This is a genomic window from Mesorhizobium sp. NPDC059054, assembly GCF_042739215.1.
GTDB lineage: Bacteria > Pseudomonadota > Alphaproteobacteria > Rhizobiales > Rhizobiaceae > Mesorhizobium.
The window spans coordinates 167834-223306 of sequence record NZ_JBHYHV010000004.1 but is presented as its reverse complement, the minus strand read 5'-3'; the positions used below and the strand labels follow the sequence as shown (position 1 = coordinate 223306).

Genomic DNA, 55473 nt, shown 5'->3' with positions numbered 1-55473 from the left:
CGAGGACAAGGCCGGTACCGACCTCGACGGGCTGGCCGGAAAGCTGGAAGACCAGCAGGCCTTCGCCCGCGTCGTGCGCGAGATGCTCGCTTCCATGGAAATGGCCGAGGAACTCGGCGACGACCAGGAAACGGACGAGACCGAGGACGACGACGACAACCAGCCGCAGGGCGAGGAGCAGAGCGAGGAAGGCGGCGAAGACGATTCCGGCTCCGACCAATCGCAGGCCGAGGATGCCGACGCCTCCGACGATGACGAGGACTCCGCCGAGGCCGAGGCCACGGACGCGACTTCGCAGGATCTGTCCGACGAAGAAGAGGCCGATGCCGAGACGCCGGGCGAAGCCAAGCGCAACGACAATCCTTTCGCCACGATCTCGAAGGACGTCGACTACAAGATCTTCACCACCGCCTTCGACGAGACGGTGGGCGCCGAGGAATTGTGCGACGAGGAAGAGCTCGACCGTTTGCGCGCCTTCCTGGACAAGCAGCTCGCCAACCTGCAGGGCGTGGTGGGCCGGCTGGCCAACCGCCTGCAGCGCCGGCTGATGGCGCAGCAGAACCGCTCGTGGGACTTCGACCTCGAAGAAGGTTATCTCGATCCGGCACGTCTGGTGCGCGTCGTCATCGATCCGATGCAGCCGCTCTCTTTCAAGCAGGAGCGCGACACGAAGTTCCGGGACACCGTGGTGTCGCTGGTGCTCGACAATTCAGGCTCCATGCGCGGGAGACCGATCACGGTGGCGGCGACCTGCGCCGACATCCTGGCGCGTACGCTGGAGCGTTGCGGCGTCTCGGTGGAAATCCTCGGCTTCACCACTCGAGCCTGGAAGGGCGGGCAGGCGCGCGAGAAGTGGTTGAAAGACGGCAAGCCGCCGGCGCCCGGTCGCCTCAATGATCTGCGCCACATCGTCTACAAGTCGGCCGACGCGCCTTGGCGGCGCGCGCGCCGCAATCTCGGCCTGATGATGCGCGAAGGCCTGCTCAAGGAAAACATCGACGGCGAGGCGCTGTTGTGGGCGCACAATCGCCTCATCGGTCGGCCGGAACAGCGCAAGATCCTGATGATGATCTCGGATGGCGCGCCGGTCGACGATTCCACGCTTTCGGTCAACCCGGGCAACTATCTGGAGCGGCATCTGCGCGCCGTCATCGAGCTGATCGAAGATCGTTCTCCGGTGGAACTGCTGGCCATCGGCATCGGCCATGACGTGACGCGCTATTATCGCCGCGCCGTCACCATCGTCGATGCCGAAGAACTGGCCGGCGCCATGACCGAGCAGCTTGCCTCGCTGTTCGGTGAGGAAACCGCGCGCGACATGCGCCGCGGCGGCTTCAGGCGCGCTTCGTGAGCCATTCAGGGCGGGTGTCGATGCCAAGATGGCTCCGGCTCTTTTCTTCTCTCTCCATGGCTGGCCTTTTGGCTACTTCGTCGGTTTCGGCGGCAACCCGCCAGGCAGTCGAACCGGTCGAAATCAGCGTACGGCAGATCACCCAATTCCATATCGGGCGTGACGAGAAGACCTTCGGACCGCTGGAATTTGTCGGCGGGCTGGAAATGACCGGTTCTTCGCGCGATTTCGGCGCGCTGTCGGCTTTCCGTTTCCTCAATCCGGGCGGCGACTTCATTGGCGTGACCGACACAGGCTTCTGGTATTTCGGTTCGATCGCACGCATGGCGCAAGGTCAGCCTTTCGCCATCTTCAACTTCACCATGCAGCAGATGGTGGATGAGGCGGGCCAGCCGATCGACAAGAAATGGGAAGTCGACGCCGAAGGCCTCAACGTCAAGGGCGACATCGCCACTGTCGGTTTCGAACGCAACCATCGCGTCGCGCAATTCAAGATCGACCCGGCCGGCATGAAGGCGCCATTCAAGCTGCTCGATTTCGTGGTGCCGGAGAACGAGCTGCGCAGAAACCGCGGCTTCGAAACGGTGACGCGCGCGCCGGTCGACGGGCCGTTGAAAGGCGCGCTGGTGGTGGTGTCCGAAAAGAGCCTCGACAAGGATGGCAATATCTACGCGGCCATCATCGAAGGGCCCGGCAAGGGCATCTTCAAAGTGCGCCGCAATGGCGAGTTCGACATCACCGATGGCGCGTTCCTTCCCAGTGGTGATCTGCTGCTCCTGGAGCGCTCCTTCTCGATGGCCGGTGGCGTCAAAATGCGGCTGCGCCGTATCGCTGGCGCCGAGATCGCCAAAGATAAGGTTGCCGATGGCTCCGTGCTTCTGGAGGCCGACATGGCTTACCAGATCGACAATATGGAAGGCATGGACGTGTGGCGGCGCGAGGACGGCAAGCTGATCGTGTCGCTTGTCTCCGACGACAACCACTCGATCCTGCAGCGCAATCTCTATCTGGAATTCATCCTCAGCGAGGATTGAGAGCGTCACAGCGCCGGTGCTAGAGCGTTTCCGTTTTTCACGGAAACGCTCTAACTCTTTGTTTTACGCAATTCCGGACGGAAAACCGCTACGCACTTTTCCTGGAATTGCTCTAGGCTGATGTCCGCACGCTTCGAGGCTGGCCGATGCCCTCAAATGCCACGGACCTGATCGATCGCTATTGCGCCGTCTGGAACGAACCCGACGATGCTCGGCGCGCAACGCTTCTGCACGCCGTCTGGGCCAAGGACGCGACCTATACCGATCCGCGTGCGAACACGACAAGTGCGGAAGAGTTGCTCGCCCATATCGTCAGGGTGAGGGCGGGCCGTCCCGGTGCCCGGATCGTACGCACCACCGCGGTCGACATTCATCACGATATCGCGCGTTTTTGCTGGCGTGTCGTCGAGGCCGATGGCACAGAGCGGCCGGAGGGCCTCGATATCGCCATGCTCAGCCCGGACGGCGACCGCATCGAGAGCATCATCGGCTTCTTTGGACCGCTGCAGCCGCCGAAATGATCCATCTCGCCGCTGCCACAAGCCTTAGCGCGGTTTAACGGCGAGCCAGATGGTATGCTTGGCGCCGCGCTTGCCATGAGCGCGCACGGTGACTGCTTCGGCTGCGAAACCGCTCTGCTGCAGCCGACGTGTGAAGCCGCGATCAGGACCGGAGGACCAGACAGCCAGAACGCCACCCGGTCTCAGCGCGTCGCGGGCAGCCTTGAGACCGCCAAAACTGTAGAGCGTGTCGTTGCTGTCCTGGGTCAGCCCCTCGGGGCCATTGTCGACATCGAGCAGGATGGCATCGAATTCGTGACGGGCGGCATCGATCAGACGGGTGACATCGCCTTGCCTGACGGTGACGCGTGGATCGTCGAGGCAACCATCGAAGATGGCGGCCATCGGACCGCGCGCCCAGGCAATGACGGCTGGCACCAGTTCGGCGACGGTGACCTTTGCCTGACCGTCAAGTTCACCGAGAGCGGCGCGCAGGGTGAAGCCCATGCCGAGACCGCCGATAAGGACATGGATGCGGTCGCGCCTGCCGAGTTTCTCCAGCGAGAGCCGGGCGAGCGCTTCCTCCGATCCACTGAGCCGGCTGTTCATCAGCTCGTTGGAGCCGAGCATGATCGAGAATTCACTGCCGCGCCGTTTCAGCCGCAGCTCCTGCTTGCCGTCAGGCGTCCTGGCGGCGTCGAGCTGCTCCCAGGGGATCAAGGCTGGACCGTTGCCGGCTGGCTCCAGCGTGCGGCGATCAGGCGGTAGGGGATCAGCGCGAAGACGGCGATGATCAGCTTCACCGACAGGTCGCCCAGAGCCCAGGATACCCAGCGCATGGTTTCCACAGGGAATATGCCGAGCAGTGGCGCATTCTCCAGCGCGAAAGCGTCGTCAGGGCCGATCAAGGCGAAAGCGGCGGAAAAGGCGATCGAGAAGAAGATCAGCGTGTCGAACACCGAGCCCACCAGCGTGCCGAAGATCGGTGCGCGCCACCAGCTCTGGCGACGCAGCCAGTTGAACACCGTGACATCCAGAAGCTGCGCTGTGAGGAAGGCGGCACCGGAAGCGCATGCGATACGCACCAGGCGGGCGGCGGCAGTGTCGAATTCGATCAAGCCGGCACGGAACAGAAGTGGCGGTGCGACGATGGAGCAAATCACGGCAGCCATGAAGCCGACGAAGACGATCCGACGCGCCACAGCCGGTCCGTAGCGACGATTGGCGAGATCCGTGACGAGGAAGGCGAAAGGATAGGTGAAGGCGCCCCAGGTCAGAATATCGGCCAGCGACAGCACCCCGACCTGCCCCTGCATCGGGAACTGGACAAGGATGTTCGAGGCCACGACGACAAGCGCCATGGCGATTACGAAAGGCAAATACTGCGAAAAGAAACGCATTTTTTTATCCTGGGTAATGGAACCAGCGGAGCGCCTGGCCGGGACGGGCGGCGCATCCTTCATTCGAGCATCGGACGGTTCAAGCTATGCGCTGGCCAATCCGATGCTCAGGCGGTCGTCCCCCGCCTGAAAGCAATCAGGCCGCGGCCTGCTCGGCGGTCTTCTTGGCGATCTGCTTCTTCAGCAGGCGAGCGCGCTGCGACAGCTCCTTCTCGCTGGCCTTGGCCAGGAAGGCGTCGAGACCGCCGCGGTGCTCGACCGAACGCAGCGCGTTGGCCGAAATGCGCAGGCGAACGTTCTGGTTCAGCGCTTCCGAGATCAGTGTGACATTGACCAGGTTCGGCAGGAAGCGACGCCGGGTCTTGTTGTTGGCGTGGCTCACATTGTTACCGGTCTGGACGGCTTTGCCGGTGAGTTCGCAAGCGCGGGACATTTTTGCTACCTTCAGTTCATACCGGGCCAAACCTTCGAGCCGCGCCAAATGGCGCGCGGTGCTTTCGGCGGCCTCAAGGAAAAAGTTGGCGTTCCATAGTGGCATTTGGCCGGTGCGTCAAGCGTTGTTCGGCTTGGGAACCAGCCTGTCACCAGCGGTGGCAGAGCTCGCACGCTTCGATCCACCGCAGGTCTGTGCGATCTATCACCTGTCGAACAGGTTTTTCAAGGTAAGGCAGCCGCTCGCACCAAGCCAGTCCGGCGTGTGACGCGCATCGCCAGAAAAAACAAGACGATCGCGCCCAGGCCGAAGACGATGTTGCCGGTCACGGCAACCACGACGGGGATACCCAGAGATTGAGCCTGCACGCACCCGACCCAGACGTAAGTCATCAAGGCGCCGCCGGCGAGTGCGGTCTTGTGAACGATGCCCCATTGTGGAGAACTGGACCACCGCAGGACAAGTGCGACACCGGCAACGGTGAGAACGCACCAGAGCCCGACGACAAACCATGTGGACGTCAGTTCGGCAATGAAGTCCCGCGCCATCAGCAGGCTGGTGAGGAGGAAACTTGCCAGGCCGATCATCCGCGGCGAGGGGGGCAGCATTGCTGTCTGGCGTGACGGTGCAGGAATTGCGAAGGCGGCGACCACAAGGGCGACGATGGCGAAGCTTGCGGCGGCGAACTGGCTCGGCGTGGCGATGAATTTTTCCGATTCGATCTGGCTGTAGGTCAGGAAGGCCGAGCCGGCGAAGAAAACCGCTGTGGCAATGGCTACGCCGAGTGCCCCGAGCCAAGGACGCTCCGGCGTGGGGTCGAAGGCCTCGATCAAGGCGATCGGTACGGCGATGCTCCAGATCGTGTGGAGCGTCAGAACATCCTGGATGAGGCCTATGCTGGTGCCGAGCGCATCGATGCGCGTATCCGCATAGGCGACGGCCATGTCGATACCGCCATAGTGCGGGTTCCAGAGCATCTGGTCGATCGGGCCTTCTTCCAGCAGGGCATAAGCGCTGGCGAGGAGGAAGATCGTCGGCCAGCCACGGCCGAGGTGGCGTGAGGTCTCGCGAACCAGAAGCGCGCCGCATCCGTATAAGGGAGCAAGCAGGACAATGCTGCCGAGGCTTGTTATCGGCTGATTGCCAAGCAGCCACTCGCCGACAAGAGGTGCGAGCAGCACGAGCGATATGGTCAGGACGATAGGACGGCGCTTTGCGGGCGGCATCTGCTGGACGAGCCTTCGACGATGAGGGGGCGTATCCTCATCAATAATGGAGTATATACTCTATTATTTCAAGTGCAGATGAAGCTAGAGCCGGGCCTGAGGACTGAGATAGGTGTCCGGGCTGGTGATCAGCGTGACTCAGAGGGGATGCGATGGCGGTTGAGACGCACATCGTGGAAGCCGGAATCGGCGATGGTGCTGCACAGATCGAACCATTCGCAGCCGTGGCAGGCCTGGCGCGTGATTCCGGCATGAAAGGCCGCGCGCATGCGTTTTATCATCGGCGCATCGAGGGAAAAACGCTCGCCGTCTCGGATCGGGCGTCCGATAAGGGTCTCGACCGCATTGGCGGCAAGGCGATCGCGTTCAGGTACGGTGTCCCGGAAGCAATGGGGGGCTGCATCGCCCAGCAAGGGCTGGCAGATGTCGTCCGGGCCTGCGACGAGGAGCATGTCCTCGCCGCTGCTCAGCCGTTGCACCACCGTGTCGTAGCCCTTGGTAAAGGCTTCGCTGTAGCCCTTGCCGACATAGGTCAGCATGCACAGCAGGTGGTGCGCGCGGATGCGGACGGTCACGTCAGCTCCGCGAAAGCAAATATCAGAGCGAAATCTTGCCGCGGCGTACCGCTTCGATGGTCGCGGTGGCCAGAACGGCCTTCAGAATGCCGCCGAGCACGAACGGGGCGAAGCCGAACGTATAGGCCTTTTCCGCGCCGATCATGCCGGCCAGGACCAGCGTGCCGAACACCAGGATGAAAGCGTTGCCGGCGAGCATGGCGACGACGTTGCGGACCAGACGGCCTTCGGCGGTCCAGCCACGCTCGGCCAGCCAGCCGACGAAAGCAGCGGCGATCGGGAAGGCAGCGAGATAACCGGCGGTCGGGCCGGCGAAGTAGGCGAGGCCGCCGGCGCCGCCGGCCAGAACCGGGAAGCCGATGGCGGCTTCACCCAGCCAGGCGAGAACAGTGACGAGGCCGAGGCGCCAGCCAAAAAGCGCGCCCACCAGGGTGACGGCGAAAGTCTGCATGGTCATCGGCACCGGGAACATCGGTACCTCGATCCAGGAAGAAGCAGCAAGGAACAGCGTGCCCAGGAAGACCGCGACCGCCTGGACGGTCAGCGAGCGGCCGGCAAGGCGCAAGGGAACGAAAGTGGTGGAAGCTGCGGCGGGAGCGTTCATAAGGCCTCTCCGGGTAAAATTTTGGTTCGCCGGCTCGCCGGCGTTTTGCAGGATGCATATTTCACAGGCTGATGGTGCAACGCAACAGCATTTGCGGCGTTGAGGGACAACCCATGCGTCAGACCACCAGAAGCCTTGACGGCGCCCCATAGATTCGCCGGATTTGGCAGTTTGAGAAGTCGCCAGAGCAATTCCAGCAAAAGTGCGCAGCGGTTTTGCGTCCGGAATTGCGTAAAAACAAAGAGTTGGAGCATTTCCGCGAAAAAGCGGAAACGCTCCAGGGACATCCAGGCTGCTTATAGCCGACCTTGAAAGGACCGACGTTTCGATGCCGTGCCCGACCCCTGTCCTTGCTGCTCTGCTTGCCGGCACCCTTTTCGCCACGTCTGCCGCCTCCGCCGCGGAAGCTTTCCACGGCGAATACACGATTTCCTTCCTCGGCATCACCGTGGCGCGATCGAGCTTCGACAGCCGCTACGAGGGCGACAAATACACGATCGACGGCAGCGCCTCTGCTGCCGGCCTGGCGCTGATCTTCGACGACACGACCGGTACGCTGACGGCGACGGGCCGCTTCTCGCGCTCCGGCATCCAGCCGCAGGCATTTCGCGCGGACTATACGTCGGGCAAGAAGGTCTCGATGGTCGACATCCGCTTTTCCGGCGGCGGGGTATCCTCCTCCAAGGTTTTGCCACCGCCGAAGCCACGTGGCGACGACTGGCTGCCGCTTGGCACCGGCGACTTGAAAGGCGTCACCGATCCGATTGCTGCCACGGTGATCCGCGCCGACAGCCTGGATGATGTCTGCGGACGCACGGTGAAGATGTATGACGGCGAGATGCGCGCCAATCTTGTGCTGACGCCAGGGACCAAGGGAAAGATGGCAGTCAAGGGCTACCAGGGGCCGACCGTGACCTGTCGCATGACCTTCCAGCCGGTGTCCGGTTATGCGCAGCGGCGCAAGGCATTGAAGTTCCTGCGCGACCGTTCGAAGATCATGGTGACGTTTGCGCCGCTCGGCCAAACCGGGATATATGCGCCCATCCACGCCACCGTCGGCACGGAGATCGGCACGATCACCGTCAGGGCACGACGGTTCGAGGCGAAAAGCTAGGCGTGCGAAGACGCGCCACGGGAGGGGATATGGCGCGCGCGACACTGATAGGTTTTTCGGCCGTGGCGATGTGGGCGCTGTTGGCGCTGCTCACCGATGCTTCCGGCACGATGCCGCCCTTCCAGCTTTCGGCCATCACCTTTGCCATCGGTATCTGTGTCGGTCTGGTGGCCAGGCTGTTCATGCCGGCGGCAAAACGGGAGCCGGTCCCGGCGATCGTGTGGGTGATCGGCATTGCCGGCCTGTTCGGCTATCATTTCTTTTACTTTACAGCTTTGCGCAACGCGCCGGCAGTTGAAGCGAGCCTGATCGCTTATCTGTGGCCGCTGCTCATCGTGCTGGGTTCGGCGCTGATGCCGGGCGAAAAGCTGGCCTGGAACCATGTCGCCGGTGCTTTGCTTGGCCTTGCCGGCACGTTCCTCATTGTCACCAAGGGCGGCGGGCTCGCCTTCGATGCGCGCTATGGGTTCGGCTATGCCATGGCGGCGGTCTGCGCGGTGCTGTGGTCGTCCTATTCGCTGCTGTCGCGGCGCTTTCCATCGGTTCCCACCACCATCGTCACCTGGTTCTGCCTGGCGACTTCGGTATTGTCCCTGATCTGCCATCTGCTGCTTGAACAGACCGTATGGCCGGCAAATGCCGGCCAGTGGCTGGCCGTGCTCGGCCTCGGTTTGATGCCGGTTGGAGCTGCCTTCTACGCCTGGGACATCGGCGTGAAACGCGGCAATATCCAGGTGCTGGGTGCAGCGAGCTATGCCGCGCCACTCCTTTCCACGCTGGTGTTGATCGTCGCCGGTTTCGCGGATCCCAGCCTGCGTATCCTTGCTGCCTGTGTGCTGATCACAGGCGGCGCCGTGCTGGCGGCCAAATCACTGTTGTTCGGCAGGCGCCGGCCGGTCGAGAACGGAGCCGGCGCATGATGCCCTTTCCTGGCGGCATCGAAGCGACGCCGAACGGCACACTGATTTTTTCGATCGTTGCGGCGGTGCTTTATGCCTTTGCCATCGACAGGCCGCCGTCGTTGAAGCGCTCGGCGGCCAAGACACTGGCTGTCGCATTGCTCGCCGCGCTCGCCTATCTCCAAGGCGGACCAGTGCTGCTCGTCGCAGCGCTGGCGCTCAGCGCTCTAGGCGATGCATTCCTGTCGCAAGACGGCGACAAGGCATTCCTCGGCGGGTTGGGCAGCTTCCTTGCCGCGCATCTTGCCTATGTCGCCCTGTTCATTGCTGCCGGCAGCGGTCTCTCGACGCTGACAGAGGTCCCTTGGCACATCGTGGCGGCTTTCGTCATGGCCGCTTTCGCGTTCGGCATGCTGCGGTTGTTGTGGCCACGGATCGGCTCCGACCTGAAAGTTCCAGTCGCCGTCTATGTCTCCGCCATCTTCGCCATGGGCGTGACGGCGCTAACCACCGGTAATGCGCTGGTGATCGGCGGAGCAGTGCTGTTCATGGCTTCCGATGCGTTGCTGGCCATCGAAAAATTCCTGGCCGAGGCCGTGGAACGGCACAGGGTCTGGATGCGCTACGCCGTGTGGGCGCTCTACTATCTGGCGCAACTGGCGATCACGCTGGGCTTTCTGTTCGCGGTTTAAGAAGTCTTCGGCTGCCAGCCGGGTGTGGCCATCTCGAACGCGGAAAAATCGAAACCTGGTGCCACGGTGCAGCCAACCAGCGTCCAGTCGCCGAGGCTCACCGCCGTCTGCCACCATCCTGCCGGCACCACGACCTGCGGCCGTTCGCCGACGACAAGATCGGTTCCCAGCACGTGCCGGGTCACGCCATGGCCCTCCCGATGCAATGACAGCTCCAATGGAGCGCCGGCATGGTAATGCCAGATTTCCGAAGCATCCTTGACCCGGTGCCAGGCTGAAACCTGGCCGCGTTCGAGCAGAAAATAGATCGCCGTCGAATAGCCGCGTCCGCCTTCTGGCGCATCGCGAAAGGTCTCGACATACCAACCGCCCTCCGGGTGCGGCTGCATGTCGAGGGCCGTGATGATTTCGGCTGGCGTCATGTTCAAAAAACGTCCTTGCGCTTGCGGATTTCGGCGAAGACTTCGGCGTCGCTCGCCTTTTCCATGCCGAGATGGCGGCGGATCGCCGGGTCGTGCCAGCGCAGGAACGGGTTGGTGGACAGCTCCTCGCCGATCGTCGTCGGCAAGGTCGGCTTGTCGGCAGCGCGGAGCTTCTCGATTATCGCGGCACGCTCTTTCAAGGCCGAATTGGTCGGGTCGACAGTCAGCGCGAAACGGGCATTCGACAATGTGTATTCGTGGCCGCAATAAACCTTCGTTTCGGCCGGCAGCGCGGCGAGCTTCTTCAGCGATTCGAACATCACCGCCGCTGGCGCCTCGAACAGGCGGCCGCAACCCAGCGCAAACAGCGTGTCGGCGGTGAAGACGACCCCTGATTGCGGGAAATAGTAGGATACGTGGCCGGCGGTGTGGCCAGGCGTGAAGATCACTTCGACCGTTTCTTCACCCAGCTTGAAACTGTCACCGCCCTTTACGGTACGGTCAACACCAGGGATCTTGGCTTTTTCGATTTCCGGGCCGATGATTTCGAGGTTGAAACGCTGCTTCAGTGCCAGATTGGCCTCGACATGGTCGGTATGGTGGTGCGTGGTGAGGATGGTTTTCGGCGTCCAGCCGGTGCGCTTCACGGCGGCCAGGATAGTGGCTTCCTCCGGCGCGTCCACAAGAGCCACCGCGCCGCTCTTCGGCTCGCGCAGGAGCACGCCGAAATTGTCCTGGCGGCACATGAACTGTTCGATTTCGATCGCCATCGCCGGTCTCCCTTGTCGTCCGCACAGATAGGGTGCTCGGCGGTTCCTGTCACCCTTTAAAGATGTCGCCTCGATCCTACTTGTCCGAAGATACGGCCATCAGCGCCGCAGTTTGTTGACACCAGCCTTCCCGCAGATACGGTCCCAGCCCATGCATTCGGATATTGTCGACCTGCGCTCCTTCTATGCCTCGCCGCTCGGACAACTGGCCGAGCGTTCGATCACCATGGCGCTGTCCTCGATCTGGGCTTCAGTGCCCAACGAAAGGCTGGTGGGGCTGGGTTACGCGCTGCCCTGGCTGGAACGCTTCGGCGCCGATGCAGAACGGGCACTTGCCTTCATGCCTGCAACCCAGGGCGCCGTGGTGTGGCCGCCTGCCGGTCCGTCGGCGACCGCGCTGGTCTTCGACGAAGAGCTGCCGCTGGTCGATTCATCCATCGACCGCATGTTGCTTGTCCACTCGCTGGAGCACACGGAAAATCCGCGCGAGACACTGAATGAAGTCTGGCGTGTATTGGCGCCGGCAGGCCACGTCGTCATCGTCGTGCCGAACCGGCGCGGTGTGTGGGCGCGTTTCGAACACACGCCTTTCGGCACAGGCCGGCCCTATTCGCGTGGACAGATCGCCGAATTGCTGCGGGAAGCGAACTTCACGCCGGCCGCCTGGTCGGATGGGCTTTATTTCCCGCCATCGCAGCGCCGTTTCATGATGCGCTTCCAATCGCTGTTCGAAAGTGCCGGGCGTCGTATGTGGCCGATCTTTTCCGGCGTCATTGCCGTGTCGGCACAGAAGCGGCTCTACCAAGGCGTGCCGGTGGCGCAGCGTGCATCGCGCCGTGTGTTTGTGCCGGTGTTTTCACCACAAGGGGCGACGCGGCTCGGCCGTCGAAGACAGGACAACGGTGCCTTGGGGGTTCCAGGAGCGGAGCGGCGATGAGCGACACCACCGGCACCGTTCAGGCCGAAATGAGCAGCCTTCGGGATCAGCTGGCAACGGTGCGGCAAGGGTTGAACACCTCGCCGGGACGCCGTGCGCTGCTGATCTTCGCCGGTGGTATTCTCGCGGTCATCCTCGCCACGGCCTATGGCCAGATCCTGCTCAACCGCTGGAACCAGCCTTTCTACGATTCCCTGCAGCGGCGGGATCTGACCGCCTTCCTCGATCAACTGGTCGTCTTCGCGATGATTGCCGGAGGGCTGCTCGTGCTCAACATCGGCCAGCAATGGCTCAATCAGCGCTTCCGGCTGAAGCTGCGCGAATCCCTGACGACCGACCTGGTCGAGGAGTGGCTGAAGCCGAACCGCGCCTTCCGGGTCGCCAATGCGGGGGCGATCGGGGTCAATCCCGACCAGCGCATGCAGCAGGATGCGGGACATCTTTCCGACTTGTCGACCGACCTTGGCGTCGGTCTCGTGCAGTCCATCATCCTGCTGGTGTCCTTTGTCGGCGTCCTGTGGGCGCTTTCCTCGGGTTTCGTCTTCAACATCGGCGGACATGCCATCGCCATCCCGGGTTACATGGTCTGGGCGGCGTTCCTGTATGCCGGGATCGCGTCCTGGCTGAGTTGGCTGGTGGGGCGGCCCCTCATCGGACTCAACAGCGACCGTTATGCGCGCGAGGCGGACCTGCGCTTTTCCATGGTGCGCGTGAACGAGAACATCGATGCCATCACGCTCTCCCGCGGTGAGACGAGCGAGAAACGGCGGTTGGCCGCCGACCTTTCCGCACTGGTCGCCTCGATCATGCGAATCTTCCGCGCCCAGATCAATCTCGGCTGGGTCACCGACACCTATGGCTGGATCACCGTGGTTGCACCGATCCTGGTGGCGGCGCCCGTCTACTTCGCCGGCGACATCACCTTCGGCGGGCTGATGATGGCGGTCGGTGCTTTCAACCAGGTCCATTCCTCGCTGCGCTGGTTCGTGAACAACATCGGTGGGATCGCCGACTGGCGGGCCACGCTGATGCGCGTCGCCGACTTCCGCATGGCGCTGACGGAGGCCGACCAGCTGCATGGCAGCGAACAGCACATCCAGGTGTTCGAAACCAAGGACGGCACCATGGTGTTCGAAGACCTGATCGTCGGAGCGACGTCGGGCTGTTCGAGGCTGGCGGAAAAGTCGGTAAGGATCGAACCGGGAGAGCACGTGCTGATCACCGGCGATCCGAGTGCCGGCAAGACGCTGTTCTTCCGTGCGGTGGCGGGGCTGTGGCCCTGGGGAGCGGGGCGCATCGGCATGCCGGCAAGCGCCAATCTCGCCTTCGTGCCACGCACGCCGTACTTTGCGCCGGGCACGCTGCGTGAAGTGCTGATCGACGGCATGACGGAAATCGATGATGCAGGCGTCAAGGGCGTTCTGGCCGAGGCCGGCCTCGATCATCTTGCGTCGTCGCTTGATCGTCACGCACGCTGGGACAGAGAACTCAACGAGGAGGAACAGCGGCTGGTGGCTTTTGCCAGGCTCGCCCTGCAGAAGCCGGACTGGGTGGTCATCGACGAGGCGATGGACACATTCAGCGGCACCGTCGCCAAGCGCGTGTTCGCCATGCTGGGCAAGCATCTGCCCAAGGCCGGGATCATCAATATCGGCCGCGGCCAGCACAACTATAACTTCTTTCCGCGTGCGCTCAGCATCATCAAATGCTCAGATTTGCCGGCACTGAAGCCGCCGCGGGTGCGGGCCGGTGCGCTGGAGCCGCCACCGGTGGTGCGCGCACACAAGCGCAACGGGAACGGCACCAGGCGCAATGGCAACGGCGCCGGGCATGACGGTGCCGACGAAAAGGTCGAACGCGTCAATTGAGACGGAAGCCGCCCCATTGTCGGCGGGACGGCTTCCGAGCGGAGAAACCGCTCAGTCAGAGACCATGTGTTTCCGCCCGCGCTTCGGATACGGGGATGGCCCCGGCCTTGCTCGAACCGAAGATGGCGAAGGACAGCGCCGCCAGAACCCAGACGCCGAGGCCGCCGTAAAGCATCACCCAGCCGAAGCCTTCGACGAGTGCGGAGTGGACGATGTCCGCCGGCACAGTCAGGCCCCGTTGAGTGGTATCCTGCAATGCCGCGGTGTTGCCGGCGGCGATCTTTTCGGCGACCGCACGAAGGTCGACCCCGTCGAACGCGTCCGGCAGGCCCTTCTTCAACCCGTGCAGGATGCCTTCGACAAGAACAAAGCCCATGACGGCGATGTTGATGGCGAGCGCGATCAGCCGGGCACTGGTGTCGATGCCGGAAGCCATGCCGGCGCGGCTCGCGGGCACTGAACCGGTCGTCATGTTGGTGGCAGGCGTCGTGGTCAGACCGAGGCCGATGCCGGAAACCAGCGCGCCGGGCAGGACGGTGAGGCCGCTTGCCGCTTCGGCAGCAGAACCCAGCCACATCAGGACAAAGCCGAGGCCGATGGTGAACAGGCCGAGCGGGATGACGATGCGCGCGTTGAAGCGGACCAGCAGGTACTGGGCAATGGGCGGCATCACCAGGAAAGGCACCGTATAGGCGAGCAATGCGAGGCCTGTCGTGGTGCTGTCGTAGCCGAGACCGACCGCGAAATAGATCGGCAGGTAGATCATGAACGGCCAATAGCTGAAGTTCATGCCGATGCAGCCGATTATCGCGCCGGAGAAATCGCGGATCCTGAATACCGAAAAGTCGAACATCGGGTGGGCGTGATAGCGTTCCACCAGGACGAAGGCGATGAAGCCGACGATCGTCGCCGCAGCGATGGCCAGGGCAACGGGGCTCAAGAAACCACCGAAATCCGGAGCCTGGGTGATGTAATAGGCCAGGCCGAAGACAGCGGCGCTGAGAAGGACGATGCCCAGAATGTCGAGCTTCTTGGCTTGCGGGTCGCGCGATTCGGAGACGCCGACATAGGTGAGGGTCATGCAGAGCACCGCCAGCGGCGCATGGACGAGAAAGACCCACTGCCAGGTCGACAGGGCCACGATGCCGCCTCCGATGATCGGGCCGAAACCGAGACCGATGCCGGCGATCACGCCCCAGATGGCGAAGGCCCTGCCGCGTTCCCTGCCGTCCTGGAACTGGTGCGAAAGAATGGCGATCGAACAGATGAACATAGCCCCGCCGGCCATGCCCTGCAGAAAACGGGCTGCGATCAGCAGCGAGGTGTTGGGCGCAAGCCCGCACATCAGCGAGGTCAGGCCGAAGGCCGCTACCGTTATGGCAAAAACCAACTTCCTGCCAAAGCGGTCGGCGAAAGTGCCGGTTGCCATCAGCACGGTGGTGCAGGCGATGGTGTAGGCGTTCATGATCCACTGCATGGCCTTGAAATCGGCCTGCAGCACGCGTTCCAGCGTTGGCAGGATCACCGGCACGCTGGAGATCTCCAGGCCGAACATCAAGGCAGACAGACAAACGGCGGCGAGCACGAGGCCGTTTCTACTGGGGGTATTCATCAAAACCTCCGGCATCGGCGGAGGCGATGTCCACGCCCACGCCGCTCAGTTGCGGTGCGAAATTCGAATTTCAGATAGTCGCAACTTGAACATATGAAAATGCAATGTAAATCTATTTCAGAGATAACAAATTGGTATGCTGACAATGTTGTCACTAGACGTCGAGGCCGTGCAGGCCTTTGTCATGGTTGCCGATCTTCAAAGCTTCACCCGCGCTGCAGACGCGTTAGGCACAACGCAGGCAGCGATCAGCGTGAAACTCAAACGGCTCGAGGAGAGGATCGGCCGCAAGCTGATCGAACGCACGCCGCGCCACGTGCGACTTTCGGCGGAAGGGGCGGTGTTCATCCAGCCGGCGCGCGACTTTCTCGCCGCGCATGACCGTGCCGTTGCAGGCCTCTCCTCTTGCGCCCGCCGTTTTGCATTGGGCATCGCCGCCCATGTCGCCGGTCCGGAAGTCACGACATTGCTGGCGCGCCTCAACGAACATGATCCGGCGTTGACCATCGAGGTGCAGGTCGACAATTCGCGCAATCTGCTCGATGCATTCGACCGTGGAGAGCTGGATGCCGCGATCGTACGGCGCGAGGACGATCGGCGCGATGGCGAGGTGCTGGGGCCGGAGCATTTCGGCTGGTTCGCCGCCCCCAGTTTCCATTGCCGCCCGGGCGAGCCAATGCGGCTTGCTGCCTTGTCACCGGCGTGCGGCGTGCGCGACATCGGCACCCACGCACTCGACGATGCCGGCATCTCATGGACGGAAGTGTTCCTGGGTGGCGGCTCGTCGGTGGTCATGGCGGCGGTATCGGCAGGGCTTGCTATGGCCGTATTCTCCGAGCGGCTTGCGCCGGTCGGGACCATCGAAGTCAGCCGCAAGTTCAACCTGCCGCCGCTGCCGTCTTCGGAAATCGTGCTGCATTCGACACTGACCGACCAGCGCTCGCGCGACGCGTTGCGCACCATTGCCTGCGCCTTCCGCGAACACCGCGCTGCTGCCGCGTAGGCTCGACAGGCCTGTAAGGACCGCCATTGAAAGACCCGCGCTCGGTTGCCGAGCGCGGTTTCGGCATCTCTAGCCTTCTTTTCCGATATTTTCCGCGTCGTAGGCGGTGGTCTGATAGACGCTGTTGATCCAGTTGCCGAACAGCAGATGGGCATGCGAACGCCAACGGTTCAGTGGCGGGCGCTTGGGGTCGTCGTCCGGATAATACTCGTGCGGCACGGCAATCGATACGCCGGCGGCGACGTCGCGGTCATACTCTTCCTTGAGTGAGGTTGAGTCATATTCGATGTGGTTGAACATATAGAGGCGGTTGCCGGTCTGCTCGGCGAGCAGGCTCGGGCCCGTCTCTTCCGAATCCATCAGCAACTCCAGGCCGGAGCCTGCTGGGATGTCGGCTGTACGCACTTCGGTCCAGCGCGACACGGGAATCGCAAAATCATCCGAGAAACCGGAGAGATAGGGGGAGGCGGGTGCGTTGTTGCGGTGGCGGAAGACGCCGAACGCCTTCTCCCCTAGCGTGTGTTTTGGGACCTGGTGGAAATGCCAGGCGGCGGCCATCGCTCCCCAGCAGATGAAAAAAGACGAATGGACGTTTGTCTTCGTCCAGTCGAGGATCTGCTTGAGCTCGTCCCAGTATGTCACGTCCTCGAATGGCAACAGTTCCACCGGCGCACCGGTGATGATGAAGCCGTCGAATTTGCGATCCTTCACTTCCTCCCAGGTCTGGTAGAAGGTGATCAGATGTTCTTCGGACGTATTCTTGGCCTTGTGATTGCCGATGCGCACCAGGGTCAGCTCGACCTGCAACGGCGTCGCGCCGATCAGCCGGGCGAACTGCGTCTCCGTCCTGATCTTGTTGGGCATCAGGTTGAGCAGGCCGATCTGCAGCGGGCGGATGTCTTGGCGCAGGGCGGTCTGCTCGTCCATGATGGACACGCCCTCTTTGACCAGAACTTCACGGGCGGGGAGCTGGTCCGGGATCTTGATCGGCACTTTGCGAACTCCAAAAAACAAAACCGGCATTGCTGTCGCAAAGCCGGTTTACGGATCGCAAACGGCCCTTTAGCGACTTATTTAACGTGGCTGCAAGCCGACCGGCCAAATCACCACGGATCGATATCTTGCTAATACGCCGACCAAGCGATGGCGTCAATCGATGCTCGAACGTCGGGCCGGTCCCGTCGCGGTTCCGGTTTTCCTCGACATTCAGTGGTGCGGACGGTATTTCCGCCGGAGCCTCCGGTCGGAGGCGTCAATCACGGACTTTCGACATGACCAAGGCAACCGATCCGCTTCGTCCGCAACCTCGTGCCGGTATCCTGAATATCGAGGCCTATGTGCCGGGCAAGGGTGCGGCACACGGTGCCGCCAAGGTCCATAAGCTCTCCGCCAACGAGAACCCGCTCGGACCGTCGCCGAAGGCAGTCGAGGCCGCGCAGGAGGCCGCCGCCGGACTGGAGCGCTATCCTGACGGCCAGGCGACGAAGCTGCGCCAGGCCATCGCCGATACGCATGGGCTCAACATCGCCAACATCCAATGCTTCAACGGCTCCGACGAGGTGCTTGGCCTGCTGGCGCGCATTTACCTCGGGTCCGGTGACGAGGCGATCTATACGGAACACGGATTTCTGGCTTACCCGATCTTCATCCTGGCGGCTGGCGCGACGCCGGTGGTGGCGAAGGAGGCAGGTGAGCTTGTCGACGTCGACGCCATACTGGCGGCCGTCACGCCACGCACGAAGATGGTTTTCCTGGCCAATCCAAACAACCCGACCGGTACATATATTCCTTTCGAAGAAGTGCGGCGCCTGCATGCCGGTTTGCCCAGGACCGTGCTCCTGGTGCTGGACGCGGCCTATGCCGAGTTCGTGCGCCGGAACGATTACGAGGCCGGCGTCGAGCTGGTCGCGGGCAACGAGAATGTTGTCATGACGCGCACCTTCTCCAAGGTGCATGGTCTCGGCGGCGCGCGCATCGGCTGGTCCTATGCGCCGGCGCATGTCGTCGACGTGCTCGAGCGCGTGCGTGATCCCTTCAACGTCAGCGCCACCGCGATCGCGGCGGGCGAGGCGGCAATGCGCGACCGTGCCCACGTCGAACGCTCGGTGCAGCATATCGAGACCTGGGTGCCGTGGCTGACCGACGAACTGACCAGGCTCGGCCTGCGCGTCACTCCCAGTGTCGGCAATTTCATCCTGATCCATTTCCCGGACGATCGAAAACACTCGGCGCCGGTAGCGGACGAATATCTGTGTGAGCGAGGCTATATTCTGCGGCGCGTTGCCGGCTACGGTTTTCCCAACGCGCTGCGGATGACGGTCGGAACCGAAGAAGCCAACCGCGGCGTGGTCGCCGCACTCGCTGAATTCCTGAAAAGCTGAAGAAATGTCCGAACCTCTGTTTGAAAAGATCGCCCTGATCGGCATCGGCCTGATTGGCTCTTCGCTCGCGCGCGTGGTGCGTCGCGAAGGCCTCGCTCGCCATATCGCCATCTCCACCCGCCGCCCGGAAACGCTGAAACGCGCCGAGGAGCTGAAGCTCGGCGACAGTTACACGACCGATGCAAAGGCGGCGGTGCGCGACGCCGACCTCGTCATCGTCTCGGTGCCGGTAGGCGCTTCCGGCACTGTGGCCGAGGAGATCGCGCCGGCGCTCAAAAAGGGGGCGATCCTTACCGATGTCGGCTCCACCAAGCAGTCGGTGATCGCGCAGATGTCGCCCTTCGTGCCGGAAGGCGTGCACTTCATTCCCGGCCATCCTCTCGCCGGCACCGAGAATTCCGGCCCCGACGCCGGTTTTCCGGACCTGTTCGACAACCGTTGGTGCATTTTCACGCCACTGCCGGATACCGACCCGGAAGCGTTGGAGAAGCTGACGGAGTTCTGGCGCCGTTGCGGTTCGAACATCGATACGATGACGCCCGAGCATCACGACATGACGCTCGCCATCGTTTCACATCTGCCGCACATCATCGCCTACAACATCGTCGGCACGGCCGACGATCTGGAGAATGTGACGAAGTCCGAGGTCATCAAATATTCGGCCTCGGGTTTCCGCGACTTCACCCGTCTGGCCGCCTCGGACCCGACCATGTGGCGGGACGTATGCCTGCACAACAAGGATGCCATCCTGGAGATGCTGGCGCGTTTCTCGGAGGATCTGTCTTCCTTGCAAAGAGCGATCCGCTGGGGCGACAGTGACAAGCTGTTCGACCTGTTCACCCGCACCCGCGCCATCCGCCGTTCGATCATCCAGGCCGGCCAGGACATCGACGTTCCCGACTTCGGACGCCAGGTGGTGGAGCATCCGAGTAAGTGAGCGAATAGCGAGGTAGGGAGTAGCGAATAGTGAGGTCGTGAGAATTCCCCTACTCGCTATCTCACTATTCGCTACTCCCTATTCTACCGGCTTGATCATCCCCAACGGAATGAATCCCAGCGAGGCGCGGCCCTTCACCACTTTCAGCGGCATCGTCGGTTCGTTGCCGAGCATGGAAAGGGCGGCGAAACCCTGCTGGATCTGGCTTGCCTGTTCAGGGATGGCCGTGGCGAGAATAGCCGCAACCGCCTTCGGGTTCTGCAGCTTGATGTTGAGTGTGGCGTCGATCAGCCCATCGGCATCGACCGCGACCGGACCCGCGAGGACGATGCGCGCCTCGCCGGAGGACAGTTCAAGATTCCTGATTTCGGCGGATTGACCACGCAGGCTCTTCGGCGGTGTGTTCAGCATGGCGATGCCGTTCTTCACCGTGGCGTCGCCCTTGCCGCTGAAGGGCGGCAGCACCCGTCCGCCGATGGTATGGGCATCGATCTCAAGGTCGGTGAAATCATGGGTGAGCACAAGGTCCTGGCCGGTGGGGCTGGCCGTGGCGGTGAGCTGGCCGACGCTGAACAGCTGGACCGGATCGGTCTCGTCGGCCGGGTCGGTCTGGCCGTTGAAACCCTCGGCCGTTACCGAAACCCGGCTGGGCAAGGGCCACCACAGGCGTCCACTGATGTCCAGCTGGTCCCAGTCGATCCATAGCGGCAGCGTGCCCGGCACGGAGGTGCGCAGCGGCCCGTCGAGATTGACGTTCGGCACCAGCGGCTGGGCCAGGCTCGCCGTGGCGATCACTCCACCGGCTGCCGCGGCTATGTTCCTGGAATCGTCCTGGTAGGCAAGCGCATCGCAGGTGACCGTGAAATGCAGCGGATAGCCACTCACCGTCAGATTAGCGCAGTCGGCATTGATTCCCTTGGCAGCCAGGGCGGCGACGGTGCTCGTGGCATCGCTCCTGACGCGCCCGGCCAACCAGTACCAGCCGGCGCTGTAGAGGCCGAACAGGACAAGCAGGGCCAAGATCAGTTTTGGTAGCCAGCGCCGACGTTTTGGCTTGCTCTGGTCACTTGACGTCATGCTGTGGCCCTCGATAACGCAGAAAGAACCGGAACGGCGACCATCCCGGTCGAAATGATTTGGTGCGGAACGCGATGAAGATGAACCGACATTCCGCCCTGTCTCTTTGCTTGTCGCATGATCTTTGTCCAAAAAGTCCACGACTTTTCGGGATCATGCTTTAGGCTTGGCGATATGGGCGATTTTTGGGTTTTTGGCTACGGTTCGCTGATCTGGCGCCCCGGTTTCGCGCATGTCGAGACGCAAAGAGCACGCCTGCATGGCTATCGGCGTTCGCTCTGCGTCTATTCCTTCGTCCACCGCGGCACCCGCGAAAGGCCAGGTCTGGTGCTCGGCCTCGACCGCGGCGGTTCCTGTATCGGGCTGGCTTTCCGGGTGCCTGGCGAGTTGCGTGACGAGGTCATCGCCTATCTGCGCGAGCGTGAACTGGTCACCAACGTCTATCTCGAACGCTGGGTGAAGGTGGCACTAGAGGACGGCCGCATGGCGGATGCGGTGACCTATGTCGCCGACCGTGGCCACGAGCAATATGCAGGCTCACTCGATGAAGCGGAGGCCGCCACCGTCGTACGCGGCGCTGTCGGCCAGTCCGGTGTCAATGAGGACTATGTGCTCAACACCATTCAGCATCTCGAAGCGCTCGGCATTCGCGATCGCTGGCTGGAAGAGGTGGCGCGGCTGATCGTCCCGCCCGAAAACGCTTCTGGCCCATTGAACGCTCGGCGATAGTCCCTAGCTTCCTGCCGGTATCGGCACCCGCCGGCATTAGGGCGTTTCCGTTTTTACGGAAACGCGGGAACGCTCTAAGTTTGTTTCGCCGCATTTTTGTAACGCCAAGTGATTCCATCTGGCTACAAAATGCTCTAGGGAGATCAATCTTGAACAGACGTTTGCTCGGTCGAACCGACCTCCAAATCGCGCCGCTCGTACTGGGTGGCAATGTCTTCGGCTGGACCGCTGACGAGAAGACGTCCTTCGATCTGCTCGACCGTTTTGTCGATGGCGGCCTCAACGCCATCGACACGGCCGACGCCTATTCGCGCTGGGTGCCCGGCAACAAGGGCGGCGAATCGGAAACCATCATCGGCAAGTGGATGAAGGCGCGGGGCACTCGTGACAAGGTGGTCGTCATCACCAAAGTCGGTGCAGATATGGGGCAGGGCAAGAGGGACCTTTCCGCCGCCCATATCGAACAGGCGGTGGAAGCCTCGCTGAAGCGCCTGCAGACCGACGCCATCGATCTCTATCTTTCGCACTGGCCCGATCCGACGGTGCCTTACGAGGAAACGCTTGGCGCCTATGAGAAGCTCCTTGCCAAGGGCAAGGTTCGCCATATCGGTTGCTCCAATCTGGACGCAGGTCAGCTTCGGGCCGCTCTCGATGTGGCCAAGCTGCGCAATCTGCCGCGCTACGAGGTGCTGCAGCCGGAATACAATCTCTACGACCGCGCTTCCTATGACGGTCCGCTGCGCGATCTCTGCATGGCTGAGGGGCTCGGCGTCATCACCTATTTCAGCCTTGCCAGGGGATTTCTGTCGGGAAAGTACCGCAGCAAGGCCGATCTCGGCAAAAGCGCCGCGCGCGGCGGAGACATTGAGAGATATCTCAACAAACGCGGCATGCGCATCCTAGCAGCGCTCGATGCCGTCGCCGGGCGGCATACCGTCAAGCCGGCAGAAGTCGCGCTTGCCTGGGTCATCGCCCGACCTGGCGTGACAGCGCCGATCGCCAGCGCGACCACGCCGGAGCAGATGGCAAGCCTTGTGCGCGCTGCCTCGCTCACGCTCAAGCCGGCCGATATCGATGAGCTGGACAAGGCGAGTGCGTAGGCTCGCCTGCTGACGTCGGTGGAATTGTGCGCCGTCAGGCCGCCAGCGCGCGGCCGACGCGGTCGCGGATTTCGGCCAGGGTAAAAGGCTTCTGCACGACGTCCAAGATGATGCCGTTCAATTCCTCCGCACGCTCGCGCTGATCGGCATAGCCCGTCACCAGCATGATCTTCAGCGCCGGGAAAGCGGCTGCGGCGGCCTTGGCCATTTCGATGCCGTCCATCTCCGGCATGCGGATATCCGAGACGATCAGATCGTAATTGCCGTTGGCAGCACGGATGCTTTCCAGCCCTTGCGCGCCGTCGGCAGCGATGTCGATATTGTAGCCTGCGCGTTCGAGCGCGCGGGCAGCGAGAGTGCGGACGGATTCATCGTCCTCGACGATCAGAAGCTTTGTCATGCGCCGAGCTTTGCCCGGCAAATGTTGACGTTTCCTGAAAGTCCGAGCGGTCCCCGAATTCTTTTCGAAGAGCCACGGAACGCGCTCAGGCGTCGCCTTTCACCACCCCGACGAAGGGCAGTTCGCGGAAGGCGTGGCCGACATCCATGCCGTAGCCGACAACGAAGTAATCCGGGCAGTCGAAGCCGACATAGTCGGCGTTGAGGTCTGTCTGCCGGCGCATGCGCTTGTCCAGCAACACGGCAATGGAACAGCTTCTTGCCCCACGCGACAGCATCAGTTCGCGGGTGAATTTCAGCGTCTTGCCGGATTCCAGAATGTCATCGATCAGGAGCACGTCGCGGCCGGCAACCTCGTTGTCGATGTCACGCAACACGCGCACCTGTCCGCTTTCGGTGCCGGCGCCATAGCTGGAAATGAAGATGAACTCGACCTCCGGCGACAGCCCGGCATCGTGCATGGCGCGGATCAGGTCGGCGGCGAAAATGAAGGAACCCTTCAGGACCGAGATGACCAGGAGGTCGTGATAATCGTGGGCCGCGATCTCCTTGGCGAGTTCAAGATTGCGGCGCGCGATCGCCGACGCCGAAAACAGAACCTCGATATCCTTGCCCCGTACAACTGGCATGAAGATCCTTTCTGGAAACGCGCGTCCGAAGACGGCCGCAGCCGCCATTATCGCGCGAAGGTGACCGAGACGGCCGTTACGCCGTTTCTAGGCAGGTCGAGCCGGCTGGAAAAGGCAAATCTTTCGCCAGGCGGCAAGGTGCGGCCGGATGTCCCCAACCCATAGCGGGTGATATGGCCGTCATTGCCGGTAACGCGGATCTCGAGCGGCGGCAGCACGGCTGCTTCCATGCCGTCATTACCGGCCTCGCCGTCAACAAGCAGCACAGGTTTGCGGCCGCTGCTGTCGACGCGCGAACTCACGCCCGAGATGCTGAGTGCGGTGACGGCGTTCTCGGTCGAATCGAAGAAAGCACCTTGGTGAAACAAGGCGTGGCCACCCGAGACCCAGAATGCCAGCAGGGCGATTGTAACGCCACCGCCCCAGAACAGTGGTCCGCCATGAGATGCGCCGTGCATATCGGTGGTCGTTTTGTCCTTACGCAGCATGCCCATGCCGTCGAGTGACGGTGCTGGTTCAACCGTTTCCAAGGGGATCTGCGTAGGCGCTCGACCAAACTGAACGCCAGAATCAGGATCAAGCACGATGAAATCAGCGTCGACCACGTCGGCCACGGCGGTGCTGTTGCGAACCGATGAGGCCGCGGTCATGATTTCGCCGGAAACCGGGCGTGCCGTGCCGCGATCGGCCATCCTGTATCCTGGTCGCTTCTGTTCGCCGTCTGTTGCCATTCCGTAGACAAAAATGGTTAATGCTTCCCAACCGGAATCGATTTACAGCGGCGGCCGGCATCGAAATTTAACCGGCCGTTAACCATGCCGGTCGATGGTCGTTTCTCAGAGCGCCGCGTGTCAGTCCGGACGCGCAAAGGACGCTCCAACACTTTGAGTTGGCGCATGATCCTTTCCGAAAATCGTTCCGATCTTCGGGGTCATGCGTTAGAGACGGGCGGACTGCCGCCAAACACAGTTCCAGGTCGCCGCACGTGATCCGCTTCGAAAATGTCGGCCTCCGCTACGGCATGGGTCCGGAGATTCTCCGTGACATTACCTTGCATGTTCCGGAGCGTTCCTTCCAGTTCCTCAGCGGGCCGTCCGGTGCCGGCAAGACGACGTTGTTGCGCCTTCTATTCCTGTCATTGAAACCGACGCGGGGGCTGATCACCGTCTTCGGCAAGGATCGCGCCCGCATCACGCGCGAGGAACTGCCGCATCTGCGGCGCCGTATCGGCGTGGTGTTCCAGGATTTCCGACTGCTGGATCACATGACAACCTATGAGAATGTGGCGCTGCCCCTGCGCGTGCGCGGCCGCGAGGAGGCGAGCTATCGCACCGATGTGGTCGAACTGCTGAAGTGGGTCGGCCTTGGCGACCGCATGCATGTGCTGCCGCCGGTGCTGTCGGGTGGCGAGAAACAGCGCGCGGCGATCGCACGCGCTCTGATCGAACAGCCGCAGATCCTGCTCGCCGACGAGCCGACAGGCAATGTCGATCCGCAATTGGCGCGGCGGCTGCTTCGGCTGTTCATCGAACTGAACCGTCTCGGTACGGCCGTCGTCATTGCCACCCACGATCTCGGCCTGATGGAACAGGTCGATGCCCGCCGGCTGATCCTGTCGGGAGGGAGACTGGACATCTATGATTGAGATGACAGCCGATCACGAAGACGAAGATGGCGAGATCCGTCGCGCCGAGGCACCTCAGCGCGCGCAGCGCAAGATGGCGCCCATCGTGCCGGCGCAGAACATCGCCGGCCGCGCACTGGTGTTCGTCATCGCCATCATGACTTTCCTGTCCTGCCTCACCTTCGGCGCGGTCACATTGGTGCGGGGTACCGCGGCAGTATGGGAGAACCAGATCTCGCGCGAGGCGACGATCCAGATCAAGCCGGTCGACGGGGTGGACATGGAGGCTGCGCTGGCCAGTGCAGCCGGGATCGCAGCCAAATTCCCGGGCGTCAAAGCCACCAGCATCGTTGACCGTGATGCCACCGCGCGCCTGCTGGCGCCATGGCTGGGCAGCGGTCTCAACATCGACGAGCTGCCGGTGCCTCGCCTTGTCGTTGTCACCATCGACGAGAACAATCCGCCCAATTTCGCAGCCATGCGCGAGGCGCTGACCAATACGATCGCCAGCGCCTCGCTGGACGATCACCGCACCTGGGTGGACCGGTTGGTTGCCATGGCGCGCACGACAGTGACCATCGGCATGCTGGTGCTGGTGCTCATGCTGTCGGCGACCGTGCTGACGGTGGTGTTCGCCACGCGCGGCGCGATGGCGGGTAACGGCCACATCATCGAGGTGCTGCATTTCGTCGGTGCCGAAGCGCGGTTCATTGCCCGCCAGTTTCGACAGCAGTTCCTTGTTACCGGCATGAAGGGAGCGGCAGCCGGCGGCGTGGCGGCAATCGTCGTGTTCCTGATCTTTTCCTTCTGGGCATCGCGAAACATGGCAACGCCGCAAGCAGACCAGGCCGTTGCGCTGTTCGGCAGTTTCGCCATCGGCTGGGCTGGATATCTCGGCGTCGTCCTGATGGTGGTGGTGATCGGCGCGCTGACCGCGGCCACGTCGCATGCCACAGTGATCACCTATCTGAGTGATCTCGATACGCGCCAGACCGACGGCGGCTGACGGAGAGGCGGCTATGACGCAGTGCGGCCCAGAAATCAGCTCGCGGGAGGGTGCTTTTTCCTACCAAAGGCCGCAATTCGGCACTAATCATGGAAGCATGAACAGTCGCGATTCTGCCGACATGGCCGAAGTCGCGCGGGACACTCGCAGCGTGTCGCGCGGACCATCCCGGCTGTGGCGCCTGGTGCGCAATATCAGCCTTCTGGTCCTGTTCTGTATCGCCTTCTACCTCCTGGGTTTCGGCTGGTTCGCCAGCCATGTCAGCCGGCTCACCACACCGGCCGATCCCGAGGCGGCGGACGCCATCATCGTGCTCACCGGCGGCCAGTCGCGGCTCGATGCAGCCATCGGCCTGCTCGAATCAGGCAAGGGTGCGCGGCTTCTGATCAGCGGGGTGCATCCGACCGCCAGCCGCAAGCAGCTGCAGCGGGCGACGCAGGGCGACACCCAGTTGTTTTCGTGCTGCATCGACATCGATCGCGCGGCGCTCGACACGATCGGCAATGCCGAGGAGAGCGCCAAGTGGGTCGAGACCCATGGCTACAGCCGCATCCTCCTTGTCACCAACAACTACCACATGCCCCGCAGCCTCCTGGAGATGGGCCGGCTTCTGCGGGGCGCGAAGCTGGTGCCTTATCCGGTGGTCAACAGCAATCTCGACAATGGCGGCTGGCTGATCAAGCCGGGCGCCTTCCGGGTGCTGTTCACCGAATACAACAAATATCTCCTGGCATTGGGCCGCGTTGTCCTGCCGATCCGGCCTGCCTTCGCCAACCACGACCTCGACTGACCGCACGGCCCCGATGGGCGACCTGAGATGGGTCGATGCCTTTTAGGAGCCGGCGCGCAATTTCGTGATCTCCGCCTCGAGGGCGGCAATACGCCGATCGCGGTCGGCGAGGATCGACGCGACATCGGTCGCTTCGAAACGCTGCGGAATGTGCTGCGGGCAATTCGCATCCCAGGTTGATACGGTGAACAGGATGACCTGTTCGGGACGCGCCTTGTAGTCCGGAGGCATCAGCCGGGCCAGAAGTTCGGGATCGTTCTCGACGACACGCGCCTCGCCCCAGATCTTGATGCGCTGGCGCAGCATGTAATCGATGAGGAACAGGAAGGCCTTGCCGTTGTCGGCGAGATTGCCTTGCGAGATGAACTGTCGGTTGCCCGAGAAATCGGCGAAACCGATGGTGCGGTGGTCAAGCACGTGCAGGAAGCCGGCTGGTCCGCCGCGATGCTGGATATAGGGTTGGCCCTCGGCATTGGCGGTCGCGAAGAAGATGCTGGTCTGCGCCGCGATGAAGGCGGCGAGATCGGGCGTTATGTCCTGGTTCCAGCCACGTTCCTCCGAGCGAGCATAGGCCTGTCGCGATCCCTTGCGGGCCTGGATCGCTTTCACCGTGGGTGTGAAGGCGACATCGCTTGCGTAGATGTATGAGGCGGCCATCGCGGTCTCCTTGTCCATTGCTCCCGGCAGAGCCAGTCGCACGAGCGGCCGCGTGCCAATGGGCTGGGGGCGGCGAATTCGTCTGAAACTGGTATCTTTCGCATTGCAGAAGTAGATGGCGTTGCTGGAAGGCATTATTCCGAATATTGAAAGAGTGATGGATCGTCTGGGTTCGATGTCACTGTTCGTGACCGTGGCGGAAGCCGGCAGCCTCTCGGCTGCAGGCCGTGGCCTCGGCATGCCTCTGGCTACCGTGAGCCGCAGGCTTTCCGATCTCGAAAAGCACCTTGGGACACGGCTGCTCAACCGCTCGACCCGCCGGCTCGAGCTGACCGAAGCAGGACGTTCCTATCTCGCCTCCTGCCGGCGCATCCTGGAAGATATCGAGGAGGCCGAGCAGACCGCGGCCGGTGAATACAGCCAGGCACGGGGTGAACTGGTGGTGACAGCGCCGATCGTCTTCGGCCGCCTGCACGTGCTGCCGGTCGTAGTGGATTTCCTGGCTGCCTATCCGGAGGTGGATATCAGGCTCACCCAGTCCGATACGTTGCGGCGGCTGGTCGAGGAGCACATCGATCTCGCCGTGCGCATCGGACGGTTGCCGGATTCCAGCATGGTCGCGATCAGGGTGGGGTCGATCCGCCGCGTGGCCTGCGCCAGTCCCGCCTATCTCGAAGCCCATGGCGTGCCCGGAACGCCTCAGGAGTTGAGCGCCCACCACTGCGTGACTGTCGAGCGGTTGGCGCTGCCGGCGGCGTGGACATTCACGGAGGGGCAAAGGGAGATCGCGGTGCCCGTGCGATCGCGGCTGACGATCAACACTGCCGAAGCTGCCATCGATGCAGCGACCGCCGGCGTTGGCATCGCCAGGGTGCTGTCCTATCAAGTGGCTGACGCTGTGCGGTCGGGTGTGTTGAAGTTGATCCTGGAGGATTTCGAACCCGAACCCTGGCCGGTCAGTCTGGTCCACGCCGGGCGTGGCTTGCTGCCGCTCAAGCTGCGGGCGTTCCTGGATTTTGGGGCGCCGCGGCTGAAGGCGCGCCTGGCAGGGCTCGGCATTTGAAAAACAGCGCCGGACAAAGCGTCGATTCGGCAAGCTGCACTGTCATTCCTTTTTGCCTATTCATGGTGTAACGAACACGCGCTTTCTCACCAGGCTTCCCGAATGCTCTACATCCGCTCGCTGGCGTTCAATTTCGTCTTCTATCTCAACCTCATCGTCCAGATGGTCCTGTGGACGCCCTATTATTTCCTGTCGTCACGCGATCGGGCCTGGTTCGTGCCGAAATTCTGGTCGCGCACCAGCATGTGGCTCTACAAGGTCATCGGCGGCACCGACAGCCAGATCACCGGTAAGGAAAACCTGCCTGAAGGCTCCTTCATCCTGGCGCCGAAGCATCAGTCCTTCTGGGATACCATCGCCTTCTTCCCGTATCTCAAGGATCCGCTCTACATCCTCAAGCGCGAGCTGACCTGGATACCCTTCTTCGGCTGGTACATCATGAAGATGCGGATGATCCCGGTCGATCGCGGCAGCCGCTCAAAAGCGCTGAAAGCGGTGATTGCCGCCACCAAGGCGGAATTGGCGCGCAATCCACGCCAGCTCATCATCTATCCCGAAGGAACGCGCCGCGCGCCGGGCGACGAACCGGCCTATAAATACGGCATTGTCGAACTCTATTCGCAGCTCGGCGTACCGGTGGTCCCGGTCGCCCATGTCGCCGGCCTCTATTGGCCACGTCGCAAGTTCCTGCGTTTTCCCGGCACCATCAAGGCGCGTTTCCTGCCGCCGATTCCGCCGGGGCTCGACAAGGAAGAGTTCATGCGGCGACTGATCGGCGAGACGGAATCGGCCTGCGACGCGTTTCTGATCGAAGCGGCCAAGTCGGACAATGCGCCACCGCTGCCGCCGACCGCCGCCAAACGGCTGGCGGAACTCGGGGTTGCCTGACGCCGACGCTCGATGAAGCCGGTCTTTAGAGCGTTTCCGTTTTTCACGGAAACGCGGAAACGCTCTAAGTTTTTGTTTTCACCGCATTTTTGTAACGCCAAGTGATTCCACTTGGCTACAAAATGCTCTAGCTGCCGGTGATCACTTGAGGTTCAGCAAACGCTCCAGATAGCTGCGCTCGATTTCCGGGCTCAGCGCATTGCCGAGCCGCTTGCGGATCGCTTCTAGGATCTCGCGAGCACGCTGCATGTCGATCTGGTCAGGGACCTTGACCGTACTGTTGTCGTCTGGACCATCGGACCGCGTCGGTCTGTCGAGCGGATCACGGTTCGCACCGCGCTGACGGCTGCCCTGTGCGTTGCCGTCGTCGCCCTGCATCGCCTGCAATTGCTGCATCATGTCCTTGGCGCCGCGCCGCAGCGCCTCCAGCGCACGGCCTTGCTGGCCGACGGCTGCGCCGCTTTCGCCGCCACCCAAGGACTGTTCCGCGTCGCCCATGGATCGGCCGGCCTCGCCGAAGCCCTCGTTCGGCTCCAGGCCCATGCCTTCCAGACCCTTCTTCAGCTTCTCGAGATCGCTCTTGAGCTTGCCCTGGCCCTCCTGCAGCTGTTTCAGCGCATCAGCGAACTCTTCCGGGGTCATCGGCTTGTCGCCGCCGCCATTTTGCTGGCCCTCATTGCTGTCCGGCCGCTGCTGGCCTTGCTGGCCGGGCATATCCTGTTCGGATCCTTCTTCCCCATTCCGGCCGCGCTGCTGGCGATCGGTACGGTAGGTCTCGTTCATCATCTCCTGCTGGCGGCGCATGATCTCGCCAAGCTTGTCCATCTGCTGGCGCATCTCGCTGTTCTGCTGATTCTGACCCTGGCGGCGGGCCGTGCGCAGATTGTTCATCATGTCCTGCAGTTCGGAGAGCAACTGCTGCGCCTTGTCGCGATCGCCGGACTTCGCCAGATCCTCGATCTGGTCCATCATGCGCTTGAGGTCGTTTTCGCTGAGGACGCGCGCGTCGTCCGGCAGCGGCTGTTCCTTGCCCTGGGGATTGCGCTGCGCGAATTCGCGCATGAAATCGGCCATCGCCTGGCGCAGCTCTTTCATGAGCTTGTCGATTTCCTCGTCGCTGGCGCCGTTCTGCAGCGCGTCCTGCAAGGCCTGCTGCGCCTGACGCAACCGCTTCTCGGCGTTCGACAGGCTGCCATTCTCGATGCCCAGCGCCAGATCCCATAGATAGGAGACAACCCCGCGCAACTCGTCGTCGGTGCCGGCAAGTTTCAGGCGGCTGCGGGCACTCATCAGTCCAAGGTAGTTCGACATCGAATCGAAAGTGTCCTCGGGCCGGAGCGTGATCGCATCCATCAGATCGAGCACGCGCGGCCTGGCATTCGCGTCCAGGGCCAAAATCCGGCGCTGCTCGATGACGGCACGCGCCAGCGGATTGGCGAACGGCCGTTCAGGCAAGGTCCAGGTCTTGGTTTCGCTGCGGGCAATCTGGCCGGCGCCGTCTGCCGCTTCCAGCGTCACCTTAACGCTTGCACCCGCCCAGACATGGTCGGTCAGGTCCTTGGTGGTGCGTGCGGCATTGTTCTTGGCGCCACGCCGCGGCAACGCCAGCGGCATCTCCGGTGCGCCGTAGAGCGGGCGAGCGTTCGGCGCCTGCTGCTCGGCGAGCTTGAACTCCGCAAGCGCCTTTGCCGGACCGTAGTCGTCGTCGATCTGATAGTTGATTTCCGCGGTCCCGTTCGCGGCGCGCCGCGGCTCGCCGGCGAAGCGGATCTGCGGTGCGGTGTCGGGTGTCACGACGAAGGACCAGCGGCCAAGCTCATCGTCAGCGGACTTCAGCACCAGTGCGCCATCGGCGATGAGCTTTCCATTGAATTGGCGTGGAGCATCGGCAATTGCAGGCTGGTCAGCTGCGGCTGTGTCCGAAGCGGCGGGCGCGTCGGGCTTGATCTCGCGGCTGTTGCCGCTCGCCTCGTCATAGACGACTGTTTCCTCATTCGCGCCGCCGGTGATGCGTACGGTCACGTCGCTGCCTTGCGGTACGGTAAAGGTGGCGTCCTTGCGCGTGGCGTCCGCGCTCAGGAACAGCGGCGGCTTGCCGGTATAGGTGGGCGGCGTCACCCAGGCGTCGATACGCGGCGGCACGGCATCACGCGTGCCCGCTGCAAGGAAGGCATCGCCGATGCGGCCACCCTGCGGACCGTAAGAAAAAGCCAGCGCAACCACCAGCAACAGCGCGACAACCGCGCGGACAGCCCAGGGGTCGCGCCGGGCGACGCCGGTGGAGGGAAGATCGGTACCCAGCGAGCCTAGCCTGGCGGCCATGCGCTTCTGGTGCTCGCGCCACAGCGCCTGTGCAAAATCACCTGCCTGACCGCCTGGCCGATCCGTCTGCACCCGCACCGGGCTGTGCAGCAAGGCATTGGCGGCCTCTATGCGGCTATCGATCTCGGATGCCGTTGGCGATTTGAAGAAACGCAACGGATAAAGCGCGGCCAGTGCTGCGATGCCAAACAGGCCGACAAGGCCAAGTCGGGCCATATCCGGCAGTCGCGTGAAAATGCCGAGCCAGGCAGCGGACAAGAATAGCGCGACGACAAGCAGGAAGGGCAGCACCAGAGGCCAGGCGCGCTCGACGACGATCACAGCACGCGTCGCCAGCCTGCTGGCGGCCAGTCGTGCCGCCAGGCTGCGATCGGTGCCGGATGTGGGTCGCTCTGTCATCGGCTCTTCCGGAAAGCCGGCCGGAATGGCGCGGCCTCACGATTCAAAATCATAGCAGCAAACACGGCAAAGGCGAGGCGGCGTGACGAAAAGCCCGTTCACGTTGTCGTCGGCGCCGGTGTGGGCCGTGGCGCAGCCGCCACACGATGTGGATGCGATCGCAAAATCGCGCGAATATACTTGACTCAAATAGTCATATTTGTGAGGCGAGGCTGCACTCGAAAAAGGAGACAAAACATGGGGTCGCAGTCACTGGTTCGCCGGCTTGAGATTTTGGCGCTCGGAAGCGCGCTCTGGCTCGTGCCGATCTGGGCTGCGAAAGCCCAGGACGGCGACGCCACGGTGCTCGAAAAGATCACTCTCGAATCCGAGAGCGGCGATACGTTGAAACAGAACGGTTATGTCGCCAAGCAGGATCGCGACGGCACCAAGGTCGACACGCCGATCGTGCAGATCCCGCAGGCGATCACCGTCATCACACAAGACCAGATCGAGGACCAGAAACCGCGCTCTCTCAACGAGGCGCTCAACTACACCGCCAGCGCCAATCCCAATGCCTATGGCTTCGACAGCCGCTACGACGCCTTTTTCCTGCGCGGCTTCCAGGCCTACTACAACGGCATGTTCCGCGATGGACTGCGCCAGTACAACGGCCCTTCCGCCTGGTTCAAGACCGAGCCTTACGGCATCGAAGGCGTCACCATCCTCAAAGGCCCCGCCTCGTCGCTTTATGGCGTCAGCGGCCCCGGCGGCATCGTCAACGTCATCACCAAACGCCCGAAGGACGAGAACTTCCGCGAGATCGAAGTGCTCGGCGGCGAATACAACCGCTACCAGGGGGCGTTCGACATCACCGGCCCGGCGAACGAGGACAAGAGCCTGCTCTACCGCTTCACCGGTCTTGCCCGCAAAAGCGAAACGGAATTGCCGGGCTATCCGGACGACAAGGCCTATTTCGCGCCTGCTTTCACCTTCAAGCCGGACGAAGACACCAAGCTCACCATACTGGGCGAACTGTCGCGCTCGGTCACCGGCGGAACGGCCTCCTTCTACAATCCCTCCTATGGCGTGCGCTCCGATCTCTACGAAGGCGATCCTGCCTGGAATGATTTCAGCCAGAACCAGGGCCGCATCGGCTACGAGTTCGAGCACCGGTTCAACGACCTGCTGACGGTGCGCCAGAACCTTCGCTACAACGCCGTCGACTCCGACATGGAGTACAGCCTCCACTATGCGACGGGGCCGGACGAGCCGCTCAAGCGCTATTGGGGCCACTATAAAGAGGACATGAAGAACTTCGTCGTCGACAACATGGCGCAGTTCACGTTCGATACGGGGCCAGTCAAACACACCGCCGTCGCAGGCCTCGACTACAGCTGGGCGCGTTATGGCTCTCACAGCGCGATTTCCTATGTCTCGGCTACGGACATTGCCGCACAACCGGTTCCCTTCACGCGCGGACAGGAACTCAACCAGACTGGCGCTTATGTGCACGACCAGATGGAGTGGAACAATTTCACCCTGTTCGCGTCGGGCCGCTATGACTGGGTCGACACTGCTTCCACCGATGCCGAATACAACAAGGCGAAGCAGCGCGACCGCGACTTTTCCTGGCGGCTCGGGCTCTCCTACCGCACCGACTGGGGCATCATTCCCTATGCGAATTACTCGACCTCGTTTTCGCCGAATATGGGCTACGTCTACGACCCGGTGACCAACATCCGCCGCGTGGCGCGGGCGACGACGGCCGAGCAGATGGAAGTTGGCGTCAAATACGAGATTCCGGACACCAATGCGGTTCTCGGCGCCGCCTATTTCGACATCAGCCAGAAGGATGGTCTCGTCTACGATGCGACCTTCGACGAGCAGGGCAATCAGCGCCAGCGCCAACTGGATCTCAATTCACGCGGCATCGAGCTGGAAGCGAATGCTTCCTTCGACAATGGTTTCGGCGTGATCGCTTCCTATACCCATCTGCGCATGAAGATCGAAAAAGGGGCTGACGGAACGATCGGCAAGGAGCTGTCGGCAACGCCAAACGACGTGCTGGCGCTGTGGGGCCACTACAAGTTCGAGGCCGATGCCCTGGCCGGGCTCGGTCTCGGCGCAGGCATCCGCTATTCCAGCGAGAGTTACGGCGACGACACCAACAGCTTCAAGAATGCCGCGCGGACTTATGTCGATGCCGCGCTGTCCTATGACTTCGGCTATCGCAATCCCGATATGCAGGGCCTGACACTGCAGGTGAACGCCAAGAACCTGTTCAACAAGCAGGGCACAATCTGCCAGGCCGGCAACTGCTACCGCGACGAGGGCCGTTCGGTGTTCGGCAGCCTGAGGTATCGGTTCTGATGCACGCTATCGTTTCAAAGCAGGCCGGATCGCCGCTCGCCGTCCTGACGGCGGTCGGCGGACTCTACATCGCTCAAAGCGTGATCGGCGGCATCACCTGGATCGGCCTGCCGGCTATCATGCGCAGCGAAGGCGTGCCGCTCGATCGCATCGGATTGGTATCGCTGATCGTGCTGCCCTGGGCGCTGAAATTCCTGTGGTCGCCGGCGGTGGAGCGTTACCGTCTGCCGGCGAACGGCCGTAACCGCACCGCGGCAATCGTGTTTGCCGGCGGCCTCATTTCGGCGATCGGCCTGTTCGCGGTCGGCGCGATCGGCCCCGCCGCCGTGCTGCCGGTGCTTGCTTTGCTCACCATCGTTGCCTTTGCAGCCTCGACCGTCGACATCGCCTGCGACGGCTATGCGGTGCAGAGCCTTGCCAAGGAATATCACGGCTGGGGAAATGCCGCGCAGGTCGGCGGCGCCTATCTGGGTTCGGCGCTCGGCGGAGGCCTATTCCTGATGCTGGTCGACGTTTCCGGCTGGCAGATCGGCATCTGGACGATGGCTGCTCTGTTGCTTCTGCTTGGTCTGCCGTTCCTGTTCGCGCCCACGCCGATCATGCCGGAAGAGGCGCGCGGGCATGTACCCTCATTGGTCACTGCGTTGAAGCGGCCGGAGATCCGGCGTGGTCTCGCCGCGGCGGCGATCTATGTGATCGCGCAAAAGGTGGCGCTCGGCATGCTGGGCCCGTTCCTCATCGACGCTGGACTCGACCTGACCGCCGTTGGCCTCATCAATGGTATCGGCTCGATGTTCGTCGGCGTGGCGGCGGCCCTGCTTGGCGGCGCCCTGGTGAGATCCTGGGGCATGCGTAACGTGCTTGTGCTGGCACTGGCGCTGCAGGCCGCAGGCCTTTTCTTCTTCGCCTGCTATGCGCTGATCGGCGGTATTCCGCAGCCAGCGCTGATTGTGGTGGCGATCCTCGCCTCGTCGGGCGTCATGGCGCTCGGCTTCGTGGCGCTCTATGCGCAGTTCATGCGCTGGTCGGACCCGAAACAGGCCGGCGTGGATTTCACGCTGTTCCAGTGCATGGACGCACTGGTCGGCATGGCAGGCGGTGTGGTCGCCGGCTATGCCGCGCAACATTTCGGCTACGGCATCTTCTTCGCCGCTGCCGGCATCATAGCTCTGGCCGCAATTCCGGCGATTTCGCTGGTATCGGATCGGCGATGAGGCGAGATTATTCCTCGCCTCTCACCCCTTCCTCACCCTTGGTCCCCCGGCGCCAATAGGCGACGACCATCTGGCGGTCTTTGTTGAGGCCCCACTCCTTGCGTACGATTCGGCGTAGTTCGCGGAAATCGCCGAATTCACAGCCGGCCCAGACATAGACGTCGTTGGCCAGTGAAGTCCGGTCAATGCCCTTCAACGCCTGCGACAACAAATTGGCGGTGCCGGGTTCACGGCCGTGCCGGTAGAGCCAGCTGATCTTGATATTGTCACCTTCGGCCAACGGCAGGGTATCGGCCGGGCTGTCGACTTCGATGAAAACGTCGGCTCGATTCCCGGGCGCGAGATTGTCCAGGGTCCGCCCGATTGCCGGCAGCGCCGTTTCGTCGCCAAGGAGGAGGAGGTTGCGCTGGCCGAAGGCATCACCGCCACCGGGTCCGAACATGCCGATCACTTCTCCGGCCTTGGCGTTGGCGGCGAAGGTGGCGGCCGGCGTGGCGTCGCCTTCGTGCAGAACAAAGTCGACATCGAACCAACCGGCGACGGGATCGATTGCGCGGATGGTATAGACCCGCACCGTCAGCGCATCGTCGCCAGATGGCCAAACGATCAGGCCATCGCTGCCCACTGTCGGCCACACCGGCTTACGGCCTTTGGCTGGCAGCAACAGCCGCACATGCAGTCCGCCGCTGGCGAAGCGGGCAAGATTGTCCCCGGTGAAACGTATCCGCTGCATATGCGGCGAGATGCGGGTAGACGATTGCACCATGATTTCGCGGAAGAAGACCGGCGTTCCGGTTTCGGCTCCATCACCATTCCAGCGAAGACCGCGCGTGGTGCCGAGAAATTCGGCGATATGACCGGCGACGGCCATCTTCATATAGGACAGGCAGGTCTCGTCCTCAGCGGAGACACGGATCGATACAGTGCGACCTTCCAGCATCGCACTCAGCGAGCCATAGTATGTGTTGTATTCCCATTGATGCTCGACACCGGTCTCGACCGCATATTCCTCATGCTCGGCATGGAATTTTTCCATGGCCATGCGGATGTTGTCGTCCTCGACGAGAGTTTCGGCGGTGAGTTGGCTCATGGTCGACCTGTCCATTCGAATGCAGCACCCGTTGGGTTGCTACGGCATGCATCGACCCAACGAGGTTTCCCATGCCACAGTCTCGGACAGGTTTCCAGTAAACTTGATTATCTAATTCATGTTTATGACGATCAGCCAATCCGCAGTACGCCGCCAGCCTTGTCGAGCTAAAACTGCACCGCCGTCGTGTTGGCGCCGCAGACCAGCACCGCCACCCGCTCGCCAGGCGCCGGCTGATACTTGCCGGAGAGCATGGCGCCGAAGGCGGCAGCTCCGCCGGGTTCAGCGACAACACGTACCGCGTCCCACAAGGCCTTCTGCGAGGTGACGATGTCGTCGTCGCTGACCAGGATCGAGCGTTCGATGTAGTTCTGCGCGATCGGGAACATCAGCGAACCGACACGTTTCGGCGCCAGCGAGTCCGCTGCCACGCCTTCGGTCGGCGCATCGACCGGTTCACCCGCGGCAAAGGCATTGTGCAGGGTGGGTGAGCCTTCCGGCTCGACCGCGACGATGCGGATGCGTCCGGCCAGCCAGGCGGCGACGCCGCCGATCAGTCCACCGCCGCCGACGGCGACCAGCAGCGTGTCGATGTCGGGCAAATCCTGTTCGATTTCTAGGCCCAGCGTACCCTGGCCGAGCAGCGTCTCGACCTGCTCGAACGCATGGACGGAAAGCGCACCGGTCCTGGCGACATGCGCTTCGCTGGCGGCAAGCGCGTCGGCATAACGGTCACCGGCGATCACCAGCTCGGCGCCATAGCCACGAATACGGTCGGTCTTCGCCTTCGGCGACACACTCGGCACGAAGATCGTCGCGGGAACGCCAAGGCGCATGGCGGCATAGGCAACGGCGGCGCCGTGATTGCCGCCCGATGCCGCGACCACGCCGGCTTTCGGAATGTCGCGCTGCAGAAGATTGGAAAAGGCGCCGCGGGCCTTGAACGAACCGGAATGCTGTAGGCACTCGAGCTTCAGCCGCACCGGAAATGCGGCGCGGCCGAAATCGACCATGTCGACGGGCAAGACCGGCGTACGTCTTATATGCGGCCTGATCAGCGCCTCCGTCCGGCTGATGCGTTCGGGCGTGATCCGTGTTTCGGCTGACATCGAGGGCTCCGGCATTCCACTGTTGACATCAATTAGTAACTTGGCAAAATGCCTAAATGCAAGAGGCTGAAATCTTCAAGGCGATCGCCAATCCGCGCCGGCTGCAGATCCTTGACTGGTTGAAGGATCCGGCGGCGCATTTCCCGCCGCAGGTGGACGGCGATCTGGTCAAGGATGGTGTCTGCGCGCTGCTGATCGCAGACAAGCTCGGCATCACGCCGGCCACGCTCAGCGAGCATATGCGGGTGCTCTCGCAGGCCGGGCTGGTGCGCTCCAAGCGCATCAAGCAATGGATATTCTATCAGCGCGACGAAGGCAGGATCGGCGCGGTCAAGGCAATGGTTCTCGAGAGCCTGTGAGGCTGGTTACGCCAGCCAATCCGGGATCGTGTCCAGGCCGATCAACTCTTCATAGGTCCGGCGCGGCCGCACGACGGCGAAACGGTCACCGTCGACCAGCACTTCCGGCACAAGCAGGCGGGTGTTGTAGGTGCTGGACTGGGTCGCACCATAAGCGCCGGCAGTGCCGATGGCGATCAGGTCGCCGCTCTTCGGCTTCGGCAGATCGCGGTCATGGCCCAGATAGTCGCCGGTCTCGCAGACCGGACCCACCACATCGGCGCGGATGCGCGGCCCGTTGGCCGGACCCAACCGTACAGGGCGAATGTCATGGTAGGCATCATAGAGCGTCGGGCGGATCAGATCGTTCATCGCCGCATCGATGATGACGAAATTCTTGGCCTCGCCTTCCTTGAGGTAGATCACCTCGGCAACCAGGATGCCGGCATTGCCAACGATCAGGCGGCCTGGCTCGAAGATCACCTTGAGCCCCAGTCCGCCGACATGCTTCTTCACAATGCCTGCATAGGCGTCGGGCAATGGCGGCGGGTTGTTGTCGGTCTTGTAGGGGATGCCCAGGCCGCCGCCGAGATCGATATGTTCGATGGCGTGACCATCGTCGCGCAGCGTCATGGCGAGTTCGGCGAGCAGCCGATAGGCATCGTCGAAAGGTTGCAGCTCGGTGATCTGGCTGCCGATATGGGTGTCGATGCCGATAGCCTTGATGCCCGGCAGTTCGGCCATGCGCTTATAGACCTCACGAGCCCGCTGCCATGGCACGCCGAACTTGTTCTCGGCCTTGCCGGTAGAGATCTTCTTGTGTGTCTTGGCGTCGACGTCCGGATTGACGCGCAGTGACACCGGCGCGGTCTTTCCCGCCGCCACGGCACGTGCCGACAGCAGCTCCAGCTCAGGCTCGGATTCGACGTTGAAGCAATGGATGCCGGCCGCGAGCGCAAAATCCATTTCGCGCGCGGTCTTGCCGACGCCGGAAAAAACGATCTTGCCGGCCGGAATGCCGGCTGCGAGCGCGCGGCGCAGCTCGCCCTCCGAAACCACGTCGGCGCCGGCCCCCAGCTTCGCCAGCGTGCGCAGCACCGCCTGATTGGAATTCGCCTTTGGCGAATAGCAGACCAGCGCGTCGAGTTCGGCGAAGGCTTCGGAAAAAACACGGAAATGGCGTGTCAATGTCGCGGTGGAATAGCAATAGAACGGCGTGCCGACGCTCGCCGCGATTGCGGGTATTGCCACGTCCTCGGCATGCAGGATGCCGTCGCGATAATCGAAATGGTTCACGGGTAACTCGTCCGGAAGGCTACTGGATCAGCTTGTCGAGAACGAACGGCTTGTCCGTTTCCGGTTTCGTCGGTTCCGGAGGCAATGGCTGCTTGGCCTTGGCGGCGTCCTTGCGCGCCTGCACGGCGGCCTCGTAAGGCGTATCGAGACCAGCGCGACGTCCGCAGGCCGTCACTGCCGTCACCGCCGCCAGAACCGTCAGCGTCACCAGTATCCTGCCTGCCGTCATCGTTGTTTCCGTCCGTGCGTTTCGAGCTGTCGCTTGTAGCGGAGTTTCTTAGGCATTGCATCCGGCATCAAGCCTTGGCGAGGCGCTTTTTCCAGTAACGGATCTGTTTGCGGACTTCCGAAGGTGCGGTGCCGCCGAACGAGATGCGGCTCTTGACCGAATTCTGAACCGACAGCACCGAGAAGATGTCCTGAGTGATGCCGTCGTGGATCGACTGCAGGTCTTCCAGCATCAGTTTTTCCAGGCCGACCTTCTTGGTCTCGGCAAGCGCCACCGCACGGCCGGTGACGTGGTGTGCTTCGCGGAACGGCATGCCCAGCGTACGCACCAGCCAATCGGCAAGGTCGGTCGCGGTCGAATAGCCGGATCCGGCAGCCTTTTTCATCGCGGCCACGTTGATCGTCATGTCGCCCACCATGCCGGTCATGGCTGCGAGCATCAGGTCGAGCGTTTCGGCGGCGTCGAATACGGCTTCCTTGTCCTCCTGCATGTCCTTGGAATAGGTCAGCGGCAGGCCCTTCATGACTGTGAGCAGGCCGATGAGATGGCCGTTGACGCGGCCGGTCTTGGCGCGCACCAGCTCGGCGGCATCCGGGTTCTTCTTCTGCGGCATGATCGAGGAGCCCGTGGAGAAGGAATCCGACAGACGCACGAAGCCGAATTGCGGCGTCGACCAGATGACGATCTCCTCCGCCAGCCGCGACAGATGGGTGGCCGAGATCGCAGCCACCGACAGGAATTCCAGCGCGTAGTCGCGGTCAGAAACGCTGTCGAGCGAATTGCGGGTCGGTTCGCGGAAGCCGAGTGCCTTGGCCGTTTGGTGACGATCGATCGGGAACCCTGTGCCCGCAAGGGCCGCCGCACCCAGCGGGCTCTCGTCCATGCGTTGGATCGCGTCGCGCACGCGCGACAGGTCGCGGGCGAACATTTCGACATAGGCCAGGCAGTGGTGGCCGAAGGTCACCGGCTGCGCGGTCTGCAGATGGGTGAAGCCCGGCATGACGGTGGCGGCATGTTCCTCGGCGCGTACCAGGAAAACGGCGATCAGTCCCTTCAGGGCTTCGGCCACGCGATGGAACTCGTCCTTCACCCAAAGCCGGAAGTCGACCGCGACCTGGTCGTTGCGTGAGCGTGCGGTGTGCAGGCGGCCGGCCGCAGACCCGATCAGCTCAGCAAGGCGAGCTTCCACATTCATATGGATGTCTTCCAGCCGGGTCGAAAACTCGAACTGTCCAGTCTCGATCTCTTTCAAAATCGTGTTCAGGCCGTGAGCGATCTTGTGTTGATCGTCCGCCGAAATAATGCCTGTTTCGGCCAGCATCTCACTGTGGGCGAGCGAGCCGCGGACGTCCTGCGCATAGAGTTTGCGATCGAACGAAATGGACGCGTTGATCGCTTCCATGATCGCGGCCGGGCCCGAGGCAAATCGTCCGCCCCACATCTGGTTGCTGGCCTTCTTGTCGCTCATCGCTATAACCCGTTCCCCGGAGACATTTGGACATGGCAGACGGCAAGAAATTCTTTCCCGCCCCACGGCTGATCATGGCCGCGGTTGTCGCCGGCGTGCTGGCCGGCGCGGTCGCGGTATATGTCAGGGAGAGCGGGTCTGGCAACAATGCGCCCGAACCGGTGGCAACGGCTTCGGCCGGCAAGGACGACACGGTCTGCGCCGCAAAGGCCGAGCGCGCCAAGAAGGTCGCCGCCGCCGCGACAGGCCAGGTTGCGGCCCTTCTGCCGGCCGATCCGCCGCAATCGTTGAAGGCGCTCGCCTTCAACGGACCGGACGGCAAGCCGATGACGCTGGCAGATCGCGCCGGAAAGACCGTACTGGTCAATCTCTGGGCGACCTGGTGTGCGCCGTGCCGCGCCGAAATGCCGGCGCTCGATGCGCTGCAGAAGGAAAAGGGCTCGGACAAGTTCGAGGTGATGACGGTCAATGTCGACACCGGCGACGATGCCAAGCCGAAGGCCTTTCTCGACGAGATCGGCGTGAAGTCGCTGGCGCACTATCGCGATGCTTCGATGGGCGTGTTCAACGATTTGAAGAAACGCGGCCTGGCGCTAGGTCTGCCCGTGACGCTTCTGGTCGACGGCGAGGGCTGCCTGATCGGCCACATGAACGGTCCGGCCGAATGGGCAGGCGACGATGCCAAGCGCTTGATGGATACAGCGCTGGCTAACTAAGTATGGTCCCGAACCGAAGGTCAGCGCAGCAAAAGTTGCAGACTTTTCGGGCAAGGTCATGCTTCATAAGAAATGTCGGCTAACGAGTTTCGCGTAATTCGAAAGCCAGTCGCAAGCCAAACGATGCTACGATAGTCGCACTCGAAACAAAAACGTTGTCGGCTCATCGTATTCGACCCATACTCCCGTCGCGGACGTTTTCGTACGCCAACGGATAACGGGAGAGAAGCATGTCGTTTCGCGGTCTTGCGGCCGGGGTTGCCGCTACAGTCGTTCTTTGCACCACCACTTCGGCTTTTGCTGTCACACAGATCAGCTGGTGGCATGCCATGACCGGCGCCAACGCCGAAGTCGTCGACAAGATCGCCAAGGACTTCAACGCCAGCCAGAAGGACTATGAGCTGGTTCCGGTATTCAAGGGTACCTATCCGGAAGCATTGAATGCCGGCATCGCTGCCTTCCGCGCCAAGCAGGCGCCGGACATCCTGCAGGTATTCGATGTCGGCACCGGTGTGATGATGGCCGCCGAGGGCGCCGTGAAGCCGGTGGCCGATGTGCTGACCGAATCGGGCGCGCAATTCGACAAGGGCCAATATCTGCCGGGCATCGTGGCCTACTATTCGAAACCTGACGGCACCATGCTGTCCTTCCCCTACAATTCCTCCTCGCCGATCCTCTATTACAACAAGGACATCTTCCAGAAGGCCGGACTGGATGTGAACACGCCGCCCAAGACCTGGAACGAGGTCTGGGAAGCGGCCAAGAAGATCAAGTCGAGCGGTGCAGCCGCCTGCGGTTACACCTCGACCTGGCTGACCTGGATCCATACCGAGAACTTCGCGGCCTGGAACAATGTGTCGTGGGCGACACAGCAGAACGGTCTTGCCGGCGGCGATGTCGAGCTGAAGATCAACGCGCCGCTCTACGTCAATCACTTCCAGGCACTGGCCGATCTCGCCAAGGATGGCACCTTCAAATATGGCGGCCGGACCTCGGAAGCCAAGCAGCTCTTCCTCGCCGGCGAATGTGGTATCCTCACCGAGTCCTCGGGCGGTCTTGGTGATATCGTCAAATCAGGCATGAACTACGGCATCGGCCAATTGCCTTATGACAGCGATGCGCCTGGCGCTCCGCAAAACACCACGCCGGGAGGCGCCAGCCTGTGGGTCTTCGGTGGCAAATCCGAAGAACAGTACAAGGGCGTAGCGGCCTTCTTCACCTATCTGTCGAAGACCGAAGTGCAGGAATACCTGCACCAGAAATCCGGCTACCTGCCGGTCACGCTGGCTGCCTATGAAGCAACCAAGAAGTCCGGCTTCTATGAAAAGAATCCAGGCCGTGAGACGCCGATCCTGCAGATGATGGGCAAGGCACCCACCGACAATTCCAAGGGCGTGCGCCTGCCCAACCTGCCGCAGGTGCGCGATATCCAGAACGAGGAATATGAGAAGATGCTGGCCGGTCAGCAGACCGCGCAGCAGGCGCTCGACAACGCCGTCTCGCGCGGCAACGCCGCCATCAAGGAAGCGTTGGGGAATTGATGAGCGCCGGCGTGTTCTCCCCCCTCGAGGGGGAGATGGCCGCGCAGCGGTCAGAGGGGGTCCAAGCGGGTGCGTGGGGACTCTGTTTCAACGTGGGCGAACGGGCGGTTCTTCTTGATAGGACCGCCACCGCCGCCTCAAGGGGGGAGGCAAGGCTGCGATGACCCCTCGCGTCGTCTTCCCGAACAGGGTGCTGCCTTATCTTCTGGTGGCACCGCAGCTCGCCATCACGCTGGTGTTCTTCTATTGGCCAGCGGCACAGGCGCTCTACCAGTCGATGCTCAAGGAGGATCCGTTCGGCCTGAAATCGAAATTCGTCTGGTTCGACAATTTCAAGAAAGTGCTGGCCGATCCCAATTATCTGCATTCGATCAAGGTCACGGTGGTCTTTTCGGTGGCGACGGCCGCGGTCGCCATGATCGCCGCCCTTCTGCTTGCGGTCATGGCCGAAAAGGTGGTGCGCAGCAAAGGCCTCTATCGCACGCTTCTGATCTGGCCTTACGCCGTGGCTCCCGCCATCGCGGGCATGCTGTTTCTTTTCCTGTTCAACCCGTCGATCGGTTCGCTGGCGATCCTGTTGCGGAAGATGGGCATCGCCTGGGACCCGGTGCTCAACGGCACCGATGCGATGATCCTGCTGGTGGCTGCCGCCTCGTGGAAGCAGATCAGCTACAATTTCCTGTTCTTCGTCGCCGGGCTGCAGGCGATCCCCAAAACGCTGATCGAGGCCGCTGCGATCGATGGCGCCAAGGAGGTGAAACGCTTCTGGACGATCGTCTTCCCGCTGCTCGCCCCGACCACCTTCTTCCTGCTGGTCATCAACACGACCTATGCCTTCTTCGATACGTTCGGCATCGTGCATGCCGTCACCGGCGGCGGACCCGGCAAGGCCACGGAGACACTGGTCTACAAGGTCTACAATGACGGCTTCGTCAATCTGATCCTGGGGTCTTCCGCCGCACAGTCTGTCATCCTGATGATCATCGTGATCGCGCTCACCGCCATCCAGTTCCGCTATGTGGAAAGGAAGGTGCATTATGGCTGAGCCGAAGGCACCCGGGAGCGGGCATGACAAGCTGATGATCGGCCAGTCGGCAGCGAGCATCTATGTCGCCCATGCCATCCTGATCCTTGGCCTGGTGATCGTTGCCTTCCCGATCTACTACACCTTCGTTGCGTCCACGCAGACGCTGCAGACGATCCTCCGGCCACCGCTGCCGCTCGTGCCCGGCGGCGAGTTCTGGAACAACTATGCGGAGGCCCTGTTCGGCGGTGCCGGCCGCCTTGGCGGCGTCGGTGCCGGCACGCTGCTGCTGAATACGACGGTGATGGCGCTGGGCATCGCCGTCGGCAAGATCATGATCTCGATCCTGTCGGCCTATGCCATCGTCTTCTTCCGGTTTCCGTTCCGGATGGCCATCTTCTGGCTGATCTTCATCACGTTGATGCTGCCGGTCGAGGTGCGCATCCTGCCGACCTACAAGGTGATGGTCGACCTCGGGCTGATCGACACCTATGCCGGCCTGATCATTCCGTTGATTGCGTCGGCGACGGCGACACTGCTGTTCCGGCAGTTCTTCATGACCATTCCGGGCGAACTGGTCGAAGCCGCGCGGGTCGATGGTGCCGGCCCGTGGCGGTTCTTCTTCGATATCCTTTTGCCGCTGTCACGCACCAACATAGCGGCGCTGTTCGTCATTCTCTTCATCTATGGCTGGACGCAATATCTGTGGCCGCTGCTGGTCACAAACCGCAATGACATGACCACCATCGTCATTGCGCTGAAGAAGATGGTGTCCTTCGCCGACGCCGACACGCAATGGCATCTGGTGATGGTCACGGCGATCCTCGCCATCGTTCCGCCTATCCTGGTCGTGGTGCTGATGCAGCGTTGGTTCGTGCGCGGTCTCGTCGATACGGAGAAATAGGAAATAGATGGCGACAGTCGATCTGAAAGATGTGCGCAAAGTCTATCCCGGCGGGGTGGAGGCGGTGAAAGGCGTGTCGATCGCCATCCCCGACAAGGAGCTTTGCGTGTTGGTCGGCCCGTCCGGCTGCGGCAAGTCCACGCTGCTGCGCATGATTGCTGGCCTGGAGACGATCTCGTCAGGCACCTGCGCCATCGACGGCAAGGTGGTCAACGCGGTTGGGCCGACCGAACGGGACATCGCCATGGTGTTCCAGAACTACGCGCTCTACCCGCATATGAAGGTCTACGACAACATGGCCTACGGCCTGCGCAACCGCGGCACGCCGAAGGACGAAATCGATTCGCGCGTGCGCTCGACCGCCAAGGTGCTGGAGCTGTCGCATCTGCTCGATCGGCGCCCGCGCGAGCTTTCCGGCGGCCAGCGCCAGCGCGTCGCCATGGGCCGCGCCATCGTGCGTAACCCCAAGGTGTTCCTGTTCGACGAGCCGCTTTCCAATCTCGATGCCAAGCTGCGCGGACAGATGCGCGTGGAGATCAAGAACCTGCAGCGTTCGCTGGGGGTCACCTCTGTCTACGTCACGCATGACCAGTTGGAAGCGATGACGCTGGCCGACATCCTGGTGGTCATGAATGCCGGGCTGGTCGAGCAGATGGGTGCGCCGCTCGACATCTACGAGAAACCGGCCTCGACCTTCGTTGCTTCCTTCATCGGCGCGCCGCCGATGAACCTGCTTGCCGTCACGGCCAAGCCGGACAGCCCAGCCAGCACGCCGGAGAAGCTCTTTGCCAATGGCGCAGCGTTGGGGATCGCCGCGCCGGTCCATGCCGCGACGCTGGGTTTCCGGCCGGAAGATGCCGATGTCATCGGCGAAGAGGCGAAGGCGTCCGGCGCTCTCAAACTGTCGGCCACCGTCGAGGCGGTCGAGCCGGTGGGTGCCGAAAGCTTCCTCTATTGCGCGGCGGCCGGTGGCCGTATCGTTGTCAGGGTATCGGGCCGTGCGGCGGCCAAGCCAGGTGACAGACTTGAGGTCATGGTGCCGGCCGGGAAGCTGCACTGGTTCGACAGCACAGGGAAGCGGGCCTAGACCCGACAGGCAAGTGATCGAGGCGGTCTGCCATTGCGGACAGGTAAGGCTGCGGCTTCCACGAAAGCCGCGCGTGATCACCGCGTGCAACTGTTCGTTCTGTCGGCGGCAGGGGCCGCTCTTCGCCTACTATACCCGTCGGTCGATCGAGGTGGTCGCACCGGACAATGGTTTCGAGCGCTATGTCTGGGGCAAGGGTGTGCTGACATGGCTGCGCTGCAGAAATTGCGGCTGTTTCACGCATCATATTGCCGCTCACGCCGAGGGCGATCTCGATCGCAGGACTGGGATCAATCTGCGTCTTGTCGATCCCGGCCTTCTTATGGGGATCACGGTGAAGCTGCGCGACGGTGCATCCGGCAGCTGGAAAGTGCTGCGCAGCTATCGTTTCGATACAGGTTAGTCAGAAGGATCGAGGGATGAGCTGGCGATCCCTCATTTCAGCTGAACACGTGCGCCTTGCCGACGACGCTGATGCGGACGATGTCGCCCACCGATGGCGCGTCGACGCCAGGCTTTTTCAGGACCAGCGGTGTCGAACCGATGGCGGCCGCTTCGGGTGGATCGGGGGTGTTGAGCAGTTTGACGGCGATCGCGCAGGCAGCGCCGCCGAATTCGGATTCCGTCACTTCGCCGAAGAGGACGCCCGGCTTGGCTGCAGCCACTTCGGTGCGCGAGGCCGCGGCGAGCAGCACCTGTTCGGGTCTCAGCATGATGCGGGCAACCTCACGCCGCTCCCTGCCATCCACGGCAATGCGACCGAGCGTGGATTCGGCGTAGCCGTTGGCGATCTTTGCCGACAGCACGATGGCGTCGCCGAGGAATTCGGCGATCATGCGGTCCTTGGGCCTGAGATAGAGGTCGCGCGGCGTGCCGGTCTGCGAGAAACGGCCTTCGCGCATCACTGCAACCTGGTCGGCGAAGGAGAGCGCCTCCGCCTGGTCATGTGTGACCAGGATGGTGGTAATGCCGGCGCTTTCCAGCATCTCGGCCACTGCCTTGCGCATGGAAGCGCGCAGGCCGGTGTCCAGTGCGGAAAAAGGTTCGTCGAGCAGCATCAGGCGCGGCTTCATCGCCATGGCACGAGCCAATGCCACGCGCTGCTGCTGGCCGCCTGAAAGCTGGTGCGGGCGGCGGGTCAGAACGCTTTTGTCGAGGCCGACGATGTAAGCCAACTCGGCGATGCGCTCATCGCGCCGAGGCTCCTTGCGGTCGAGGCCGAAGCCGATATTGCCGGCAATGGTGAGGTGCGGAAACAGCGCGCCATCTTGCGCCACCAGGCCGATCCCGCGCAGATGCGCCGGCACGCTGGTGCCGCCATTGGCAAGCAGCTTGCCGTCGAGCGTGATGCGGCCGCCATCCGGTGCCTCGAAGCCGGCGATGAGGCGCAGCAACGTGGTCTTGCCGCAGCCGGAAGGACCGACGATCGCGGTCCGGCTGCCTGCCGCGACAGCAAGGTCGATGCCGGCGACGGCAGCAACCGGACCGTAGTTCTTCGACAGTGAGGCGATTTCCAGGAAACTCATTGGCCGGCCATTCGCTTCGACTGCACATAAAGCAGCCAGGTAAGGGGCAGCGACATCAACACCATGATCGCTGCATAGGGAGCGGCTGCCGCGTAGTCGATCTCGCCGCTGTAATTCCAGAAGGCCATCGCCAGCGTGCGCGTGCCGTTGGGCGCCAGCATCTGGGTCGCGGTCAACTCGTTCATGATGCCGAGCGCGACCAGCGCCATGCCGGCTGCGGCGCCGGGTGCCGAGAGGCGGATCGTGGTCGCCCAGAGCGCCTTCAACGGCGAGCGGCCGAGACTGCCGGCGGCACGTTCCAGCTCCACCGGGGCCTGAGCGATCGAAGCACGCAACGAGACAAGCGCGCGCGGCAGGAACATCAGCACATAGGCAAACAGGATAGTGGCAAGCGTCTGGTAGAGCGGCTGGACGACGCGCACTGCGATGGTGACCAGCGCCAGCGCCACCACAACGCCGGGCAGCGCCCCAACTACATAGTTGCAGCCTTCCAGGATGCGTTGCAGACGGCCTGGCGCGCGGATCGACAGCCAGGCCATGGGCGTCGCCGCAATGGTTGCAAGAATGCCACCGGCAATGGCGAGGAACAGGGTCTGGCCGAGCGCCAGGCCGATCTCATCCATGCGCCACACTTCGCTGCCACCGGCAATCAGCCAGCGGCCGATGGTGAGAAACGGCACGCCGATCGCCAGGAGCGTGACGGCGATCGGCAACAACAGGCAAGGCAGAGTAACGCGGCCGAGCGCCGTACGCGGCTTCAGACGGGCGGCGCCGGAGCCGACGCGGGCATAGCGCTCCTCGCCGCGCACCAGCACCTCAATCGTCAGCAGCACCAGGCAGCAGGCGACCAGGACGCCGGCCAGCATGTTGGCGGCGGGACCATTGAAGGTCGACTGGAACTGGTCGACGATCGCGGTGGTGAAGGTGTCGAAGCGCACAAAGACGTAGAGGCCGTATTCGGCAAGCAGATGCAGGCCGACCAGCAGGGCGCCGCCACACAGCGCCAGCCGCAGCTGAGGCAGCACCACCCGGAAGAAAACACGCCAGGGGCTGAGGCCCAGCGAAGCGGCGGCATCCTCCAAGGCGGGATCGAGGCGGCGAAAGGCGGCCGAAACCGGCAGGTAGAGAAAGGGGAAATAGGCGATCACCGAAACCCAGACACCGGCGAAGAGGCCGTTGAGATCCGGCCAGAAGGTGATCCAGGCGTAGGAGTGTACGAAGGCCGGCACCGCCAGCGGCGCCACGGCGAGCCAGGACCACAGCCGCGCACCGGGCAGGTCGCTGCGTTCCGTCAACCAGGCAAGCGCCACCGAGAGTACCGCGCAAATCGGTACGGCCAGGATGACGAGAAGGACGGTGTTGACGAGCAGTTCGCCGACGCGCGGCCTGAACACCAGTTGCACGACCGTCGCCCAGCCGGTCTGGATGGCGATGAAAATCACGAAGGCAAGCGGCAGCAATGCCAGAATGGAAATGATGATCGCGGTCAGCGTGATCAATGGAAAGGAGCGGGCAGGGGCTCGCCGCCCGGACATGCGGGCCGGCGCGTCGGTCTGCGCGAATTCGCCCGAGGCCGCCATCAAATCACCCGTGCTGTCCCGCCATGCGACGGGCCTGGATGAGAGGAGGGACAAAAGAGTGGCTTGGCCATCGGGGGAGTTGGTCTCGGAAACGAAATGCTCCCGCGGGGACCGCGGGAGCGCTGTTTATGCGGTCCTTATTAGGACGAATGCCGGCTAAAGCAAGCCAGCCGCCGTCATCAGATCGGTGACCTTCTTGGAGTTGAGCTTCTGCGGGTCGATCTTGGGGGCCTGCAAGTCGGCGAGCGGCACGAGCTTGGCGTTCGATTCCGCGCCATTGCCGACCGCATATTCGAACGAGGTTCCGGTCTTCAGCACGTCCTGGCCACCTTTGCCGGCGAGCCATTTCACGAAAGCCTGCGCTTCCTTCGCATGCTTGGAGGAAGCGAGCACGCCAGCGCCGGAAACCGAAACGAAAGCGCCCGGGTCCTGGTTCTTGAAATAGTACTGCACGACGTTCTTGCTGTTCTCGCCGGTCTTATTCTGGTCGCCGAAATAGTAGTAGTGATAGATCACGCCGCCATCGACCTGGCCGGCATTGACCGCCTTCATCACTGTGCTGTTGCCCTTGAACGGCTTGAAGTTGTCCTTCATGGCCTTGAGCCAGGTAGCGGTGGCCTCCTCACCCTTCAGTTCCAGCAGAGCCGAAACGATCGCCTGGAAGTCGGCACCGGATGGCGAAGCACCCCAGCGGCCTTTCCAGCTTGCGTCGGCAAGGTCGAGCAACGACTTCGGCAGCTGGTCTTCCTTCAGCTTGTCCTTGTTGTAGACGAAGACGGTGCTGCGCGCGGCGATGCCGACCCACTTGCCGTCAGAAGGACGATATTGTTCAGGCACCAGCGCCAGCGTGTCGGCGTCGATCGGCGCGAACAGGCCTGCGGCGTCGACCAGCGCCATCGCCGGCGAGTTCTCGGTGAGGAATACATCAGCCGGCGAAGCTTTGCCTTCCGCCACGATCTGGTTGGAGAATTCGCTGTCGCCGCCATTGCGCAGCGTCACCTTGATGCCGGTCTCCTTGGTGAAGGCTTCCGCCCATTCCTTGGCCAGGCTTTCATGCTGGGCGTTGTAGACAACGATGCCGTCGTCGTCCGCGGCCATGGCCGGCATTGCGGCGAGGCCGATCGTGAGCGCCGCAGCACCTGCCAGCATCGAAAGAATGGACTTCATCAAGGTCTCCTCGGTTGAGCAATCCAATGTCGGGAGCAGCTATCGATACATGATCGACCAAGTCAAGATTTCGTCGAATGAAACGGCTGCGGCATGTCGCCCGGCATGGCTGCCACTGAAAAATGCATGCTGCGACCTCATCATCCTGACGCCTGCTGCCAGAGTTATGGGACTTGGGCTCGTCTGCGTGCAGCCGGGAGCATTGGATTGGGCTACGGAACTGCTTGCCAATGTGGAGCCCGGCCTCAACGGCCGGCCTTGTCACAGTGCCGGTGAATAGATTTCCCAAGCAGCGTGTTGCAGAGAAGCAGAGACGTTGCGGAGTACTTGGCAGGCGGGGAATTCTGCATAAATTTCAAGCAATTGTGAAGGTGAAGCAACCGCGATCTTGCGGGCGTGCGGCCATAGGGTGGTCTGCCTAGGGCACTTTGCATGTCGGGCAAGAGTCCAGCACGGGATGTTTGTTTGGCGCGCTCTCCGCTTTTGATTGGCGCGGTGCGGAGGGGAGATAACGCGCATCGAAAATTCTTTTCATCCTCCAGTAAAACTGCTGCCGATTTTTCGCGAAACCATGATCCGGCTGGGCGTAAACAGTCATAAACGGTCGATCGGCCGTATTTTTACCGCTGTCTAATAAGACCGATTCATGTAGAAAGCCGCTCCGCCGATCACGGTAATTTGAAGATCGCCACGCGCATTCCCATATCGAACGCGCGCCGACCGGAGATGCGGCGGGGGTTCACGTTTCACCGGATGACAACGATGCCGAAAATGAAGTTTCACAAGGTCGCAGCCATTGTGGTGCTTGTTGGCTTTGCAGCGTGGATGGGTACCGGTCATTTCTCATCGGTAGGCAGTGCCGCCTCGGAGCAACCCAAAGCCGAGGCCAAGCCGGAACGGGTGGAGCAGAAAGCTTCGCTGCGGATCGTCAAGGTGGTGGCGCCGCCGCGCAGTGAGCATGCGCGGGCGATCCGCATTTCGGGGGTAACCGAAGCGGACAAGCGCGCAGTGCTTGCCACCCGCGTCGCCGGCGTCATCAGCGAATTGCCGGTCAGGCAGGGCGACCGCGTCAAGATCGGCGACATCGTTTTGATGCTCGACGCCGAAGAGAAGATCTCGGCGGTCGAGAACGCCCGGCAGCTGAAGGGCCAGCGGCAGGCCGAGCTCGATGCGGCCGAACGGCTGGCCAGGACCGGCAACCTCGCCAAGCTGCAGCTCGACAGCGCCCGTTCGGCGCTGGCCTTGGCATCGTCGCAGCTCGACGCCGCCGAGAGCGAACTTGCCCGCAAGGAAGTGAAGGCACCGTTCGATGGTGTCATCGACCGTGTGCCGGTGGAACTCGGCAGTGCCGTTCCACTGGGCGGCGAAGTGGCCACCATCCTCAGCCTTGACCCGGTGATCGCGCGCGGCGAAGTCAGCGAACGCGACCTTGGCTATCTCAAGATCGGCGACAAGGCCAATGTACGACTGGTCAGCGGCCAGATCGCCGAAGGCACCGTGCGCTACATCAGCCGCGATGCTTCGACCGCCACCCGTACCTTTCGTGTCGAGATCGCCATTCCGAATGCCGACGGCGCCATTCCCGCCGGCATGACGGCCGAAATCACGCTGTCGGCCAAGCCGGCCGATGCGATCATGCTGCCCCGTTCCGTCGTGACGCTGGGCGACAAGGGCGATCTCGGCATCCGCGCCGTCGACAAGGACAACAAGGTCACCTTCTTTCCAATCGATCTGGTCGACGACACGCCAAACGGTCTCGTGCTCGCCGGTATCCCGGCGGATGCGCGCGTCATCGTTGCTGGCCAGGAACTGGTGACGGACGGCGATGTCGTGCAACCCGTCGAGGCCGACCCGCAGGAAATCAAGAAGCTGGTCGGCGGCGATGCCGCCGCCGGAACGCTGTAGTCGTTTTCATCGAATCCGAAATCGGGATCTACCCCTATGGATATCGTCAAGCTTGCCATCCAGAATGCGCGGCTGACCATTTCGGTGCTGCTGTTCCTGCTGCTCGCAGGAGCCATTGCGTATATGTCCGTGCCGAAGGAAGCCGAGCCGGACGTGCCGATCCCGATGATGTATGTCTCCCTGGTCTATCAGGGGATCTCGCCGGAGGATTCGGAGCGGCTGCTGCTGAGGCCCGTCGAGACCAAACTGAAGAGTTTGAAGGGGCTGAAGGAGATGCGCTCGGCCGCCTTCCAGGGCGGCGGCTACGTGCTGGTCGAGTTCGACCCGTCGACCGACCTTGCCCAGGCGCTGCAGGACACCCGCTCCAAGGTGCAGGACGCCAAGGCAGACCTGCCGCAGGCTGCTGAAGAACCGACCGTCAACGAGGTCAACATCTCCGAATTCCCGGTGCTGGTCGTGACCCTGTCCGGCCACGTGCCGGAGCGCGTGCTGGCCAAGGCCGCGCGTGAACTGCGCGACCGCATCGAGGAGGTTCCGGGCGTGCTGGAAGGCACGCTGCAGGGCTCGCGCGACGACCTCGTCGAGGTCGTGGTCGACCCGGTGAAGCTTTCCTCCTATGGGCTGCAGCTCGACCAGCTGATGCAAGGCGTCGGCCAGTCCAACAGCCTGGTCGCTGCCGGCAACATAGAGGGCTCGGAGGGCAAATATGCGGTCAAGGTGCCGTCGCTCATCGAGACGCCGGAAGACGTCGCCAACCTGCCGGTGGTGGCCGGTCCGAATGCGGTGGTGCAAGCGAAGGACGTCGCCACCATCCGCTCCACTTTCAAGGACGCCGAGACCATCACGCGTCTCGACGGCAAGCCGGCGATCGCCATCGAAGTGAAGAAGCGCATCGGCGCCAACATCGTCGAAACGATCGAAGGGGCGAAGAAGGTCGCCGACGAATTCGTCAAGATCGCGCCGGCGGGCATGGAAGTCACCTACACGCAGGACAAGTCCGTCTTCGTGAAGCAGTTGCTGAACGATCTGCAGAACCACGTGCTGATCGCCGTCATCCTGGTCTTCATCGTCATCCTCTACGCGCTGTCGGGCCGCGCCTCGCTGCTCATCGGCCTGGCCATCCCGTCATCGTTCCTGATCGGCATCCTGCTGCTTGCCATGATGGGCTACACGATCAACATGATCGTGCTGTTCTCGCTGATCCTGGCGGTCGGCATGCTGGTGGACGACGCCATCATCGTCACCGAATTCGCCGAGCGGCGCATGACGGAAGGCATGCCGAAGGAGGAAGCCTTCGCATTGGCCGCCAAGCGCATGGCCGGCCCGGTCATCGCGGCCACCATGACGCGCATCGCGGCCTTCTCGCCGCTTCTGTTCTGGCCCGGCATCATCGGCGACTTCATGAAATACCTGCCGATCACGCTGATCGTCACGCTGGCAGCGTCGATGCTCTATGCTTTGGTGTTCACGCCGACGCTCGGCGCGATTTTCGCCAAGGCGGAGGTCCACAGCGAGGAAGAGCGCAAGGACGGCACCTACATGGCCGTGGTGCGCAAGGCCGTGCAGTACCCCAAGACCGTACTGGTGCTGACGGTCGCGCTGCTGGTGGGCGTGCAGGTTGCCTATTCCAAATACGGCGCCGGCGTCGAATTCTTCCCGAATGTCGAGCCGGACTACGGCCTGCTTTACGTGCATGCGCGCGGCAATCTCTCGCTTGCCGAGATGGATGCGGCGACGCGCATGGCAGAGGAAAAGCTGCTCGGCTGGCCTGGCGTGAAATCGGTCTATACCCGCGTCGGCAAGACCCAGGGCGGCGGTGCCGATATTCCGGAAGATGTCGTCGGCGTCATCCAGTACGAGTTCGTCGACTGGCGCGAGCGCAAGGCTGCGAACCAGATTCTCGACGACCTGCGCAAGGCAACGGCTGGAATTCCGGGCGTCGATGTCGAGGTGCGCGTGCCGGAGGCAGGCCCGCCGACGGGCAAGCCGATCCAGGTGCGCATCTCCGCGGTCGACCCGACCGGCATCGAAAAGGTGGCGCGCGAGGTTGCGTCCGGCATCGCCAAGGTGCCAAGCGTCATAGACGTGTCAGACGGCCTGCCGCCACCCGGCATCGACTGGGCGCTGGAGGTCGACCGCAGCAAGGCGGCGCAATATGGCATCAATCCGACTTCGGTCGGCACTGTGGTGCAGCTGGTTACCAATGGGCTGAAGCTCAGCGAGTACCGTCCGGCCGGTGCTGACGACGCCGTCGACATCCGCCTGCGCCTGCCGGAAGACCGGCGAACGCTGTCGACGCTGGATGAACTGCGCGTGCAGACCAGCCAAGGTTCGGTGCCGATCTCGAACTTCGTCATCCGCAAGCCGGAGCCGCGCGTCGGTACGCTGAACCGTATCGACGGCGCCCGCACCGTGGTGGTGCAGGCAAACGTCGCGGCTGGTGCGCAGGTAGCGGCCGTGCAGGCGGAGGTAACCAAGGCGATCTC

At 62.6% G+C, this 55473-nt stretch carries 55 protein-coding genes and 1 riboswitch (2 of these 56 only partly in view); of the genes, 30 read left to right on the top strand and 25 right to left on the bottom strand.

The annotated features are described in order from the left end of the window. From cobT to ACFWXH_RS18275, 3 genes are all read left to right on the top strand, one after another. A protein-coding gene (gene cobT, locus ACFWXH_RS18285; RefSeq protein WP_054313777.1) for a cobaltochelatase subunit CobT crosses the window boundary here: on the top strand, nucleotides 1-1351 show its 3' portion. Its footprint begins 548 nt before the window's first position; 1351 of the gene's 1899 nt are visible here — the last part of the coding sequence; its start codon lies beyond the left edge, outside the window; its stop codon occupies nucleotides 1349-1351. A 56-nt stretch (nucleotides 1352-1407) separates the two neighbouring features. Beyond that, nucleotides 1408-2385 (top strand): esterase-like activity of phytase family protein, encoded by a 978-nt coding sequence (locus tag ACFWXH_RS18280; protein ID WP_379123289.1) that lies wholly within the window; start codon nucleotides 1408-1410, stop codon nucleotides 2383-2385. Nucleotides 2386-2531: 146 nt separating this feature from the next. Beyond that, nucleotides 2532-2906, top strand: coding sequence for a hypothetical protein (locus ACFWXH_RS18275; RefSeq protein ID WP_379122572.1), 375 nt, complete (start codon nucleotides 2532-2534; stop codon nucleotides 2904-2906). A gap of 24 nt (nucleotides 2907-2930) precedes the next feature. On the opposite strand, the gene ACFWXH_RS18270 is transcribed toward ACFWXH_RS18275, so the two are convergent. The 7 genes from ACFWXH_RS18270 to ACFWXH_RS18240 form a co-directional block, all read right to left on the bottom strand. Continuing rightward, a complete protein-coding gene (locus tag ACFWXH_RS18270; RefSeq protein ID WP_379122570.1) occupies nucleotides 2931-3605 on the bottom strand; it encodes a hypothetical protein in 675 nt (224 codons plus the stop codon). Further along, the gene (locus ACFWXH_RS18265) at nucleotides 3602-4285 is read right to left on the bottom strand and encodes a queuosine precursor transporter (protein ID WP_379122568.1); all 684 of its coding nucleotides are present in this window, start codon (nucleotides 4283-4285) and stop codon (nucleotides 3602-3604) included. Before ACFWXH_RS18265 ends, ACFWXH_RS18270 begins: the two co-directional genes overlap by 4 nt. A gap of 136 nt (nucleotides 4286-4421) precedes the next feature. Then, on the bottom strand, nucleotides 4422-4718 hold the full coding sequence (gene rpmB / locus ACFWXH_RS18260; protein ID WP_054313964.1) for a 50S ribosomal protein L28: 297 nt from the start codon (nucleotides 4716-4718) through the stop codon (nucleotides 4422-4424). A 224-nt stretch (nucleotides 4719-4942) separates the two neighbouring features. Next, nucleotides 4943-5944 (bottom strand): hypothetical protein, encoded by a 1002-nt coding sequence (locus ACFWXH_RS18255; RefSeq protein WP_379122566.1) that lies wholly within the window; start codon nucleotides 5942-5944, stop codon nucleotides 4943-4945. Nucleotides 5945-6072: 128 nt separating this feature from the next. After that, complete coding sequence (locus ACFWXH_RS18250; protein ID WP_379122564.1) at nucleotides 6073-6519, bottom strand: DUF1284 domain-containing protein; 447 nt, start codon at nucleotides 6517-6519, stop codon at nucleotides 6073-6075. A gap of 22 nt (nucleotides 6520-6541) precedes the next feature. Then, nucleotides 6542-7123 (bottom strand): biotin transporter BioY, encoded by a 582-nt coding sequence (locus tag ACFWXH_RS18245; RefSeq protein ID WP_054313771.1) that lies wholly within the window; start codon nucleotides 7121-7123, stop codon nucleotides 6542-6544. After that, nucleotides 7120-7410, bottom strand: coding sequence for a hypothetical protein (locus tag ACFWXH_RS18240; protein ID WP_379122562.1), 291 nt, complete (start codon nucleotides 7408-7410; stop codon nucleotides 7120-7122). Before ACFWXH_RS18240 ends, ACFWXH_RS18245 begins: the two co-directional genes overlap by 4 nt. Nucleotides 7411-7451: 41 nt before the next feature. Between ACFWXH_RS18240 and ACFWXH_RS18235 the strand changes: the two genes are divergently transcribed. Genes ACFWXH_RS18235 through ACFWXH_RS18225 form a run of 3 tightly spaced genes read left to right on the top strand, consistent with a single transcriptional unit; the run spans nucleotide 7452 to nucleotide 9828 of the window. Next, nucleotides 7452-8237, top strand: coding sequence for a DUF3108 domain-containing protein (locus ACFWXH_RS18235; protein WP_054313770.1), 786 nt, complete (start codon nucleotides 7452-7454; stop codon nucleotides 8235-8237). A gap of 29 nt (nucleotides 8238-8266) precedes the next feature. Then, nucleotides 8267-9157 carry a DMT family transporter gene (locus ACFWXH_RS18230; RefSeq protein WP_379122560.1) on the top strand — a complete coding sequence of 297 codons (891 nt, stop codon included), beginning with the start codon at nucleotides 8267-8269 and terminating at the stop codon, nucleotides 9155-9157. Further along, nucleotides 9154-9828: a lysoplasmalogenase gene (locus ACFWXH_RS18225; RefSeq protein ID WP_379122558.1), complete on the top strand. Its 675-nt coding sequence runs from the start codon at nucleotides 9154-9156 to the stop codon at nucleotides 9826-9828. The genes ACFWXH_RS18230 and ACFWXH_RS18225 overlap by 4 nt, the downstream gene beginning before the upstream one ends. Here ACFWXH_RS18225 and ACFWXH_RS18220 read toward each other — a convergent pair. Both ACFWXH_RS18220 and gloB read right to left on the bottom strand, forming a co-directional pair. Then, nucleotides 9825-10250 (bottom strand): cupin domain-containing protein, encoded by a 426-nt coding sequence (locus ACFWXH_RS18220; protein ID WP_379122556.1) that lies wholly within the window; start codon nucleotides 10248-10250, stop codon nucleotides 9825-9827. The genes ACFWXH_RS18225 and ACFWXH_RS18220 overlap by 4 nt on opposite strands. 2 nt (nucleotides 10251-10252) lie before the next feature. After that, on the bottom strand, nucleotides 10253-11020 hold the full coding sequence (gene gloB, locus ACFWXH_RS18215) for a hydroxyacylglutathione hydrolase (protein ID WP_379122554.1): 768 nt from the start codon (nucleotides 11018-11020) through the stop codon (nucleotides 10253-10255). Between the two features lie 151 nt (nucleotides 11021-11171). On the opposite strand from gloB, the gene ACFWXH_RS18210 reads away from it, so the two are divergent. Further along, nucleotides 11172-11957: a class I SAM-dependent methyltransferase gene (locus tag ACFWXH_RS18210; protein WP_379122552.1), complete on the top strand. Its 786-nt coding sequence runs from the start codon at nucleotides 11172-11174 to the stop codon at nucleotides 11955-11957. Further along, nucleotides 11954-13825 (top strand): ABC transporter ATP-binding protein/permease, encoded by a 1872-nt coding sequence (locus tag ACFWXH_RS18205; protein WP_379122550.1) that lies wholly within the window; start codon nucleotides 11954-11956, stop codon nucleotides 13823-13825. Before ACFWXH_RS18210 ends, ACFWXH_RS18205 begins: the two co-directional genes overlap by 4 nt. Before the next feature lie 55 nt (nucleotides 13826-13880). Here the strand turns inward: ACFWXH_RS18205 and ACFWXH_RS18200 are convergent, their stop codons facing one another. After that, on the bottom strand, nucleotides 13881-15437 hold the full coding sequence (locus ACFWXH_RS18200; protein WP_379122548.1) for an MFS transporter: 1557 nt from the start codon (nucleotides 15435-15437) through the stop codon (nucleotides 13881-13883). Nucleotides 15438-15582: 145 nt separating this feature from the next. On the opposite strand from ACFWXH_RS18200, the gene ACFWXH_RS18195 reads away from it, so the two are divergent. Further along, nucleotides 15583-16440 carry a LysR family transcriptional regulator gene (locus tag ACFWXH_RS18195; protein ID WP_054313962.1) on the top strand — a complete coding sequence of 286 codons (858 nt, stop codon included), beginning with the start codon at nucleotides 15583-15585 and terminating at the stop codon, nucleotides 16438-16440. 69 nt (nucleotides 16441-16509) lie between these two features. On the opposite strand, the gene metA is transcribed toward ACFWXH_RS18195, so the two are convergent. Continuing rightward, nucleotides 16510-17433 (bottom strand): homoserine O-succinyltransferase, encoded by a 924-nt coding sequence (gene metA, locus ACFWXH_RS18190; RefSeq protein WP_379122546.1) that lies wholly within the window; start codon nucleotides 17431-17433, stop codon nucleotides 16510-16512. Between the two features lie 49 nt (nucleotides 17434-17482). Continuing rightward, nucleotides 17483-17560: riboswitch (SAM riboswitch) on the bottom strand. Between the two features lie 151 nt (nucleotides 17561-17711). Here metA and hisC point away from each other — a divergent pair. Together hisC and ACFWXH_RS18180 are read left to right on the top strand one after the other, a co-directional pair. Then, nucleotides 17712-18821 (top strand): histidinol-phosphate transaminase, encoded by a 1110-nt coding sequence (gene hisC / locus ACFWXH_RS18185; RefSeq protein WP_379122544.1) that lies wholly within the window; start codon nucleotides 17712-17714, stop codon nucleotides 18819-18821. A 4-nt stretch (nucleotides 18822-18825) separates the two neighbouring features. Beyond that, entirely contained in the window at nucleotides 18826-19758 is a 933-nt protein-coding gene (locus ACFWXH_RS18180; protein WP_379122542.1) for a prephenate/arogenate dehydrogenase family protein, read from the top strand. Between the two features lie 78 nt (nucleotides 19759-19836). Here the strand turns inward: ACFWXH_RS18180 and ACFWXH_RS18175 are convergent, their stop codons facing one another. Continuing rightward, the gene (locus tag ACFWXH_RS18175) at nucleotides 19837-20835 is read right to left on the bottom strand and encodes a DUF2125 domain-containing protein (RefSeq protein ID WP_379122540.1); all 999 of its coding nucleotides are present in this window, start codon (nucleotides 20833-20835) and stop codon (nucleotides 19837-19839) included. 174 nt (nucleotides 20836-21009) lie between these two features. Here ACFWXH_RS18175 and ACFWXH_RS18170 point away from each other — a divergent pair, with 174 nt between their 5' ends. Together ACFWXH_RS18170 and ACFWXH_RS18165 are read left to right on the top strand one after the other, a co-directional pair. Continuing rightward, nucleotides 21010-21564, top strand: coding sequence for a gamma-glutamylcyclotransferase (locus tag ACFWXH_RS18170; protein ID WP_379122538.1), 555 nt, complete (start codon nucleotides 21010-21012; stop codon nucleotides 21562-21564). A 149-nt stretch (nucleotides 21565-21713) separates the two neighbouring features. Continuing rightward, nucleotides 21714-22664, top strand: a complete 951-nt coding sequence (locus ACFWXH_RS18165; RefSeq protein ID WP_379122536.1) for an aldo/keto reductase — start codon at nucleotides 21714-21716, stop codon at nucleotides 22662-22664. 34 nt (nucleotides 22665-22698) lie between these two features. Here ACFWXH_RS18165 and ACFWXH_RS18160 read toward each other — a convergent pair whose 3' ends face one another. The 3 genes from ACFWXH_RS18160 to ACFWXH_RS18150 form a co-directional block, all read right to left on the bottom strand. Further along, a complete protein-coding gene (locus ACFWXH_RS18160; RefSeq protein WP_054313759.1) occupies nucleotides 22699-23064 on the bottom strand; it encodes a response regulator in 366 nt (121 codons plus the stop codon). A gap of 85 nt (nucleotides 23065-23149) precedes the next feature. Next, nucleotides 23150-23692 carry a hypoxanthine phosphoribosyltransferase gene (hpt, locus tag ACFWXH_RS18155; RefSeq protein WP_379122534.1) on the bottom strand — a complete coding sequence of 181 codons (543 nt, stop codon included), beginning with the start codon at nucleotides 23690-23692 and terminating at the stop codon, nucleotides 23150-23152. Nucleotides 23693-23739: 47 nt separating this feature from the next. After that, nucleotides 23740-24384, bottom strand: coding sequence for a hypothetical protein (locus ACFWXH_RS18150; protein WP_379122532.1), 645 nt, complete (start codon nucleotides 24382-24384; stop codon nucleotides 23740-23742). Nucleotides 24385-24677: 293 nt separating this feature from the next. On the opposite strand from ACFWXH_RS18150, the gene ftsE reads away from it, so the two are divergent. The 3 genes from ftsE to ACFWXH_RS18135 all read left to right on the top strand — a co-directional run bounded on the left by ftsE (nucleotide 24678) and on the right by ACFWXH_RS18135 (nucleotide 27112). Continuing rightward, on the top strand, nucleotides 24678-25337 hold the full coding sequence (ftsE, locus tag ACFWXH_RS18145) for a cell division ATP-binding protein FtsE (protein WP_054313757.1): 660 nt from the start codon (nucleotides 24678-24680) through the stop codon (nucleotides 25335-25337). Next, nucleotides 25330-26322, top strand: coding sequence for an ABC transporter permease (locus ACFWXH_RS18140; RefSeq protein WP_054313756.1), 993 nt, complete (start codon nucleotides 25330-25332; stop codon nucleotides 26320-26322). The genes ftsE and ACFWXH_RS18140 overlap by 8 nt, the downstream gene beginning before the upstream one ends. A gap of 121 nt (nucleotides 26323-26443) precedes the next feature. Then, the gene (locus ACFWXH_RS18135; protein ID WP_054313958.1) at nucleotides 26444-27112 is read left to right on the top strand and encodes a YdcF family protein; all 669 of its coding nucleotides are present in this window, start codon (nucleotides 26444-26446) and stop codon (nucleotides 27110-27112) included. 42 nt (nucleotides 27113-27154) lie between these two features. Here ACFWXH_RS18135 and ACFWXH_RS18130 read toward each other — a convergent pair whose 3' ends face one another. Continuing rightward, nucleotides 27155-27769 (bottom strand): pyridoxamine 5'-phosphate oxidase family protein, encoded by a 615-nt coding sequence (locus ACFWXH_RS18130; RefSeq protein WP_054313957.1) that lies wholly within the window; start codon nucleotides 27767-27769, stop codon nucleotides 27155-27157. Between the two features lie 157 nt (nucleotides 27770-27926). Between ACFWXH_RS18130 and ACFWXH_RS18125 the strand changes: the two genes are divergently transcribed. Both ACFWXH_RS18125 and ACFWXH_RS18120 read left to right on the top strand, forming a co-directional pair. Continuing rightward, nucleotides 27927-28832 (top strand): LysR substrate-binding domain-containing protein, encoded by a 906-nt coding sequence (locus ACFWXH_RS18125; protein ID WP_379123288.1) that lies wholly within the window; start codon nucleotides 27927-27929, stop codon nucleotides 28830-28832. A 102-nt stretch (nucleotides 28833-28934) separates the two neighbouring features. After that, the gene (locus tag ACFWXH_RS18120) at nucleotides 28935-29720 is read left to right on the top strand and encodes a lysophospholipid acyltransferase family protein (protein ID WP_379122529.1); all 786 of its coding nucleotides are present in this window, start codon (nucleotides 28935-28937) and stop codon (nucleotides 29718-29720) included. 141 nt (nucleotides 29721-29861) lie between these two features. Here the strand turns inward: ACFWXH_RS18120 and ACFWXH_RS18115 are convergent, their stop codons facing one another. Next, nucleotides 29862-32441 carry a TIGR02302 family protein gene (locus tag ACFWXH_RS18115; protein WP_379122528.1) on the bottom strand — a complete coding sequence of 860 codons (2580 nt, stop codon included), beginning with the start codon at nucleotides 32439-32441 and terminating at the stop codon, nucleotides 29862-29864. A 237-nt stretch (nucleotides 32442-32678) separates the two neighbouring features. On the opposite strand from ACFWXH_RS18115, the gene ACFWXH_RS18110 reads away from it, so the two are divergent. Together ACFWXH_RS18110 and ACFWXH_RS18105 are read left to right on the top strand one after the other, a co-directional pair. After that, entirely contained in the window at nucleotides 32679-34793 is a 2115-nt protein-coding gene (locus ACFWXH_RS18110; protein WP_379122527.1) for a TonB-dependent siderophore receptor, read from the top strand. Continuing rightward, nucleotides 34793-36007, top strand: coding sequence for an MFS transporter (locus tag ACFWXH_RS18105; protein ID WP_379122526.1), 1215 nt, complete (start codon nucleotides 34793-34795; stop codon nucleotides 36005-36007). The genes ACFWXH_RS18110 and ACFWXH_RS18105 overlap by 1 nt, the downstream gene beginning before the upstream one ends. Before the next feature lie 7 nt (nucleotides 36008-36014). Here ACFWXH_RS18105 and ACFWXH_RS18100 read toward each other — a convergent pair whose 3' ends face one another. Both ACFWXH_RS18100 and ACFWXH_RS18095 read right to left on the bottom strand, forming a co-directional pair. Beyond that, a complete protein-coding gene (locus tag ACFWXH_RS18100) occupies nucleotides 36015-37097 on the bottom strand; it encodes an SIP domain-containing protein (protein WP_379122524.1) in 1083 nt (360 codons plus the stop codon). A 167-nt stretch (nucleotides 37098-37264) separates the two neighbouring features. Further along, nucleotides 37265-38206: a threonine/serine dehydratase gene (locus ACFWXH_RS18095; protein ID WP_379122523.1), complete on the bottom strand. Its 942-nt coding sequence runs from the start codon at nucleotides 38204-38206 to the stop codon at nucleotides 37265-37267. Between the two features lie 56 nt (nucleotides 38207-38262). Between ACFWXH_RS18095 and ACFWXH_RS18090 the strand changes: the two genes are divergently transcribed. Continuing rightward, on the top strand, nucleotides 38263-38565 hold the full coding sequence (locus ACFWXH_RS18090; RefSeq protein ID WP_054313750.1) for a helix-turn-helix transcriptional regulator: 303 nt from the start codon (nucleotides 38263-38265) through the stop codon (nucleotides 38563-38565). A gap of 6 nt (nucleotides 38566-38571) precedes the next feature. On the opposite strand, the gene lysA is transcribed toward ACFWXH_RS18090, so the two are convergent. The 3 genes from lysA to argH all read right to left on the bottom strand — a co-directional run bounded on the left by lysA (nucleotide 38572) and on the right by argH (nucleotide 41537). Beyond that, complete coding sequence (gene lysA, locus ACFWXH_RS18085) at nucleotides 38572-39840, bottom strand: diaminopimelate decarboxylase (protein WP_379122521.1); 1269 nt, start codon at nucleotides 39838-39840, stop codon at nucleotides 38572-38574. 19 nt (nucleotides 39841-39859) lie between these two features. Beyond that, nucleotides 39860-40069: a hypothetical protein gene (locus ACFWXH_RS18080; RefSeq protein WP_379122520.1), complete on the bottom strand. Its 210-nt coding sequence runs from the start codon at nucleotides 40067-40069 to the stop codon at nucleotides 39860-39862. A 67-nt stretch (nucleotides 40070-40136) separates the two neighbouring features. After that, nucleotides 40137-41537 (bottom strand): argininosuccinate lyase, encoded by a 1401-nt coding sequence (gene argH / locus ACFWXH_RS18075; protein WP_379122518.1) that lies wholly within the window; start codon nucleotides 41535-41537, stop codon nucleotides 40137-40139. Nucleotides 41538-41569: 32 nt separating this feature from the next. Here argH and ACFWXH_RS18070 point away from each other — a divergent pair, with 32 nt between their 5' ends. From ACFWXH_RS18070 to ACFWXH_RS18045, 6 genes are all read left to right on the top strand, one after another. Further along, nucleotides 41570-42253 (top strand): TlpA disulfide reductase family protein, encoded by a 684-nt coding sequence (locus ACFWXH_RS18070; protein WP_379122516.1) that lies wholly within the window; start codon nucleotides 41570-41572, stop codon nucleotides 42251-42253. Between the two features lie 230 nt (nucleotides 42254-42483). Further along, nucleotides 42484-43794, top strand: a complete 1311-nt coding sequence (ugpB, locus tag ACFWXH_RS18065; protein ID WP_054313744.1) for a sn-glycerol-3-phosphate ABC transporter substrate-binding protein UgpB — start codon at nucleotides 42484-42486, stop codon at nucleotides 43792-43794. A 160-nt stretch (nucleotides 43795-43954) separates the two neighbouring features. Continuing rightward, a complete protein-coding gene (gene ugpA / locus ACFWXH_RS18060; RefSeq protein WP_054313742.1) occupies nucleotides 43955-44839 on the top strand; it encodes a sn-glycerol-3-phosphate ABC transporter permease UgpA in 885 nt (294 codons plus the stop codon). A gap of 34 nt (nucleotides 44840-44873) precedes the next feature. Then, a complete protein-coding gene (gene ugpE, locus ACFWXH_RS18055; protein WP_054313954.1) occupies nucleotides 44874-45722 on the top strand; it encodes a sn-glycerol-3-phosphate ABC transporter permease UgpE in 849 nt (282 codons plus the stop codon). Between the two features lie 7 nt (nucleotides 45723-45729). Further along, on the top strand, nucleotides 45730-46809 hold the full coding sequence (locus ACFWXH_RS18050; RefSeq protein WP_379122514.1) for a sn-glycerol-3-phosphate import ATP-binding protein UgpC: 1080 nt from the start codon (nucleotides 45730-45732) through the stop codon (nucleotides 46807-46809). Between the two features lie 13 nt (nucleotides 46810-46822). Next, nucleotides 46823-47212 (top strand): GFA family protein, encoded by a 390-nt coding sequence (locus ACFWXH_RS18045; RefSeq protein ID WP_379122512.1) that lies wholly within the window; start codon nucleotides 46823-46825, stop codon nucleotides 47210-47212. 37 nt (nucleotides 47213-47249) lie between these two features. Here ACFWXH_RS18045 and ACFWXH_RS18040 read toward each other — a convergent pair whose 3' ends face one another. The 3 genes from ACFWXH_RS18040 to ACFWXH_RS18030 all read right to left on the bottom strand — a co-directional run bounded on the left by ACFWXH_RS18040 (nucleotide 47250) and on the right by ACFWXH_RS18030 (nucleotide 51082). Further along, complete coding sequence (locus ACFWXH_RS18040; protein ID WP_379122510.1) at nucleotides 47250-48335, bottom strand: ABC transporter ATP-binding protein; 1086 nt, start codon at nucleotides 48333-48335, stop codon at nucleotides 47250-47252. Beyond that, nucleotides 48332-49915, bottom strand: coding sequence for an ABC transporter permease (locus tag ACFWXH_RS18035; protein WP_379122508.1), 1584 nt, complete (start codon nucleotides 49913-49915; stop codon nucleotides 48332-48334). Before ACFWXH_RS18035 ends, ACFWXH_RS18040 begins: the two co-directional genes overlap by 4 nt. A gap of 156 nt (nucleotides 49916-50071) precedes the next feature. Then, nucleotides 50072-51082: an iron ABC transporter substrate-binding protein gene (locus ACFWXH_RS18030; protein WP_379122506.1), complete on the bottom strand. Its 1011-nt coding sequence runs from the start codon at nucleotides 51080-51082 to the stop codon at nucleotides 50072-50074. Between ACFWXH_RS18030 and ACFWXH_RS18025 the strand changes: the two genes are divergently transcribed. From ACFWXH_RS18025 to ACFWXH_RS18015, 3 genes are all read left to right on the top strand, one after another. Continuing rightward, a complete protein-coding gene (locus ACFWXH_RS18025; protein WP_379122504.1) occupies nucleotides 51072-51362 on the top strand; it encodes a hypothetical protein in 291 nt (96 codons plus the stop codon). The genes ACFWXH_RS18030 and ACFWXH_RS18025 overlap by 11 nt on opposite strands. 482 nt (nucleotides 51363-51844) lie before the next feature. After that, a complete protein-coding gene (locus tag ACFWXH_RS18020; RefSeq protein WP_379122502.1) occupies nucleotides 51845-52987 on the top strand; it encodes an efflux RND transporter periplasmic adaptor subunit in 1143 nt (380 codons plus the stop codon). A 36-nt stretch (nucleotides 52988-53023) separates the two neighbouring features. Continuing rightward, nucleotides 53024-55473: the 5' portion of an efflux RND transporter permease subunit gene (locus ACFWXH_RS18015; RefSeq protein WP_379122500.1), read on the top strand. Its footprint extends 712 nt past the window's final position; the window shows 2450 of its 3162 coding nt (coding positions 1-2450); its start codon is at nucleotides 53024-53026; its stop codon lies beyond the right edge, outside the window.

Coding starts and splice junctions, on each gene's coding strand:
- ACFWXH_RS18225 (WP_379122558.1), top strand. CDS start 9,154: ATGATGCCCTTTCCTGGCGGCATCGAAGCGACGCCGAACGGCACACTG.
- argH (WP_379122518.1), bottom strand. CDS start 41,537: ATGAGCGACAAGAAGGCCAGCAACCAGATGTGGGGCGGACGATTTGCC.
- ACFWXH_RS18030 (WP_379122506.1), bottom strand. CDS start 51,082: ATGAAGTCCATTCTTTCGATGCTGGCAGGTGCTGCGGCGCTCACGATC.
- ACFWXH_RS18095 (WP_379122523.1), bottom strand. CDS start 38,206: ATGTCAGCCGAAACACGGATCACGCCCGAACGCATCAGCCGGACGGAG.
- ACFWXH_RS18175 (WP_379122540.1), bottom strand. CDS start 20,835: ATGACGTCAAGTGACCAGAGCAAGCCAAAACGTCGGCGCTGGCTACCA.
- ACFWXH_RS18160 (WP_054313759.1), bottom strand. CDS start 23,064: ATGACAAAGCTTCTGATCGTCGAGGACGATGAATCCGTCCGCACTCTC.
- ACFWXH_RS18050 (WP_379122514.1), top strand. CDS start 45,730: ATGGCGACAGTCGATCTGAAAGATGTGCGCAAAGTCTATCCCGGCGGG.
- ACFWXH_RS18130 (WP_054313957.1), bottom strand. CDS start 27,769: ATGGCCGCCTCATACATCTACGCAAGCGATGTCGCCTTCACACCCACG.
- ACFWXH_RS18140 (WP_054313756.1), top strand. CDS start 25,330: ATGATTGAGATGACAGCCGATCACGAAGACGAAGATGGCGAGATCCGT.
- ACFWXH_RS18265 (WP_379122568.1), bottom strand. CDS start 4,285: ATGCGTTTCTTTTCGCAGTATTTGCCTTTCGTAATCGCCATGGCGCTT.
- ACFWXH_RS18255 (WP_379122566.1), bottom strand. CDS start 5,944: ATGCCGCCCGCAAAGCGCCGTCCTATCGTCCTGACCATATCGCTCGTG.
- ACFWXH_RS18235 (WP_054313770.1), top strand. CDS start 7,452: ATGCCGTGCCCGACCCCTGTCCTTGCTGCTCTGCTTGCCGGCACCCTT.
- ACFWXH_RS18195 (WP_054313962.1), top strand. CDS start 15,583: ATGTTGTCACTAGACGTCGAGGCCGTGCAGGCCTTTGTCATGGTTGCC.
- ACFWXH_RS18210 (WP_379122552.1), top strand. CDS start 11,172: ATGCATTCGGATATTGTCGACCTGCGCTCCTTCTATGCCTCGCCGCTC.
- ACFWXH_RS18110 (WP_379122527.1), top strand. CDS start 32,679: ATGGGGTCGCAGTCACTGGTTCGCCGGCTTGAGATTTTGGCGCTCGGA.
- ACFWXH_RS18205 (WP_379122550.1), top strand. CDS start 11,954: ATGAGCGACACCACCGGCACCGTTCAGGCCGAAATGAGCAGCCTTCGG.
- ACFWXH_RS18035 (WP_379122508.1), bottom strand. CDS start 49,915: ATGGCGGCCTCGGGCGAATTCGCGCAGACCGACGCGCCGGCCCGCATG.
- ACFWXH_RS18220 (WP_379122556.1), bottom strand. CDS start 10,250: ATGACGCCAGCCGAAATCATCACGGCCCTCGACATGCAGCCGCACCCG.
- ACFWXH_RS18280 (WP_379123289.1), top strand. CDS start 1,408: ATGGCTGGCCTTTTGGCTACTTCGTCGGTTTCGGCGGCAACCCGCCAG.
- ACFWXH_RS18170 (WP_379122538.1), top strand. CDS start 21,010: ATGGGCGATTTTTGGGTTTTTGGCTACGGTTCGCTGATCTGGCGCCCC.
- ACFWXH_RS18230 (WP_379122560.1), top strand. CDS start 8,267: ATGGCGCGCGCGACACTGATAGGTTTTTCGGCCGTGGCGATGTGGGCG.
- ACFWXH_RS18040 (WP_379122510.1), bottom strand. CDS start 48,335: ATGAGTTTCCTGGAAATCGCCTCACTGTCGAAGAACTACGGTCCGGTT.
- ACFWXH_RS18115 (WP_379122528.1), bottom strand. CDS start 32,441: ATGACAGAGCGACCCACATCCGGCACCGATCGCAGCCTGGCGGCACGA.
- ACFWXH_RS18120 (WP_379122529.1), top strand. CDS start 28,935: ATGCTCTACATCCGCTCGCTGGCGTTCAATTTCGTCTTCTATCTCAAC.
- ACFWXH_RS18080 (WP_379122520.1), bottom strand. CDS start 40,069: ATGACGGCAGGCAGGATACTGGTGACGCTGACGGTTCTGGCGGCGGTG.
- ACFWXH_RS18275 (WP_379122572.1), top strand. CDS start 2,532: ATGCCCTCAAATGCCACGGACCTGATCGATCGCTATTGCGCCGTCTGG.
- ugpA (WP_054313742.1), top strand. CDS start 43,955: ATGACCCCTCGCGTCGTCTTCCCGAACAGGGTGCTGCCTTATCTTCTG.
- ugpB (WP_054313744.1), top strand. CDS start 42,484: ATGTCGTTTCGCGGTCTTGCGGCCGGGGTTGCCGCTACAGTCGTTCTT.
- ACFWXH_RS18125 (WP_379123288.1), top strand. CDS start 27,927: ATGGATCGTCTGGGTTCGATGTCACTGTTCGTGACCGTGGCGGAAGCC.
- ACFWXH_RS18245 (WP_054313771.1), bottom strand. CDS start 7,123: ATGAACGCTCCCGCCGCAGCTTCCACCACTTTCGTTCCCTTGCGCCTT.
- ACFWXH_RS18135 (WP_054313958.1), top strand. CDS start 26,444: ATGGCCGAAGTCGCGCGGGACACTCGCAGCGTGTCGCGCGGACCATCC.
- ACFWXH_RS18105 (WP_379122526.1), top strand. CDS start 34,793: ATGCACGCTATCGTTTCAAAGCAGGCCGGATCGCCGCTCGCCGTCCTG.
- ACFWXH_RS18100 (WP_379122524.1), bottom strand. CDS start 37,097: ATGAGCCAACTCACCGCCGAAACTCTCGTCGAGGACGACAACATCCGC.
- ACFWXH_RS18025 (WP_379122504.1), top strand. CDS start 51,072: ATGGACTTCATCAAGGTCTCCTCGGTTGAGCAATCCAATGTCGGGAGC.
- gloB (WP_379122554.1), bottom strand. CDS start 11,020: ATGGCGATCGAAATCGAACAGTTCATGTGCCGCCAGGACAATTTCGGC.
- ACFWXH_RS18070 (WP_379122516.1), top strand. CDS start 41,570: ATGGCAGACGGCAAGAAATTCTTTCCCGCCCCACGGCTGATCATGGCC.
- ACFWXH_RS18150 (WP_379122532.1), bottom strand. CDS start 24,384: ATGGCCGATCGCGGCACGGCACGCCCGGTTTCCGGCGAAATCATGACC.
- ACFWXH_RS18200 (WP_379122548.1), bottom strand. CDS start 15,437: ATGAATACCCCCAGTAGAAACGGCCTCGTGCTCGCCGCCGTTTGTCTG.
- rpmB (WP_054313964.1), bottom strand. CDS start 4,718: ATGTCCCGCGCTTGCGAACTCACCGGCAAAGCCGTCCAGACCGGTAAC.
- hisC (WP_379122544.1), top strand. CDS start 17,712: ATGACCAAGGCAACCGATCCGCTTCGTCCGCAACCTCGTGCCGGTATC.
- ACFWXH_RS18240 (WP_379122562.1), bottom strand. CDS start 7,410: ATGTCCCTGGAGCGTTTCCGCTTTTTCGCGGAAATGCTCCAACTCTTT.
- ugpE (WP_054313954.1), top strand. CDS start 44,874: ATGATCGGCCAGTCGGCAGCGAGCATCTATGTCGCCCATGCCATCCTG.
- hpt (WP_379122534.1), bottom strand. CDS start 23,692: ATGCCAGTTGTACGGGGCAAGGATATCGAGGTTCTGTTTTCGGCGTCG.
- ACFWXH_RS18020 (WP_379122502.1), top strand. CDS start 51,845: ATGCCGAAAATGAAGTTTCACAAGGTCGCAGCCATTGTGGTGCTTGTT.
- ACFWXH_RS18180 (WP_379122542.1), top strand. CDS start 18,826: ATGTCCGAACCTCTGTTTGAAAAGATCGCCCTGATCGGCATCGGCCTG.
- ACFWXH_RS18090 (WP_054313750.1), top strand. CDS start 38,263: ATGCAAGAGGCTGAAATCTTCAAGGCGATCGCCAATCCGCGCCGGCTG.